The following is a 57,671-nucleotide window of genomic DNA, read 5'->3' on the forward strand; positions in this document are numbered from 1 at the left end:
CCGATGGTACTGCAGGGGGGACCCTGTGGGAGAGTAGGACGCCGCCGAACAATTTTTGTGGGAGTGCCCCGCACCGTTTATGGTGCGGGGCATTTTTGCGTTCAAGTCCCCTATGTCGACGGTTTCCAGCGCCCGGCGCTTCGGGTATGATCTCTCTCGTTGCCGCGCCCCAATAGCTCAGTCGGTAGAGCGTCTCCATGGTAAGGAGAAGGTCTACGGTTCGATTCCGTATTGGGGCTCCAGCACAAAAGAAGGGCCCCGCCTGATGGCGGGGCCCTTCTTTCGTTCAGTTCTTCTGCGGCTCGGGCACGCGCATCGCCAGGATCGCCATGTCGTCCGACGCCGGCTCCGCAGCGAACCTTTCCACGGCTCGAAGCACCCGAGACGCCACAGCCCCGGCCGTGAGGCCCGTACAGCCCGTCAGAACGTCGACGAGGCCGTCGTCGCCCAACATCCGTGTTCCCTCCCGGCGTTCGGTGACGCCGTCGGTGACACAGAGGAGGACGTCACCCGGGTCGAGGGTGACCATCTGCTCGTACAGCTCCAGGTCGTCCATCACGCCGAGCAGCGGCTGCGGGTCCGCCGCGGCCTCCACCGTGCCGTCCTGGCGTAGACGCAGCGGCAGTGGGTGTCCGGCGCAGACGACCTTGAGGACGGCACTGCCGTCCTCCTGAGGCCACAACTCCCCGTACAGGAGCGTCAGGAAGCGGCTGCGGGCGCCCTCGTCGAGGATCGCCGCGTTCAGGCGCTCCAGCACCGCCGGGCCGCTGAAGCCCTCGCGGGCGAGGAGGCGGAGCGCGTGCCGGGCGAGTCCCGTCACGGCCGCGGCTTCCGGGCCCGTGCCGCAGACGTCGCCGATGGCGAAGCCGTACGCGCCGTCGCGGATCGGGAAGAGGTCGTAGAAGTCGCCGCCCACCTCGTTGCCTTCGCCGGCCGCGCGGTAGATGACCTCGACCTCGACGTTGGGCACCTGAGGCAGTTCCGGCGGCAGCAGGCTGCGCTGGAGGGACTGACTGATCGCCATGCGCTCCGAGTAGAGGCGCGCGTTGTCGAGGGCGAGCGCCGCCCGGCGGGACAGGTCCTCGGCCAACTCCAGGATCTCCTGGCGGAAGTGGTCGTCCGACGGCTTGCCGAGGGTGAGCATCCCGATCACGCGGTTACGGGCGACCAGAGGCAGTACGACGGTCTCTCCGCCCACGGCGGCGGCCGTGGCAAGCGTTGTGCCGATTCCGGAGGAGACGGGCGTGGAGGCCCCTCCCAGCTCCCTCATGGACGTACGGAGCGCCGCCTGGTGCGCGGCGTCCGCCGGGCCGGTCCAGACACGGGCGCCCGGGGTCGGGACCGGGTCGGGCGGATCGATCTTGGAGAGCAGGGCCTTCAGACCGTCGATGCGCTCCTCGTCCTCGTGCAGCACGTAGGAGAGGTACGGGTCCGACGTCTGGTCGGCGATGGTGTAGACGGCGCACCAGGTGGCGAGCGTCGGCACCGTCATCTGTGCCATGAGCGCGAGCGTCTGGTCCCGGTCGAGGGTGCCGGCCAGCAGGTCGGAGGCTTCGACGAGGAAGGAGAGCGAGCCGCGCCGGAGGCGTTCGAGCTCGCCGAGCCGTGCCGACTCGACGGCCAGCGCGATGCGGTCGGCGGCGAACTGGAGGCGCAGCGCCTCCTCGTTGGAATACCGGCCCGCCGACTCGGCGGCGACGCCGAGCGAGCCGGTCAGCCGGCCCTCGACCTTGAGCGGGACGGTGACGACCGAGCGCATACCGGTGCCGTTGAGCAGCGGGACGGCGCCGGGGACGATGGCCAGGTCTTCGTGGACGGCCGGCATACGGGCGGAGCCGTAGCGCCCCGTGCCGGCCTCCACCGGGACGCGGGCGAAGCGCTGCCGGGCCGAGGGGAGGCCAGTGGTGGCCCGTACCTCCAGCTCCGTCTCGTCATCGGTGGCGAGCAGGAGGAACGCGGAGTCGCCTTCGAGCATGTCGCGGGCGCGCTCCACGGTGCGCTGGAGCAGGCTGTCGAGGTCCTCGGGGGCCGGTGAGCCGATGAAGACCTCGAAGGGGTCCACGGTTCGGCTCTCGGCGCCGGCCTCGGTCACGGGGGCGCGCTGCGGGGTCTGGATCACGGCGCGTTCGTCGTCACGTACGAGAAGGCACACGGTGGACGGTTCGCCGTTGGTGTCCCGTACGCGGAGGTGGGACGCGTACACGGGGATGACCCGGCCGTCGCTGCCCCGGATCCCGTAGCTCCCCTCCCAGCGCGACAGCAGCAGCGCCTCGACGATGCCGGTGCCGATGCCCGGGGTGTGCGGCCAGGCGGCGAAGTCGGTGAGGGGCTTGCCGATGACCTGGTCGGCCGGGTAGCCGAAGAGGTGCTCCGCGTCCTCGTTCCACGTCGAGACCGCGCCGGATCTGTCGATCTGTACGACGGCGACCCTGACGCGTTCGTCGGTGACGGGAAGGAGCGCGTTCGGGATGACGGGGCCGGCGGACCGGGCGCCCACGGGGCGGTCGGGAAGGTCGAGCTGGAACCAGACCTGCTTGTGCGTCGGTGTGTAGTCGACGCCCCAGCGCGAAGCCAGGGCCGCGCAGAGGAGCAGTCCGCGGCCGTTCTCCCGGTCGGGGCTGCCCAGCGACAGTCCCGTGCCCTGCATGGGGATCTCACGCTCGGGATAGCGGTCGGAGACCTCGACGCGGACGCCGCCCTCCGTACGGAGGCAGAGGACGTCCGCCGATGTGCCCGCGTGGATCACGGCATTGGTGACGAGTTCGCTGGTGAGGACCACGGCGTCGTCGACGACGTCGGAGTAGCCCCAGCCCTGGAGCGTGTCACGGACAAAGGCGCGGGCGGTCGCGACGGACCGCCCGACAGGGTCGAAGCTGGCAGCCGCCCGCGCGGTGATCACAGAACTCCTCGTACGCGTTTCGACGCCCGGCTCTGCCATGATGCGGCCCCGCCCTCCAGGTGCCCGGTGGTAGTACGTTCGCCACACCGCCCCTGCCGGGCAGACCGGGACGGTTGGACAGCCGGATGCCAGGTTACTTACCTTCGCTGCGCGGGCGGATGCCGGTCACCACTGTTTCCGCCTACCGGGGGTGGGGACGCTATGCGAAGCTGCCGAACTGTTATCGCCAGGTTCAGCCGTGGTGAAACACTGGGCAGGATTCCAGAGACAGTCTGAGTAACGTCTGAGCAGTACGGTCAACCCCTGCGGGAGGGACACGGTGGAGTCTGGCGTGGCGGCGCGTGGCAACAGCACGCGCGCAAAGGGCGGACGGTCCCGGAACAACGGGGCCACCGAGGTCGATGCGGCGGCTCTGAGCAGACTGCTGACGGCCCTGGTGGCGATGCGGGACGGTAACTTCCGTAAACGCCTGACCGTCTCCGGTGACGATGTGATGGCGGAGATCGCCGCCGTGTTCAACGAGGTGGCGGACCGGAATCTGCACCTCACGGGCGAGCTGGCCCGCGTACGGCGCATGGTCGGGCGCGAGGGAAAGCTCACGGAGCGGCTGGAGACGGGCGCCTGCGAGGGGTCCTGGGCCGCCGCCATCGACGCGTCGAACGCGCTGGTGGACGACCTGGCGCGCCCCGTGTCCGAGGTGGGACGGGTGCTGTCGGCGGTCGCCGAGGGTGACCTGGAGCAGCGGATGGAGCTGCGTTCGCACTTCACCGAGGGTTCGGCGGGGACGGAGCGCCCGCTGCGCGGCGAGTTCCTGAAGGTCGCGAGGACCGTCAACAACCTGGTCGACCAGCTGTCCGCGTTCACCGACGAGGTGACGCGTGTGGCGCTGGAGGTCGGTACCGAGGGCAAGCTCGGCGGCCAGGCCAAAGTGCGTGGAATGTCGGGTTCGTGGAAGGATCTCACGGATTCCGTCAACACGATGGCGTACCGGCTCACGGCTCAGGTACGTGACATTGCTCTCGTTACGACGGCCGTCGCCAAGGGCGATCTGTCGCGCAAGGTCACTGTGCATGTCGCCGGCGAGATGCTTCAGCTGAAGAACACCGTGAACACGATGGTGGACCAGTTGTCGTCCTTCTCGTCAGAGGTGACGAGGGTGGCCCGCGAGGTCGGCACCGAGGGTGAGCTCGGCGGCCAGGCGACCGTGCCGGGCGTGGCCGGTGTGTGGAAGGACCTCACCGACTCGGTGAACACGATGGCCGGCAACCTGACCAGTCAGGTGCGTGGCATCGCGGAGGTCACCACGGCCGTCGCGAACGGCGATCTTTCCCAGAAGGTCACGGTGAGCGCGCGCGGCGAGGTCGCGCAGCTCGCCGAGACGATCAACCAGATGACCGAGACGCTGCGTACGTTCGCCGACGAGGTCACGCGTGTGGCGAGCGAGGTCGGCGGCTCGGGTGTGCTGGGCGGCCAGGCCCAGGTGCCGGGCGCCGCGGGCACCTGGAAGGACCTGACGGACTCGGTCAACACCGTCTTCCGCAATCTGACCACCCAGGTGCGGGACATCGCGCAGGTGACGACGGCCGTCGCGAACGGTGACCTCTCTCAGAAGGTCACCGTCGACGTGGCCGGCGAGATGCTCGAACTGAAGAACACCGTCAACACGATGGTGCGGCAGCTCAATTCGTTCGGCTCCGAGGTGACGCGTGTCGCCCGCGAGGTCGGCGTCGAGGGTCAACTGGGCGGTCAGGCCGAGGTGCCGGGCGCCGCGGGTACGTGGAAGGACCTGACGGACTCGGTCAACACCGCGTTCCGTAACCTCACCGGTCAGGTGCGGGACATCGCGCAGGTGACGACGGCGGTCGCGAACGGCGATCTTTCCCAGAAGGTCACCGTCGACGTCGCGGGCGAGATGCTCGAACTGAAGAACACCGTGAACACGATGGTGGCGCAGCTGTCGTCGTTCGCCGACCAGGTGACGCGGATGGCGCGTGACGTGGGTACGGAGGGCAGGCTGGGCGGCCAGGCGCGGGTCGACGGCGTCTCCGGTACATGGAAGGAACTGACCGACTCCGTCAACTTCATGGCCGGCAACCTGACGGACCAGGTGCGGCAGATCGCCCAGGTGACCACGGCTGTGGCGCGCGGTGACCTGTCGCAGAAGATCGACGTGGACGCCCGCGGCGAGATCCTGGAACTGAAGAACACCATCAACACGATGGTCGACCAGCTCTCGGCCTTCGCGGAGCAGGTGACGCGGGTCGCCCGCGAGGTGGGCACGGACGGCAGGCTCGGCGGTCAGGCCCAGGTGCCGGGCGTCGCCGGTGTCTGGCGCGATCTGACCGACTCTGTGAACGGCATGGCGGGGAACCTGACCTCTCAGGTCCGTAACATCGCCCAGGTCGCCACGGCTGTGGCGCGCGGTGACCTGTCGCAGAAGATCGACGTGGACGCGCGCGGCGAGATCCTGGAGCTGAAGAACACCCTCAACACGATGGTGGACCAGCTGTCGAACTTCGCGGAGCAGGTGACCCGGGTCGCCCGCGAGGTCGGTACGGAGGGCATGCTCGGCGGTCAGGCCGAGGTGCAGGGTGTCTCCGGTACGTGGAAGGACCTCACCCAGTCCGTCAACTTCATGGCGAACAATCTGACCTCCCAGGTGCGCAACATCGCCGAGGTCACGACCGCCGTCGCCAAGGGCGATCTGTCGAAGAAGATCACCGTCGACGCCAAGGGCGAGATCCTCGACCTCGTCACGACCGTCAACACGATGGTGGACCAGCTGTCGAACTTCGCCGACGAGGTGACCCGTGTGGCCCGCGAGGTGGGCACCGAGGGCATCCTCGGCGGCCAGGCGCGGGTGCGTGGCGTCACCGGCATCTGGAAGGACCTCAGCGACAACGTCAACACGATGGCCAACAACCTCACCAGTCAGGTGCGGAACATCTCCCGGGTCTCGTCGGCCGTCGCCAACGGCGACCTGACGAAGAAGGTCACGGTCGAGGCGCGCGGTGAGGTCGCCGAGCTGGCCGACACGGTCAACATCATGGTGACGACGCTGTCTTCGTTCGCCGACGAGGTGACTCGGGTCGCCCGCGAGGTGGGCACCGAGGGCGAGTTGGGCGGCCAGGCGCGTGTCCCGGGGGTCTCCGGTACGTGGAAGGACCTCACCGAGTCGGTGAACTCGATGGCGTCCAACCTGACCGGTCAGGTGCGCCAGATCGCCACGGTCACCACCGCGATCGCCAAGGGCGATCTCACCAAGAAGATCGACATCGACGCCCGCGGTGAGATCCAGGAACTCAAGAACACCATCAACACGATGGTCGACCAGCTCTCCTCGTTCGCCGAGCAGGTCACGCGAGTGGCCCGTGAGGTGGGCACGGACGGGCAGCTGGGCGGTCAGGCGCGGGTCAGGGACGTCGACGGCACCTGGCGCGACCTTACCGAGTCGGTGAACGAGATGGCCGGCAACCTGACCCGTCAGGTGCGGGCGATCGCCGCCGTCGCCACCGCGGTGACCCGCGGCGATCTGAACCTCAAGATCGACGTCGACGCCGCGGGCGAGATCCAGGTCCTCCAGGACAACATCAACACCATGATCGCCAACCTGCGCGACACCACCCTCGCCAACGAGGAGCAGGACTGGCTCAAGGGCAACCTGGCCCGAATCTCCGGTCTGATGCAGGGCCGCCGCGATCTGGACGACGTGGCCTCGCTGATCATGAGCGAGCTCACGCCGGTGGTCTCGGCCCAGCACGGCGCGTTCTTCCTCGCGATGCCGACCGGCACCGTCTCCGAACTGGGGACGGCCGGCGGGCGCGACGGCTCGTACGAGCTGTGTATGCGGGGCAGTTACGGGTACTCGGCGGGCTCGATGCCGACCTCCTTCCGGCCCGGTGAGACCCTCATCGGTACGGCCGCCGAGGAGAAGCGCACGATCCAGGTCAATGTGCCGCCGGGTTATCTGAAGATCTCTTCGGGGCTCGGCGAGGCGTCACCGGCGTACGTGATCGTGCTGCCGGTGCTGTTCGAGGGCAAGGTCCTCGGTGTGATCGAGCTGGCGTCGTTCCAGCCCTTCACCCAGATCCAGCGGGACTTCCTCAATCAGATCGCCGAGATGATCGCGACGAGCGTCAACACGATCAGCGTCAACACCAAGACCGAGGTGCTGCTCAAACAGTCGCAGGAGTTGACGGAACAGCTGCGGGAGCGCTCGGCGGAGCTGGAGAACCGGCAGAAGGCCCTTCAGTCCTCCAACGCGGAGCTGGAGGAGAAGGCGGAGCTGCTGGCCCGTCAGAACCGCGACATCGAGGTGAAGAACACCGAGATCGAAGAGGCACGGCAGGTACTGGAGGAGCGCGCCGAGCAGCTCGCGGTGTCGATGCGCTACAAGTCCGAGTTCCTGGCGAACATGTCGCACGAGTTGCGTACGCCGCTGAACTCGCTGCTCATCCTGGCGAAGCTGCTCGCGGACAACGCGGAGATGAATCTCTCGCCGAAGCAGGTGGAGTTCGCCGAGACGATCCACGGTGCGGGCTCCGATCTGCTCCAGCTCATCAACGACATCCTCGACCTGTCGAAGGTCGAGGCGGGCAAGATGGACGTCAGCCCGACGCGCATCGCCCTCGTACAGCTCGTCGACTACGTCGAGGCGACGTTCCGGCCGCTGACGGCGGAGAAGGGGCTCGACTTCTCCGTACGGGTCTCCCCGGAGCTCCCGGCGACGCTGCACACCGACGAGCAACGGCTGCTCCAGGTGCTGCGCAACCTGCTGTCCAACGCGGTGAAGTTCACCGACACGGGCGCCGTGGAGCTGGTGATCCGGCCGGCCGGGGCGGATGTGCCCAACGCGATCAGGGAGCAGCTTCTGGAGGCCGGTTCGCTGCGCGACGCGGACGGCGATCTGATCGCCTTCTCGGTCACCGACACCGGCATCGGGATCGCGGCGAGCAAGATGCGGGTGATCTTCGAGGCGTTCAAACAGGCGGACGGTACGACGAGCCGTAAGTACGGAGGTACGGGTCTGGGCCTGTCCATCAGCCGGGAGATCGCCCGGCTGCTCGGCGGTGAGATCCACGCGGCCAGCGAGCCGGGCCGCGGCTCGACGTTCACGCTGTACCTGCCGCTGCACGCCAGCGAACTGCCCCCGCAGGGCTATCCGCAGCTGACTCCGGGCATCGAGCCGCAGCGCTCCGGCAGCGGCTCCGCGGGGCTGTCGTCGGAGCAGGCGCGGCGGGACCGGTCCGTGGCCTCGTCGGAGGCCCGTACGGGGCCCGCGGCGCTCTTCCGGCGCCGTCGCAAGGCCTTGGGCGGCCCCGAGCAGATGAACCCGCTGTCCGGGCGCACCGGTGGCCCGGCGGGCCCGTCCGCGGGGACGCCGGCGAACGGGAACGGCTCCGCGGGCGCGGCCAACGGCTCGCGGTCGCCGGGTGGTTCGGGGGCCGAGGAGTCCTGGACGGGGGAGGCGCCCGAGGCTCCGGAGGAGCGGCGTACGTTCTCGTTCGGGGGCGAGAAGGTGCTGATCGTGGACGACGACATCCGCAACGTCTTCGCGCTGACCAGCGTCCTCGAACAGCACGGTCTGTCGGTGCTGTACGCCGAGAACGGCCGTGAGGGCATCGAGGTGCTGGAGCAGCACGACGATGTGACGCTGGTTCTGATGGACATCATGATGCCGGAGATGGACGGATACGCGACGACGACGGCGATCCGCAGGATGCCGCAGTTCGCCGGACTGCCGATCATCGCGCTCACCGCGAAGGCGATGAAGGGCGACCGGGAGAAGGCGATCGACTCCGGCGCATCTGACTATGTGACAAAGCCGGTCGATCCCGATCATCTTCTGTCGGTGATGGAGCAGTGGATGCATCAGAAGTGACATGAAAGCGACATCGGGCAGCGGCTTCAGAAGTGCCGCGCGGCTGTGCGAACCTGAAGAAGAAGGTGAGTTCCTGTGGTTGAACACGTGTGAGCCACAGGGAATCGGGGAACTTTCCGAGCTCCTGTGACGTTTTTGCTACGTGCACAGTGACATCGCGGTGACAGGGTGTGGCGACAGGCGGGGTGCGGCTACCATGACCGGCACAAGGACGGACGGCGTAAGGGAGTCGTCCCCTGGGGCGGCGCCCGGTGCACAGCCGGGGCGAGGAGGGCGGGCCATGGTGCAGAAGGCCAAGATCCTCCTGGTCGATGACCGGCCGGAGAATCTGCTGGCGCTGGAGGCCATTCTCTCCGCGCTCGATCAGACGCTGGTGCGGGCATCGTCAGGGGAGGAAGCGCTCAAGGCGCTGCTGACGGACGACTTCGCGGTCATTCTGCTGGACGTCCAGATGCCGGGGATGGACGGTTTCGAGACCGCCGCGCACATCAAGAGGCGTGAGCGGACACGGGACATCCCGATCATCTTCCTCACGGCCATCAACCACGGTCCGCACCACACCTTCCGGGGATACGCCGCCGGCGCTGTGGACTACATCTCCAAGCCGTTCGACCCCTGGGTGCTGCGTGCGAAGGTCTCGGTCTTCGTCGAGCTGTACATGAAGAACTGTCAGTTGAAGGAGCAGGCCGAGCTGCTCAGACTGCAACTGGCGGGAGCGGGCGAGGTGAAGGAGCCGACCGGTCTCCTGGCCGAGCTGTCCGCGAGGCTCGCCGCGGTCGAGGAGCAGGCCGAAGCGCTCTCCAAACAGCTGGACGACGAGTCCGCGGACGCTGTGGCGGTCGCCACGGCCGCACATCTGGAGCGCAAACTGACCGGGCTCCGCAGGGCGCTGGACGCTCTGGAACCGGGCAGTGGAGGCGGCTCCCCGCTTCCCTCACCGAACTGACGGGCACGCCCCGGGCTCCAACAGGCCCGTGGGCGGCCCGTATCCGTCCGCCCGGCGGCCCGCCGAAAGCCCGGTGGAGAGGGCGTTGACGGTGCGTCAGTTCCGCGCCCGCGGCGGGCGACACGAACGGGTGAAGCGGTAGGCACACGTGTCCACCGCCGTTCACACCGGTAACCTCACCCCCATGGCCTCACGTACGTCCGGCAAGGGTTCCCAGGGCACGGCGGGCACCGCGAAACCGCGTGCCGGCCGTGCGAGCGGTGCCGCGAAGAAGGCGGCCCCCGCCGCCAAGGCCGCGGCGAAGAAGACTGCACCCACGAAGAAGGCACCGGCCAAGAAGGCCGCCGCGAAGAAGTCCGCGGCCAAACCGGCCCCCAAGCCCGCACCGTCGCCGACGAACGGCGTCTACCGCCTCGTACGCCTCGTCTGGCTGGGACTCGCACACGCGGTCGGCGCGATGTTCCGCGGCATAGGACGGGGCGCGAAGGGGCTCGACCCGGCGCATCGCAAGGACGGCGTCGCTCTCCTGCTGCTCGCCCTCGGCCTGATCGTCGCCGCCGGTACGTGGTCGAATCTGCGGGGCCCCGTCGGCGATCTCGTCGAGATGCTCATCACCGGCGCCTTCGGCCGGCTCGACCTGCTCGTCCCGATACTGCTGGCCGTCATCGCCGTCCGGCTGATCCTCTATCCGCAGCGCCCCGAGGCCAACGGACGCATCGTCATCGGCCTCTCGGCGCTGGTGATCGGTGTCCTCGGGCTCGTACACATCGCGTGCGGCTCCCCGGGCAGGGACGCGGGCACCGAGGCCATGCAGGACGCCGGCGGGCTCATCGGCTGGGCCGCGTCCAAGCCGCTGATCTTCACCATGGGTGAGGTCCTCGCCGTACCGCTGCTGGTCCTGCTCACCGTCTTCGGGCTGCTCGTCGTCACGGCGACGCCCGTCAACGCCATCCCGCAGCGGCTGCGGCAGCTCGGTGTCCGGCTCGGCATCCTCGACCCGGCCCCGGCGGAACGCGATGACGAGGACGGGGAGCAGGAGTACGACAGCGACGACGAGCGGTACGACGACCAGTGGCGTGAGGCACTGCCCGCGCGGGGGCGCCGCTCGTCCCCGCGGCGCGGTGAGGCGCCCGCCGACTACGACCCCGACCAGGCCGAGGTCGAGGCACTGGCCCACCGGCGGCGCCCGCGCCGGCGGTCGGTACAGCCCGCGGCCGACCGGCCCATGGACGCCGTCGACGTGGCCGCCGCCGCTGCCGCCGCGCTGGACGGAGCCGTACTCAACGGGATGCCGCCCTCGCCGATCGTCGCCGACCTCACCCAGGGCGTCTCGGCGGACCGTACGCGGGACGCGGCGAGGGCACGGCCGGGGGAGCGTACGCGAGGGGCGTCCGGCGGCCGGTCCGGGACCGGGTCGGGGGAGCGTTCCCTACCACCGGCGCGCGAGCCCGAGCCGCGTGGCACCGCTGCCGCGCAGTCCCCGTCCGGGGCCGTGGCCGACCTGACCAAGCCGCCGCCCGCGCAGGACCGCCCGCTGCCCCCGCGCGCCGAGCAGCTTCAGCTCTCCGGCGACATTACCTACTCCCTGCCGTCGCTGGACCTGCTGGAGCGGGGCGGCCCCGGCAAGACCCGCAGCGCCGCCAACGACGCGGTCGTCGACTCGCTGACCAACGTCTTCATGGAGTTCAAGGTCGACGCGACCGTCACCGGGTTCACCCGGGGGCCGACCGTCACCCGCTACGAGGTCCAGCTCGGCCCCGCCGTGAAGGTCGAGCGCATCACCGCGCTCACCAAGAACATCGCCTACGCCGTGGCCAGCCCCGACGTCCGGATCATCAGCCCCATCCCCGGCAAGTCCGCCGTCGGCATCGAGATCCCGAACTCCGACCGGGAGATGGTCGTCCTCGGGGACGTCCTGCGGCTGGCCGACGCCGCCGAGGACGACCACCCGATGCTGGTCGCACTCGGCAAGAACGTCGAGGGCGGCTACGAAATGGCCAACCTCGCCAAGATGCCGCACCTGCTGGTCGCCGGCGCCACCGGATCCGGCAAGTCCTCCTGCATCAACTGTCTGATCACGTCGGTGATGGTCAGGGCGACCCCGGAGGACGTCCGGATGGTCCTCGTCGACCCCAAGCGGGTCGAGCTCACGGCGTACGAGGGCATCCCGCACCTGATCACGCCCATCATCACCAACCCCAAGCGGGCCGCCGAGGCGCTCCAGTGGGTCGTGCGGGAGATGGACCTGCGCTACGACGACCTCGCGGCGTACGGCTACCGCCACATCGACGACTTCAACCAGGCCGTACGCAAGGGCAAGGTCAAGGCCCCCGAGGGCAGCGAGCGCGAGCTGACGCCCTATCCGTACCTGCTCGTGATCGTCGACGAGCTGGCCGACCTGATGATGGTCGCGCCGCGCGACGTCGAGGACGCGATCGTCCGCATCACCCAGTTGGCCCGCGCCGCCGGTATCCATCTGGTGCTCGCCACCCAGCGCCCGTCGGTCGACGTCGTCACCGGTCTCATCAAGGCGAACGTGCCCTCCCGGCTCGCCTTCGCGACCTCCTCGCTCGCCGACAGCCGGGTCATCCTCGACCAGCCCGGCGCCGAGAAGCTGATCGGCAAGGGCGACGGACTCTTCCTGCCGATGGGAGCCAGCAAGCCGACCCGTATGCAGGGCGCCTTCGTCACGGAGGAGGAGGTCGCGGCCGTCGTCCAGCACTGCAAGGATCAGATGGCGCCGGTCTTCCGGGAGGACGTCGTCGTCGGTACGGCCAAGAAGAAAGAGATCGACGAGGACATCGGCGACGATCTCGATCTCCTGTGCCAGGCGGCCGAGTTGGTGGTCTCCACGCAATTCGGCTCGACATCCATGCTTCAACGGAAGTTGCGCGTGGGTTTCGCCAAAGCGGGCAGGCTTATGGACCTGATGGAATCACGGAACATCGTCGGTCCGAGCGAGGGTTCCAAGGCGCGTGATGTGCTGGTGAAGGCAGACGAGCTGGACGGAGTGCTCGCTGTGATCCGCGGTGTGCCCGCTCCCGAAGGAGCTGACGGAAATTGACGGAGCTTGAGGCGATCCGACGGATACCCGGAGCAACTTTTTCCCTCGGTCGGGCGTCAACGTGGAAGGGGAGACACGCCGTGTCCCGCCGACACGCCGTCCGGCCATTCTGATGGCGTACAAAGTCCATCCGCCCGGTTGCCCCACCCTTTCGTACCACCCATAGACTGAACGTCCAGCAGGTGGCTACACGCTCGAAAGGCACTCCCGTGTCCATCGGCAACTCCCCCGAAGACGACCAGCCTTCCGCCGTCGAACCCGCTGAGGACGAACGGCCCGCGCCCGAAGAGGACAAGCCTTCGGTCGGCCACGTCCTCCAGCAAGCACGCTCCGCCGCAGGTCTTACGCTCGAAGACGTCAGTGCGTCCACTCGGGTGCGTGTTCCCATCGTGCAAGCGATCGAGGAGGACGATTTCTCGCGCTCCGGCGGCGACGTCTACGCCCGCGGCCATATCCGTATGATCGCGCGCGTCGTCGGCATCGACCCCGAACCGCTTGTCACGCAGTACGACTCCGAGCACGGCGGGCGCCCGTCGCCGACGCCCGCGGCCCCGCTGTTCGAGGCCGAACGGATCCGCCCGGAGCGTCGCCGTCCCAACTGGACGGCGGCCATGGTCGCCGCGATCGTCGCGGTGATCGGCTTCGTCGGCTTCACCATGTTCAACGGTGGTGACGAGGACGGTCCGGGCAAGCAGGTCGCCGAGGGCCCGGCGCCGGAGAAGACGACCTCCGAGCCGAGCACCACCAAGCCGGCCGACCCGAAGCCCGACCCCTCGGACAGCGCCATCGCCGCGGCCCCGGCCGACAAAGTGACGGTCAAGCTCTCCGCGGTCGAGGACAAGAGCTGGATCTCCGCCAAGTCCCCCAACGGTGAACTGATCTTCGACGGACTGCTCCTCAAGGGGGAGTCCAAGACCTTCCAGGACGACGAGCAGATCGACTTCATCCTCGGCAACGCCGGAGTGATCGACATCTTCGTCAACGGCAAGCAGGTCGACGAGGACTTCAAGCCGGGCCAGGTCGAGCGGCCTTCGTACACGAAGGGCGACCCCGAGGCGGGCTGATACCGCGCCGGCGTCCAGGGCCTGATCCAAGAGGCGGAGCCCGGGGGCGTCGGCGGTATCGGGGAGAGCGACCGGGCGGTGTGCTGGAGCCGCCCGGGGAGTGGACCGTACTCACCTGACCGGCCGGACAGCCCTGCACGGCGGGAGGGCGGCCAGGACAAAGTAGTCTTGAGCCCATGCCCGAACGCCGTACCGTCGCCCTTGTCACGCTTGGCTGCGCCCGTAACGAGGTGGACTCGGAGGAGCTTGCAGGCCGCTTGGCAGCGGACGGCTGGGAGCTCGTCGAGGAAGCCGCCGACGCGGACGTCGCCGTCGTCAACACCTGTGGCTTCGTCGAAGCCGCCAAGAAGGACTCCGTCGACGCCCTGCTGGAAGCCAACGATCTGAAGGATCACGGCCGGACGCAGGCCGTCGTCGCCGTCGGCTGCATGGCCGAGCGCTACGGCAAGGAACTCGCGGAATCCCTCCCCGAAGCGGACGGTGTGCTCGGGTTCGACGACTACGCCGACATCTCCGACCGCCTTCAGACCATCCTCAACGGCGGTATCCACGCCTCGCACACGCCCCGCGACCGGCGCAAGCTGCTCCCGCTCAGTCCCGCGGACCGGCAGGGCGCCACCGGTGTGGCCCTGCCCGGACACGGCTCCGACGCCACGTCGGCGCACTCTCCTACAGAGGCGGTCATTCCCGCCCCCGCGGACCTGCCGCAGGGACTCGCGCCGGCGTCCGGTCCGCGCGCTCCGCTGCGCCGGCGTCTCGACAACAGCCCCGTCGCCTCGGTGAAGCTGGCCTCCGGCTGCGACCGGCGCTGCTCCTTCTGCGCCATCCCCTCCTTCAGAGGCTCCTTCATCTCGCGCCGTCCCTCGGACGTGCTCGGTGAGACGCGCTGGCTGGCCGAGCAGGGCGTCAAGGAGGTCATGCTCGTCTCCGAGAACAACACCTCCTACGGCAAGGACCTCGGCGACATCCGCCTTCTGGAGACGCTGCTGCCCGAACTCGCGGCGGTCGACGGGATCGAGCGCGTACGGGTCAGCTATCTCCAGCCCGCCGAGATGCGCCCCGGGCTCATCGACGTACTGACGTCCACGCCGGGCGTCGCCCCGTACTTCGATCTGTCCTTCCAGCACTCCGCACCGTCCGTGCTACGCGCGATGCGCCGCTTCGGGGACACCGACCGCTTCCTCGAACTGCTGGAGACGGTCCGGGGCAAGGCCCCGCAGGCCGGTGTGCGCTCCAACTTCATCGTGGGCTTCCCGGGCGAGACGGAGGCCGACTTCGCCGAGCTGGAACGCTTCCTCACGAGCGCGCGGCTCGACGCCATCGGTGTCTTCGGCTACTCGGACGAGGACGGCACCGAGGCGGCGACGTACGAGCACAAGCTGCACGAGGACGTCGTGGCCGAGCGCCTGGCCCATCTGTCGCGGCTGGCCGACGAACTGACGGCGCAGCGGGCCGAGGAGCGCCTGGGGGAGACCCTGACGGTGCTCGTGGAGTCCCTTGAGTCGGAGGACGCCGAGGAGGGCGCGGAGGAGGGTGCCGTGGGCCGGGCGGCACACCAGGCGCCCGAGACCGACGGCCAGGTGATCTTCACATCGGGCGAGGGCCTGCGTCCCGGCCGTATGGTCGAGGCAAAGGTGGTCGGTACGCAGGGTGTCGACCTGGTGGCCGAGTACTGCGGCTTCACCGGGGACCAGCCCCGGAGCCCCGGCGAGGAGGCAGCCAGATGACCGGAGTCCCGGCATCGGCCGAGGGCGGCCAGGGTAGGCCGGCGCCCGGTGGCAAGCTGGGGGCTGCGGCCGTCAATCAGGCCAGCGTGTGGAACATCGCCAACATCCTCACCATGATGCGGCTGGTGCTCGTGCCGGCCTTCGTGGCGCTGCTGTTCCAGGACGGCGGGTACGACCCGGCCTGGCGCGCCTGGGCGTGGGCCGCGTTCGCCGTGGCCATGATCACCGACATCTTCGACGGGCATCTGGCCCGTACGTACAACCTGGTCACCGATTTCGGGAAGATCGCCGACCCGATCGCCGACAAGGCGATCATGGCGGCGGGGCTGATCAGCCTCTCCGTGCTCGGGGACCTGCCGTGGTGGGTGACCGGGGTCATTCTCTTCCGTGAACTCGGGATCACGCTGATGCGCTTCTGGGTGATCCGGCACGGGGTCATTCCGGCCAGCCGCGGCGGCAAGATGAAGACGCTGGCGCAGGGGGTGGCGGTCGGCATGTACGTGCTGGCGCTGACGGGGCCGCTCGCGACGCTGCGGTTCTGGGTGATGGCGGTCGCGGTCGCGCTGACCGTGCTGACCGGCCTGGACTACGTACGCCAGGCGATCGTCCTGCGCAGGGCGGGGCTCACGGCGGAGCGTGAGCGCGCGGTGAGCGCTCCGTGACGGCCGCGGGGAAGGATGTGGCGGCCGGAGACGTTGTGGATGGTGATCTTCTCCTGAGGGATGTCGCGGTCCGGGTGCTGGACCTGCTTGTGCGGGACGGTGCGACGCTGGCTGTCGCCGAGTCCCTGACCGGCGGTCTCGTGGCCGCGGAACTCACTTCGGTCCCCGGCGCCTCCCGGGTGCTCCGCGGGGGCGTGACGGCCTACGCGACGGACGTCAAGCGCGATGTCCTGGGCGTGGACGGAACACTTCTGGCCGAGCGGGGCGCGGTGGATCCCGAGGTCGCACGGCAGATGGCCGTCGGCATACGGGCCGTACTGGCCGCGGGCTGGGGCATCGCGACCACGGGGGTCGCGGGTCCGGATCCGCAGGACGGACAGCCCGTGGGCACGGTCTACATGGCGGTGAGCGGTCCGCACGGTGCCGAGAAAGTGGCCGCACTGCGGTTGAACGGTGACCGGGAGGAAATCCGTAGAGAGAGTGTACGGAGCGTGCTGGAACTGCTCTCCGGCGAACTGACCGGGAACGGGCGGACACAGGATACGGAACGGAACGGGGGGACTTGATGTTTGCAGCCCTGAGTGAACACGACATCGCTCCCCGCACGGCCGCAGTGCGAGGCGGTACGGTGGGGCGAGAAGGATGCGGCTACGCGGTCCGAGGAGGGAGCCACCGATGATTCTGCTCCGTCGCCTGCTTGGTGACGTGCTGCGTCGGCAGCGCCAACGCCAGGGCCGTACTCTGCGCGAAGTCTCCTCGTCCGCCCGAGTCTCGCTCGGCTATCTTTCCGAGGTGGAGCGGGGGCAGAAGGAGGCTTCTTCCGAGCTGCTCTCCGCTATCTGCGACGCGCTTGACGTACGGATGTCCGAGCTCATGCGCGAAGTGAGCGACGAACTGTCGCTGGCCGAGCTGGCTGCGTCCGCAGCGGCGAGCGAGCCTGTGCCCGCAGCGGTACGTCCGATGCTCAATTCCGTCTCCGTGACGTCGGTGGCAGGCGTGCCGACGGAGCGGGTGACCATCAAGGCGCCAACGGAAGCGGTGGATGTCGTCGCCGCCTGATCTGTACGGCGTGACCGAGGCCTGAGCCCCGGACGGTCCCAAGGGCCGGCCGGGGCTTCTGCTTTGCCGTCCCGGGTGGAGAGAGTGTCGGGCTCAGGACGCCCATTTTTCCGAAATGACCCTTTTGGGGTCTTGTGCCATGGTGGGCATACGTGTGAATGAGAATCTGTACATACGTGTGAACCGGAACTGGAGAACCGCCATGGCTGTCGTCAAGAGCTCACTGCCCGAGGCGGATCTGAAGCTGGTCGGCGAGGCCCTGCAGGGCGCGCTCGTCGATCTGCTCGATCTCTCGCTGGTGGCCAAGCAGGTGCACTGGAACATCGTCGGGCCGCGCTTCCGGTCCGTACACCTCCAGCTCGACGAGGTCGTCTCCACCGCCCGGAAGCACTCGGACACGGTGGCGGAACGGGCCTCGGCGCTCGGCGTGACCCCGGACGGTCGTGCGGCGACAGTGGCGACGCAGAGCGCGATCGCCAATGTCCCCGAGGGCTGGATCAAGGACACGGACGCCGTACGGACGCTGGTGGACGCCCTCGGTGTGGTGATCGTCCGTATGCGGGAGCGGATCATCGCGACCGATGAACCCGACCCGATCACGCAGGACATTCTGATCGGACTGACGGCCGAGCTCGAAAAGCATTCATGGATGTTCCAGGCGGAGAGCGCGTAGGGCGCGCCGGTGAGCCAGGTGCGGGTGCTTCGGGTCGTGTGCCTCCTTGGAGGTCGGCCGTGCGCCTCGCACGCCTCCGATGCGCCCTTTTGCCGGATACGCGGGCCGGTCTAGTTTCGGTCTGAGGAGGCGGCCATGGCACGGCGGTGGATCCTTCTGCCGGTTCTCGCTCTGGGCGGGCTCTGGTGGTGGGCCGTACTGCGGCTCGCCTTGGCGCCCGAGCACGCCGGGGTCATCGAGGGGGCGGTGGCCGCGGGCGGCTGGGGGCTGAGCCTGCTGCCGGTCCATGCGGCGGCCCGTCCGTCCGCGGCCCGGGAAGGGCGCCGTCGTGGCCGTGGAGGCGGAGGGGCCGGTGGGGGGTCACTGGCCGGTGGCAGGCCACTCGCACCCCCGTGAGGGGTGGGATGACGGGGGCGAGGGTGGCGGGCGGGGTTACCCGGGCCGCTGGGACGGGCCGGACGGTTCTCAGGGGACCGGGCCGAGCTGGCAGCGGGGACACCAGTAGACGGGGCGTTCGTCGTCGGTCGTCTTGCTGATGGGGGTGCCGCAGCGCCGGCAGGGTAGGTCGGCGCGGCCGTATACGTACAGATGCCGGCGCGAGCGCTCCCGGTTGGCCTCCAGCAGCTTCTTCGCGGCCGTCACGAGCCGCTCGGGGGCCGGAAGGTCCCCGATGGGCAGCCAGGAGGTGGTGCGGGTGAGGAAACAGATCTCGCACCGGAAGACGTTGCCGACACCCGCGAGATTCCGCTGGTCCAGCAGCGCCTCCCCGACGGTGCGCGACGGGTCGGCGAGCAGATTGCGCAGGGCGGTGTCCGGGTCCCAGCCGGGTCCGAGGATGTCCGGACCCAGGTGGCCCACCACGCTGTCCTCGTCGGCGGTGCGGATGAGTTCGAGTACGGGGAGGCGGTAGCCGACGGCGGTGCGCCGAGCGTTTCCGAGGATCGCCCGGATCTGGTGGCCGGGGCCGCCGCGCCAGCGCTCGTCGGCGCCGTACACCCGCCAGGCTCCGTCCATCCGCAGATGCGAGTGGAGGGTGAGGCCGCCCTCGATGCGGGTCAGGAGATGCTTGCCGCGCGGGGTGACGTCGAGGACCGTCCGGCCGGTGAGGTCGGAGGTCGCGAACCGGGGGACGCGGAGGTCGGACCGGGTCAGGAGCCGCCCGGCAAGGGCGGTGTGCAGACGCCGGGCGGTCTGCAGGACGGTGTCACCTTCGGGCATGTCTCCATCATGCGCGAGAGGGCCGCGTGACGGGCGGCGCACGGGGTGTGGCGTGCGGAGATGTACGGCGGCGGGATCCGGGGGCGGCCTGAGGCGCGGGCGGCGGTGTCTCGGGCCGATGGCGGGTGGGTCGCGGGCCCCGGGGCAGGCGGCGGCTCAGGCTCGCAGGCGTAGCCCCCTCGGGGTGGCGTGGAAGCCCGCCGACTCAAGGACGCGGCCCACGGGTGAGGTCAGCGCCTGCTCCCCGTTGGCCCGCTCCACGGTCACTGTGCCGAGCGCGCCCGCGCGGGCGGCGGCCGCAAGGGCCTCGGCCGCCGCCCGCAGCTGAATGTCGTCGGCGGTGTCCGGATGCGCCGGGTCGGACTGGGCGGCCGGGTCGCCGGGCCAGGCGAGGAGGGTCTTGCCACCGCGTTCCATGTAGAGCGTCAGCGCGCCGTCGACCAGGACGACCAGGGAGCCCGCCTTGCGGCCCGGCTTGTGGCCGGCGCCGGTCGGCGGGTCCGGCCAGGGGAGGGCCGCCCCATAGGCGTTGGCGGGGTCGGCGGCGGCCAGGACCACGGCGCGGGGCGAGGGGTCGGACGCGGCGCGGTCGCGGGCTGTGGAGGCCGCGCGGAGGCGGTCCACCGCCCCGTCCATGGCGAACTGGGCCGCGCCGAGGCCCTCGACGACATAGCCGCGGCGTGCCTGCCCGCTGTCCTCGAAGGCCGACAGCACCCGGTAGACGGCCGAGAAGCCGCCCTCGATGCCTTCGGACGCGACGGCGCCGCGGGTCACCACTCCGTGCCGGTCGAGGAGGGTGCGGGCCAGGGCGTGGGCGCGGCGCGTGGTGTCCGGGTCTGGGGCCGGGAGCAGGGACCAGCGTCCGCTCACGGTCGGCGGCCCCGTACGGGAGGTGGGCCGGGCGGCGGCGGTCAGGGTGCCGTAACGCCCGCGTGGCACGGCCCGTTTGGCGCGGTGGGCCGTCGAGCCCGCCGTGCGCCCGGAGCCGAGGAGGGAGCGCAGCGGTGCCAGGGTGTCGTTGGTCAGCCGCCCCGACCAGGCCAGATCCCAGACGGCGTCGGCCAGTTGGGGATCGGTGACGTCGGGGTGGGTAGTGGCCCGTACCTGGTCGGCGATCTGACGGAAGAACAGGCCGTACCCGCCCGAGAGGGTGGTGAGCACCGATTCGTGCAGCGCCGTCAGCTCCAGGGGATGCGGCGGCGGGAGCAACAGCGGTGCGGAGTCGGCGGGATAGAGCGAGATCCAGCCGTCCTTGCCGGGGAGGGCGCCCGCGCCGGCCCAGAGGACCTCGCCGGTGGTGGTCAGTTCGTCCAGGAGCGTCGGGGCGTACCCGGTGACCCGGGAGGGGAGTGCCAGCTTCTCCAAGGCGGAGGCGGGGATGGGCGCGCCCTGCAACTGCTCGATCGCGCGGGCCAGTCCGTCGATGCCGCGCAGGCTGTGGTTGCCCAGATGCTGCCACTGGGGCAGGAACGTGGCGAGCGCGGCGGGCGGTACGGGCTCCAGCTCGTGGCGCAGCGCGGCGAGCGACCTGCGGCGCAGTCGGCGAAGGACCGTGGCGTCGCACCACTCCTGGCCGATCCCGGACGGATGGAACTCGCCCTGGACGACGCGGCCGCTCGCGGCGAGGCGTTGCAGCGCGCCGTCGGTGACGGCGGGGCCGAGACCGAATCGCTCGGCCGCCGCGGAGGAGGTGAACGGGCCGTGCGTGCGCGCGTAACGCGCCAGGAGATCCCCGAGGGGGTCCTTGACGGGCTCGGTGAACGCCTCGGGGACACCGACGGGCAGGGCTGTGCCGAGCGCGTCACGCAACCGCCCCGCGTCCTCGATCGCGGCCCAGTACTCCGCGCCGCCGATCCGTACCTGGATGGCGCGGCGGGACGCGGCGAGGTCGGCCGGCCACCGCGGCTCGGACCCACGCTCCGCCAACTCGGTGCCGGTGAGCGGTCCGAGGACCCGCAGCAGGTCGGCGACGCCCTCCACGTCCTTGATGCGGCGGTCGTCGGTGAGCCACTGGAGCTCGCGCTCCAGCTCCTCAAGGACGTCGGCGTCCAGCAGCTCGCGCAGCTCCGCCTGGCCGAGCAGCTCGGCCAGCAGCCGGGAGTCGAGGGAGAGGGCGGCGGCGCGCCGCTCGGCGAGCGGGGAGTCGCCCTCGTACAGAAATTGCGCGACATACCCGAAGAGGAGCGAGCGGGCGAACGGGGACGGCTCGGTGGTCGTGACCTCGACCAGCCGGACCCGGCGGGATTCGATGTCGCCCATCAGCTCGGTGAGACCGGGCACGTCGAAGACGTCCTGAAGGCACTCCCTCACGGCCTCCAGGACGATGGGGAAGGAGCCGAACTCGCTGGCCACCTGGAGCAGTTGGGAGGCCCGCTGGCGCTGCTGCCAGAGCGGTGTGCGCTTGCCCGGACTGCGCCGGGGCAGCAGCAGGGCGCGCGCCGCGCACTCGCGGAAACGGGCGGCGAACAGCGCGGAGCCGCCCACCTGGTCGGTGACGATCTGTCCGATCTCGCCCCGGTCGAAGGCGACATCAGCGGCGCCGACCGGTGCCTGCTCGCTGTCGTAGGTCGTGTCGAGTGACATCGGGTCCTGGTCGAGGAGGTCCAGGCTCATCAGATCGGCGTCGGGCAGCCGGAGGACTATGCCGTCGTCGGCGTGCATGACCTGGGCGTCCATGCCGTACCGCTCGGAGAGCCGGGCGCCGAGGGCCAGCGCCCACGGTGCGTGCACCTGGGCGCCGAACGGGGAGTGGATGACGACCCGCCAGTCGCCCAGCTCGTCCCGGAACCTCTCCACGAGGATCGTCCGGTCGTCGGGGACATGACCGCACGCGCGGCGCTGCTCGTCCAGATACGCCAGGACGTTGTTCGCCGCCCAGGCGTCGAGCCCCGCTGCCACCAGCCGCAGCCGGCCGTCCTCCGGGGACAGGGCGCCCACCTCGCGCAGGAACGCCCCCACAGCGCGGCCCAGTTCGAGCGGACGGCCCAGTTGGTCGCCTTTCCAGAAGGGGAGCCGGCCGGGCACTCCGGGGGCGGGGGAGACGAGGACCTGGTCGCGGGTGATGTCCTCGATACGCCACGAGGTCGTGCCGAGCGTGAAGACGTCGCCGACCCGCGACTCGTACACCATCTCCTCGTCCAGCTCGCCCACCCGGCCGCCGCCTCTGCGGCCCTTGCCCTCGTCGGAGCCCGCACCGGAGGACCCGGCGAGGAACACACCGAAGAGGCCGCGGTCGGGGATCGTGCCGCCCGAGGTGACAGCGAGACGCTGCGCGCCGGGGCGGCCCGTGACCGTACCCGTCACGCGGTCCCACACCACCCGGGGGCGCAGCTCGGCGAACGCGTCGGACGGATAGCGGCCCGCGAGCATGTCGAGGACGGCGGTGAAGGCGGACTCGGGGAGCGAGGCGAACGGCGCCGCGCGGCGGGCCAGGGCGAGCAGGTCGTCCGCCTGCCAGGTGTCGAGCGCGACCGTCGCGACAAGTTGCTGGGCGAGGACGTCCAAGGGATTGGCGGGGATCCGCAGGGCCTCGATGGAGCCGGAGCGCATCCGCTCCGTGACGACGGCGGCCTGCACCAGATCGCCCCGGTACTTGGGGAACACGACGCCTGTGGAGACCGCGCCCACCTGGTGGCCGGCCCGGCCCACGCGCTGGAGGCCGGAGGCCACCGACGGGGGTGACTCGACCTGGATGACGAGATCCACCGCGCCCATGTCGATGCCCAGCTCCAGGCTGGAGGTGGCCACGACGGCAGGCAGGCGGCCCGCCTTGAGGTCCTCCTCGACCCGGGCGCGCTGCTCCTTGGAGACCGAACCGTGGTGGGCACGGGCAAGCAGGGGCGGGGCGCCCTTGGCGGCGCCCGACTCGGCCATGATCTCGGCCGGGGAGTGGGCGTCGGGCATGGCCTCGCCCGTGGCCCGCTCGTACGCGATCTCGTTCAGCCTGTTGCACAGGCGCTCGGCGAGGCGGCGGGAGTTGGCGAAGACGATCGTCGAACGGTGCGCCTGGACGAGATCGGCGATCCGCTCCTCGACGTGCGGCCAGATGGACGGCCTGTCCCCGTCGCCGGCGTCGCTCCCGGTGCCGGCCGCCGGGGAGCCTCCCAGCTCGCCCAGATCCTCGACGGGGACGACGACGGAGAGATCGAACTCCTTCCCGGAGGGAGGCTGCACGATCTCGACCCTGCGCTGGGGGGAGAGATAGCGGGCGACCTCGTCCACCGGACGCACCGTCGCCGACAGGCCGATACGGCGGGCCGGACGCGGCAGCAGCTCGTCGAGCCGTTCCAGGGAGACCGCGAGGTGGGCACCGCGCTTTGTCCCAGCGACGGCGTGCACCTCGTCCAGGATCACCGTCTCGACCCCGGCCAGCGCGTCGCGCGCCGAAGACGTGAGCATCAGGAAGAGGGACTCGGGGGTGGTGATCAGGATGTCCGGCGGTTTGGTCGACATCGAGCGGCGCTCGGCGGCCGGGGTGTCGCCGGAACGGATGCCGACCCGGATCTCCGGCTCGGGCTGTCCGAGGCGTACGGACTCCTGCCGGATGCCCGTGAGCGGGCTGCGCAGATTGCGCTCCACGTCCACCGCCAGGGCCTTGAGCGGGGACACGTACAGCACCCGGCAGCGCTTCCTCGCCTCGGCCGGCGGGGGCACGGAGGCCAGCCGGTCGAGGGCGGCGAGAAAGGCGGCCAGGGTCTTGCCGGAGCCGGTCGGGGCCACGACCAGCACGTCCGAGCCCTTGGCGATGGCGCCCCAGGCTCCCTCCTGCGCGGCGGTGGGCGCGGAGAAGGCCCCGGAGAACCAGCTGCGGGTCGCGGGGGAGAACGAGTCGAGTGCACTGCCGGACATCTCCCCATCGTGCACCCCGCCACTGACAATCGCCCGGACCTGCGGAAACGGGTGAGCCGAAGTGGCGGGGAAGCAGCTGGTGGGCCGGGGTGCCGGGCGGTGCCCGGGGAGGAAATGGGAGGTGGGGCGCTGCGCGGGCGGTGCAGACTGAAGGCATGGCGGCTCGGGAGCAGGCACGGCACTGGCGCTACGCGGAGCTGCCCGGCGTCGATCTCCTGCGGGCCCGGTACATCAGCAAGACGTTCATCAGGCACACCCACGAGACGTTCGTCATCGCCGCGATCACCCACGGTGTGGAGGTTTTCCACCACGGCGGCAGTGACCAGTACGCGGGCCCCGGCTCCCTCGCACTGGTCAACCCCGACACCCCGCACACCGGCCACGCGCAGGGCCCCGAGGGCTGGCGGTACGGGGCCGTCTATCCGTCGCCCGGCCTCGTCGCGGAGATCGCGGCCGAGACGACGCGGATCAGCGGTACGCCGGGCTTCGTCGCGCCCGTCGTCGACGACCCGTACGCGGTCCGCCTCGTCCACCAGGTCCTGCGCGCCGCCGACGAGGGGAACGCCCTCGCCGCGGACACGCTGCTGCGGGTCGCCATCACCCGCCTCCTGCGGCTGAACGGGGGCGCCCTGCCGCGACGTACGGCGCGGGGCGCAGGGGCCAGGACGGCGGCACGCGCGCGTGCCGTGCTGGAGCGACGACTGGCCGACCCACCGTCGCTGGAGCGGCTCGCGGCCGAACTGGGCACCAGCCCCTTCGCTCTGCTGCGGGCTTTCAAGGACGCGTATGGCATGCCCCCGCACACCTGGCTCACCGACGCGCGCGTGCGCAGGGCCCGCCATCTGCTGGACGCCGGGACGGCCCCCGCCGAGGTGGCCGGCCTCGTCGGTTTCACCGACCAGCCGCACCTGAACCGGCATTTCACCCGGATCGTGGGGGTGCCGCCCGGCGCGTACCGCAAGGAGCGGGCGCCGGGCGGCAGCTGAGTGCGAGGGAGAGGCGCGGGGACGTTACGAGGGCCACCACGGGCTGCGCCTGCGCAGTTTCTCCTGGGCCGTGCTGATGACGCCCGGGTAGTTCTTGCCGGGGTACCACGGCACCGTGGCGATCCGCCCGAAGGCGGGGATCGTCTCCATGTGGCGCACCATCCGCTCACGGGTGTCCGGGTCGGGCAGCGGTCCGCGCATGGCCGCGTGGTTCTCCAGGACATGCTGACGGTTGGACGTCGCGGGGAGCGCGACGGTGACGGCGGGGTGCGAGATGACCCACTTCAGGAAGAAGGCCGACCAGGTCTCGATCCCGAATTCCGCGGCGAACGCGGGCAGTCGGTGCCCCTCCACCGCATGGTGCAGCCGGGCCTTCTCAAGAGGCATGTTCACCAGGACCGCCACGCCGCGTTCGGCGGCGGCCCTCAGGACGGTGTTCTCGGCAGCCCTGGTGTGGATCGAGTAGTGCACCTGGACGAAGTCCAGTTCGCCGCGCTCCACCCAGCTCGTCATGAGGTCGTAGTAGCCGGGGTCGTGGTGCGAGATCCCGAGATGGCGGATCTTGCCCTCCTTCTTCAGGGCGTGCAGGAGGGGCAGCGCGACATCGATGTTGACCAGGCTGTGACACTGGACGACGTCGATCGGCCGGTCGCGGCGCAGGCGCCGCTGGGATCGCTTGAGGATGTCCTCGGCCTGTTGGGTCTCCCACAGGTACTCGCCCGTCGTCCAGATCTTGTCCGTGATGAACATCCGCTCGCCGATACCGAGCGCCTCCGTGGCGCCGCCGAGGGTCGACTCGGCCATGCCGTACAGCGGTGAGCAGTCGAAGACCCGGCCGCCGCCCTCCCAGTGCGTACGGACGACGTCGCGCACCGCGCGGGGCGTGTGCGGCGTATGGGAGTCGAACGTCAGGAAGGAGCCCAGCCCGATCGCCGGCAGCCGCTCACCCGTGCGGGGCACCGTCTTGAGAATGAGGTCGCTGGGGGACGCACCGGGCGCCGTACCGGCGGCTGTGCCCGGCGACGTACCGGCGCCCTCGCCGCGTCCGTGCGCGGCGGCGGTGGCCGACAGTCCGGTCGCCGACAGGAGGCCGGCCGCGCCGACCACGGCCCCCGCGGCGCCCGCGACGACGGTGCGGCGGCTCGGTGCCGGTGGTGAGCCCTGCGAGTGCTGATGGTCCATGGAGAACTCCGTCCTGCTCGGCGCGTGCCTCTTCGGCCGCGCTTCTTTACGGATGCGGTCTTTCCGGTTCATTTCGGGCGGGTCGATGAGTCGTCGGCAGGCGCGGCGGCGCGCGTTGCGCCGACGCGTACGTCTGTCCATGGGGGTGTGGGGGCGAGTGAGCCGTAGCTGGTGCGAGACCGGCCCGGGGCCCTTGATCACAGCCTGACAGCCGGGCCTCGGGGATGTCGACGGACTGCGCTGACCCGTTGGGAATGCTCGGATACTCTCCGGGTATGTCCGTCGACCTGCGGCTCATGCGGTACGTGATCGCGATCGCCGACGCGGGGGGTTTCGAGGGCGCGGCCGAGGTGCTCCATATGACGCAGCCGCCGTTGAGCCGTCAGATCGGCTCCCTCGAAAGGGAGTTGGGGGTTCAGCTGTTCCACCGGCGGCCCACCAGGCCGACCGAGGCGGGCCTGGTGTTCGTCGAGTCGTGCCGCCGAATCCTGCGGGAGACGGAGCAGGCCGTCGAGCGGGTACGGCTCATCGGTGGCGTCGGCAAGGGCACCGTAAGGATCGGCTACACGGTCACGACGGCGTTCGACGAGATGCCCAAGCTCTTCGCCGCGATGCGCGAGCACCATCCCGGGATCAACGTCGAGGCCAGAGAAGCCTGGGACACCGAGCTCACCGCCGCCCTGCGCGACCGCGAGATCGATGTGCTCCTCGGCCGACTGGTGCAGATACCGTCCGGTCACCGCACTGCCACGATCCGGCGCGATCCGCTGACCGCCGTGCTCGACGTCGGACATCCGCTCGCGGGGCGACCCGCGGTGGCCCTCCGGGAGCTACGGGGCGAGACGCTCCGGTTCTTCCCACGCGCCGTCGCGCCGCGCTACTACGACGGGGTCCTGGCCGCCCTGGGCGCGTCGGGGGAGACCTTCGACGTCTGGGAGAACCGGCTGCCGGGGCTGCGCAATCTGGGGTCGGCGCTCAGCGGACGGGACTTCATGATCCTTCCGAGCCCGCTACGTGAGCATCTGCCCGCGAGCATGGTCGCCGTTCCGCTGCTCGACGAGCTGCCGGCCGTCGAACTCCAACTGGCCTGGCCGCGCGACGCCCCGGAGGCGGTGGCCGCGCTCGTACACACGGCGCGTCGGCTCGCCCGTGAGGAAGGCTGGCTGCCGGCGCGTGGAACGGGGCGCGCAAGAACGTACAAGACGGGGCCCGCGCCCGCCCCGTAGCGTCCCTGACGTGGCAGAAGACGTGGCAGAACAGACAGCATCGGCGGTGGGGCCGGAACCGGCGGGGATATCCGCCGGGTCGGGCGCGGGGGCGAGTGGGGGAGCCGGGAACGACGGCGGGAGCGGTACGGGCGTGGGTGTCGCCGGCGCTGTGGTCGGCGCGGCTGCCCCTACCGGGTCGGGAGCCGGGCTCCGCGGTGAGCCGAAAACGGATTCGGCCGTCGTCCGCGACGCGCTCGGCGTCGGCATCGCCGTCGGCCTCTCCGGCTTCGCCTTCGGCGTGACCTCCGCCGGGGCGGGCCTCACCCTCCTACAGAGCTGCGCGCTCAGCCTGCTGGTGTTCACCGGCGCCTCGCAGTTCGCGCTCGTCGGCGCGCTGGCGGCGGGCGGCAACCCCCTGACCGCCGCTGCCGGTGCCTTCTTCCTCGGCGTACGTAACACCTTCTACGGACTGCGCCTGTCCCAACTGCTGGCGCTGCCACGCTTCGTACGCCCCTTCGCAGCCCAGTGGGTCATCGACGAGACGACGGCCGTCGCGCTCGCGCAGCCCACGCGGCGCGGCGCGCGCCTCGGCTTCACCGTCACCGGACTCACCCTGTATGTGCTGTGGAACCTCACCACGCTGCTCGGGGCGCTCGGCGCCGAGGCCATCGGCGACACCGACGCGTGGGGGCTCGACGCGGCCGGGCCCGCCGTCTTCCTTGCCCTGCTCGCCCCCATGCTGCGGACGACGCCGGAGCGCGCCGTCGCGGCCATTGCCGTCGTCCTCGGGCTCGGCTTCCTGCCGCTGCTCCCCGCCGGCGTGCCGGTGCTCGTCGCCGCGCTCGCCGCCCCCGCCGTGCTCTGGTTCGAGGGCCACAGGGCCACCGACCGGAAGGGGACGGACCGTTGAGTATCTGGATCGCCATCGGACTGACCGCGGTCGGCTGCTACCTCGTCAAGCTGCTCGGGCTGCTCGTACCGGCGGGCGTCCTGGAACGCCCTCTCGTCCAGCGGCTGTCCGCACTGCTGCCTGTGGCGCTTCTGGCTGCTCTCACGGCGCAGCAGGCTTTCGGCGGCACCGACGGCGCGCTGATCGTGGACGCACGGGTGGCCGGGCTCGCGGCGGCGGGGCTCGCGCTGGTGCTGCGCGCCCCGTTCCTGGTCGTCATCGCGGCGGCAGTCGCGGTGACGGCCGGAGTACGCGCTCTCGGCGGCTGACAGGGTGCGCGCGGCCACCGTGCGCGCGGTTCGGCCGACGGTTCGCCCGTGCATGCGCAGCGTCGGCGAACCGCCACCGTCCGAGAGCCCGCGCCGTCAGCCGTAGGAAGCGCCCCGGGCGGGGCGCACCGCCCCGAGCCGCACTCTCAGGAGCTGGATACTGGAGTCATGCGGTTGACGATTTTCTGGGAACGGATGGCGGACCACTTCGGCCCCGCGTACGCGGACTCCTTCGCCCGCGACCATGTGATGGCGGAGCTGGGCGGCCGTACGGTGCACGAGGCCCTCGACGCGGGCTGGGAGGCCAAGGACGTCTGGAGGGCGGTCTGCACCGCCATGGGAGTGCCCGCCGACAAACGGTGAGGTACGCGTACGCGACACTGGCCCTGTGCCGCTGACCGACGAAACAGCCCAGGACCCCCAGCCGTCATCTCCCCCGCCGCCCCCTCCCGCGGCGGGGGGCGGGGACGGGGCGGCCCGCATGCCCCGCTGGCTGCCTCGTGCCATGGTGCTCGCGCTGACACTGGTCGCCTGCTTCCAGCTCGGCAGTTGGGCCTTCCACCAGCTCCTCTCGCTGCTGATCAACATCCTGATCGCCTTCTTCCTGGCCCTGGCGGTCGAGCCGGCCGTCAGCCGGATGGCGTCGCACGGCGTACGGCGCGGACTCGCCACCTTCCTGGTCTTCTTCGCCGTACTGATCGCGAGCGTCGGTTTCGTCGTCCTGCTCGGCTCGATGCTCGCGGGGCAGATCATCGAGATCGTCGAGGACTTCCCCAAATACCTCGACTCCCTCATCAACTGGACCAACCAGAACTTCCGCACCGAGCTGTCGCGCGTGGCCGTCCAGGACAGCCTGCTCCACTCCGACTGGCTCCAGAGATACGTCCAGAACAGCGCGAGCGGCGTGCTCGACATCTCGACCACCGTGCTCGGCGGCCTCTTCCGGCTCCTGACGATCTTCCTGTTCTCGTTCTACTTCGCCGCCGACGGGCCGCGGCTGCGCCGCACCGTGTGCTCCGTCCTGCCGCCGGCCAAGCAGGCCGAGGTGCTGCGCGCCTGGGAGATCGCGGTCGACAAGACCGGCGGCTACATCTACTCGCGCGGGCTGATGGCCCTCATCTCCGGCGTCGCGCACTACATCCTCCTGGAGATCCTCGGGATCCCCTACGCGCCGGTGCTCGCGGTCTGGGTGGGTCTCGTCTCGCAGTTCCTGCCGACCATCGGCACCTATCTGGCCGGCGCCCTTCCGTTCCTGATCGCCTTCACGGTGGCCCCGTGGTACGCGCTGTGGGTGCTCGGATTCGTCGTGATCTACCAGCAGTTCGAGAACTACGTCCTCCAGCCCAAACTCACCGCCAGGACGGTCGACATCCACCCCGCCGTGGCCTTCGGCTCGGTCGTCGCCGGTACGGCGCTGCTCGGCGCCGTCGGCGCGCTGATCGCCATCCCCGCGGTGGCGACGCTCCAGGCCTTCCTCGGGGCGTACGTGAAGCGTTACGACGTGACGGACGACCCGCGCGTGCACGGGCACCGGCGCCGTGGCAGCGGGCGCACGCTGGCGCGGATGCGGCGGGCACTGCGTCGCAGCCCGCTGCGACGCGTCAGCCCGCGCGTGCCGCCGCCCCGCGCGGACGGCGGCGCCCGACGTCCCTGAAGGGCCTTTCCGGCGGGACTCAGCCGCGCAGGTAGGCGAGCACGGCCAGGACGCGGCGGTTCGTCGCGTCCGTCAGTGAGAGGTCGAGTTTGGTGAGGATGCTGCCGAAGTGCTTGCTCACCGTCCCTTCGCTGACGTGCAGCGCCGCGCCGACGGCCGCGTTGGACCTGCCCTCCGCCATCAGCGCCAGTACTTCCTGTTCGCGCGGCGTCAGCCTCGACAGAGGATCCCGCCGGTGCCTGAGCAGCTGCCGTACGACCTCGGGGTCCACCACCGTGGCTCCCTCGGCGACGCGGCGGACGGCGTCGACGAACTCCTCGACGTGCCCGATCCGTTCCTTGAGCAGATAGCCGACACTGGTGCCGTCCGAGGAGTCGAGCAGTTCCTCGGCGTACGCGCGCTGCACGTACTGGCTCAGTACGAGGATGGGCAGCTCCGGCTGCCGCTCACGCAACTCCAGCGCGGCGCGCAGCCCTTCGTCGGAGAACCCCGGCGGCATGCGTACGTCCGTCACCACGATGTCGGGCCGGTGCTCCGCCACCGCGGCGGTCAGTTCGTCGGCGGTCCCGGCCTCGGCGACGACCTGGTGCCCGAAGCGTTCGAGGAGGCCCCGGAGGCCGTCCCGCAGGAGCACGCTGTCCTCGGCCAGCACGATGCGCGACATCAGGTCCTCGTCCGGGTGGGAGTGGCGGCGGGGGTGGGTGGTTCGGCGGTCGCGGCGGTGCCGGCGAGCGGGCCACCGGGCGGGCAGGGGATCCGTACACGGAACACGGTGGGCCCGCCGGCGGGGCTGGAGACCCGCAGGTGGCCGTCGAGCACCGAGATTCGGTCCGCGACCCCCTGGAGGCCGCTGCCACCTGAGAAGTCCGCACCGCCCGCCCCGTCGTCCCTGACCTCCACGACCAGCTCGCCGCCGGCGATTTCACCACGTACCTCCGCGCGGTCGGCCCCGCTGTGCTTCGCGACGTTCGCGAGCGCCTCGGAGACCGCGAAGTACGCCGCCGTCTCGACCGGTTCGGGCAGCCGCCCCGACAGCTCGAACCGTACGTCGACCGGCACCGTCGACCGGTCGGCGACGTCCTCCACGGCGTCCTTCAGCCCCCGGTCGGTGAGCACCTGCGGGTGGATGCCCCGGATCAGCTCCCTGATCTCCACCAGCGCGGTGCCCGCCTCGTCGTGTGCTTTGGCCAGGAGGCCGCCCAGAGGCTCACCGGGGTTCTCCAGCCTCGCCAGGCCGAGCGTCATCGACAGGGCCACCAGGCGCTGCTGCGCACCGTCGTGGAGATCGCGCTCGATCCGGCGGCGTTCCGCCTCGAAGGCATCCACCAGCCGCATCCGGGAACGGCCCAGCTCCTGGATCCGGGAATCGACGGCGGCCTCACGGGACAACAGCAGCTGTCTGGTCAGCGCCGCACGCCCGGCGGCCACCACCCCCAGCGGATAGGCGAGCACGGGCAGCAGGAGCGCACCGGCAAGCGCCGCCGCGAAAGCCTGCGGATACGAGTGGGCCAGCCAGATCTTCAGTACGCGGACTTCCTCGCCCCCGCCGACCGTGGCCAGGACGACGGGCGTGGCCAGCAGGCCGCCGCAGACGACCAGCACCGTCCCGACGACCAGCGCCTCCAGCGGCCACAGCACGAACGCGAACAGCAGCGCGTAGCCCAACTCCCGCCACGTGGCGGGCTCCTTGAGACGGACCCGTACCCACGCGGCGAGGCCGGTACCGTCCGGCTCGCGGTGCGGATCGGACAGTACGGCGGGACCGATCAGCCGCAGCCGGCGACGCTCCAGCGCGGCCAGCGGGATACCCGCGAGGACGAACATCAACAGCAGCGGAAGTCCGATGAGGACCACCGCCAGCGCGCCGCCCGCGACCGCCAGCAGGAGCAGCGAGACCAGGGTCGCGGCGCCGACGAGCACGCCGCTCAACAGGTACGCCGCGGAGCGCCACGGCCATCTGCCGAGGAGGTAACGGGGCGCCCGGAGCGCCTGCCAGAGGCTGGGGGAGTGCATGGACGCACGGTAGGCGGGCGCCGTACGGGGCGACCACCCAGCTGGCTCCACCTTTCGCCCCGTACGTAGCCCCCACCTGCCCCGTGGCACCTCGCGGGGGTGTCCTGAGGGGTGGAGACAGCTCCACCACGGGCATGGCGTCCTGCTGTGATGTGCGCGGCGTCCGGCGGGGCTTGAGTGATCGTCATGAAGGACATGACCAATATCGCCGCCCACGACAACGCCCGGGACGGCATCCTTACGAAGGATGTCGCGGTCCGGCTCACTTCGGTCACCCGGTCCTACGGGAAGGGCGCGGCGGCGGTGACCGCACTCGACCGGGTCACCCTCGACATACCCAAGGGCACTTTCACCGCCGTCATGGGGCCCTCCGGCTCCGGCAAGTCCACCCTGCTCCAGTGCGCGGCCGGACTGGACCGGCCCACCAGCGGGACCGTGATGCTCGGGGACCGCGACCTGACCTCGCTCAGCGAGAAGAGACTGACCCTGCTGCGGCGCGAACGCATCGGCTTCGTCTTCCAGGCGTTCAACCTGCTCCCCTCGCTCAGCGCCGAACAGAATGTGGCGCTCCCGCTGCGCCTGGCCGGCCGGCGACCGAGACGGGGCGCCGTTCTCGACGTGCTGGAGCGGGTGGGGCTGCGCGACCGCGCGGGGCACCGGCCGAGCGAGCTCTCCGGCGGCCAGCAGCAGCGTGTGGCGCTCGCCAGGGCGCTCGTCACCCGCCCCGACGTGCTCTTCGGCGACGAACCGACGGGGGCGCTGGACTCCCGGACGGGCCAGGAGGTCCTGACCCTGCTGCGCGGCATGGTCGACGGGGGCCAGACAGTGATCATGGTGACGCACGACCCGATGGCGGCGTCGTACGCGGACCGGGTGCTCTTCCTGGCGGACGGCAGCGTACGGGGCGCTCTCGACTCCCCGACCGCGGAGCGGGTCGCCGAGCGGATGACCGCCCTGGCGGTGGCCCCGTGCTGAGGCTGACGCTCCAGGGCATGCGGGCCCGCTGGATCACCTTCACCGGGTCGTTCGTCGCACTCGCCCTGGGCGTGGGACTCATCGCCGCCACCGGGCTCGCGCTGGCGGCCACGTTCCACGCCCCGCACCGGGGACCGGAGCGCTTCGCCGCGGCCCCGGTGGTGGTCAGGGCATCCGACACCCTGCGGGTCTCCACGCCGATCGGCGAGCGTACGCAGCGGCTCGCCGATCCGCGGGCGGTGCCGGACGGCCTGGCCGCCGAACTCGCACGGCTCGGCCGTACGGTCGAGGACCGGACGTTCCCGGTGTCGTTCGCCGACGCCTCCTTGGGAGGTGGCGGTGGTGGGGACGGGGCGGGCGCGGTCGGGCATCCGTGGTCGGTCGCGGCGGCCACGCCGTACCGGCTCACGGACGGTCGCGCGCCCGCGACGTCCGAGGAGGTCGTCGTCGCCGCTGAGCCCGGCACGCAGGTCCGGTCCGGCGGTGGCGTGGAGGTCGGCGACCGGGTGGAGGTCGTGACCTCGCCCGGGGCCGGCAGCCGCACCGTGGTCGGCACCGTCGGCGCGACGGACTTCGAGAACCCCGTGTTCTTCACCGACGCCGAAGCCGCCCAACTCTCGCCCCGTATCGACGCGTTGGTGGTGCACGCGGACGCGGCGGCCGTACGGAAGGCCGTACGGGCGAACGCCGCCCAGGCCACCGACGCCAAGGCAGGCAGCGGGTCCGAGTTCGATGTCCTGACCGGTGACGAACGGCGCAAGGCCGATCCCGACCCGGACCGCGACCGCGAGGCACTGGTCGCGGTCAACGCGCTGCTGGGCACGGCGGCGGGCATCACCTGCTTCGTCTCCGTCTTCGTGGTGGCGTCGACTTTCGCCTTCGCCGTGGCCCAGCGCAGACGCGAGTTCGGTCTGCTCCGTACGGCGGGCGCCACTCCCCGACAGATACGGCGGACGGTGTTCGCCGAGGCGGTCATCGTCGCCGTACCGGCCGCGGCCGCGGGCTGCCTGCTCGGCGACGTGGGCGCGCCGCCGCTCGCCGCGTGGCTGGTCGACAACGGCATCGCACCGGCCTGGTTCGCGATCGGCGACCAGACCTGGCCGCTGCACGCCGCCTTCTGGACGGGCTTGTGCGTGGCGATGGCCGGCGTGCTGACGTCCTCCTGGCGGGCGGGACGGATCAAGCCCACCGAGGCGCTCCGTGAGGCCGCGGTCGACAGCGGAGCGATGCCCCCGAGCCGCCGGCTGCTCGGAGCCCTCGTCCTGCTGGCGGGCCTGGGACTGCTCGTATGGTCGCTGGCCACCGATCCCGGCGAAGCCCTCAAGAGGAAGACCTACATCACCCGGCCGATGCTGCTGATCGTCGGCTTCGCCCTGTACGCGCCCGTGCTCGTGCCGCCGCTGGTCAGGCTCGTCACGTGGCTCCCGGCCCGGCTGCCGGGCGCCACCGGTCTGCTGGCGCGGGAGAACGCGGCCTCCGGGGTGCGCCGTACGGCGGCCGTCGCCGCTCCCGTACTGATCACTGTCGCGCTCGCCGCCTCACTCCTGGGTACGACGGCGACGATCAGCGAGGCCAAGTCCAGCGAGGCCGCGGCGCAGACGAGCGCCGACTACGTGGCGGCGCCGCCGGGCGAGGAGGGCGCGCTGCCCGACGCGTTCGTGACGCGGGCGCGGAGCATCCCCGGCACGGCCGTGAGTGCCTCCCGCTCCACCGCCGTCACCGTCCTCGAAGAGGACGTGGCCCTCGTGACGTCCGAGGCCAGAGCCGTGGACCGGGCCGGTCTCGCGGCGGTGTCCCGGCTCCCCGTGGCATCCGGCCGGGTGGCCGATCTCGACGACGGCGGCATCGTCGTCAACGAGGAGTGGCGGGAACGGACGGTCGGGCAGCGGGTGAAGGTCTGGCTGGGCGACGGCCGGGAGGTGACTCTGCGGGTCGTGGCGGTGCTCCGGACCGGCACCGGCGACAACGGTGTGTACGTGACCCCGCGCAACGCCCCGGGCGCCACAGTCGACCGCGTCGACATCAAGCTCCGGGACGGCGCGGACGCCGCCGCGGTCGACGCCGCACTGCGCGAGGCGGGCCGGGCGACGGGAACGGCTGTCCTCACGAAGGACGCGTGGCTGGAGCGGAGCCACCCCCGCTCCAGCGAGAGCACCCGTCTGGGAATGCTGCTGATTCTGGGGATCGCCCTGCTCTACACCGGGATCGCGCTGGTGAACACCCTGGTCATGGCGGCCTCCGACCGGGTGGGAGACCTCGCGGTGCTCCGGCTGACCGGCGCGACCAAGCCCCAGGTGCTCCGCCTCGTCGCAGCCGAGGCCCTGGTGGTCGTGGCCGTGGGCTCTCTCCTCGGCGCCGCCGTGGCCGGCCTGAATCTCCTCGGTCTGCGAGGCGCCCTCGCGCTGCTCTCCGTCCGGTCGCCCCTGGTCGTGCCCTGGGGGAATCTGGGAGCGATGGTGGCGGCGAGCGCCGTACTGGCGGTGGTGGCCGCCGTCCTACCGGCACTGGCGGCGCTGCGCACAAGGCCGGTCGAGGTCGCGGGGACGCGCGAGTAACCGCGCCGCCGCGATGAGTTCGGCCGGGCGCGGGGGTCGTCAGTGACGGACGACGACAACCGACCGGGCAGAGCCATCGTGACCACGGGGAGTGTGACGCCGGCCCGGGAACTCGTCGCGGCCGGACTGGTCGACGAGCACCGGCTGTTCGTGTATCCGGTGGTCCTCGGGCACGGCCGGCGGCTGTTCGCCGACGCCGCCGACGTGCCGAGGCTGCGGCTGGTCCAGAGCCTGCCGTTCACCTCGGGTGTCGTGCTGCTGCGCTACCGGACGGCGTAGCCCCGCGGGCCGCTCGGCGACACGCCCGCGAGAGGTGCTTGACACCAAAATCGAACAGGCGTTCTTATGGGGTGCGGCCGGTTGGTCGGGGTTCCGGGAGCCGGGAGTTATCCACAGGCCGGGAGGACGTCGAGGCCCATTGTCAGTGGCAGGGGATAGCGTCTTCGATGTGAAGCGATCGACACAAGCAAATCGGGTGGAACCCATGGCAGGATCCGACCGCGAGAAGGCGCTGGACGCCGCTCTCGCCCAAATTGAACGGCAATTCGGCAAGGGCGCGGTGATGCGCCTCGGCGAGCGGCCGAACGAGCCCATCGAGGTCATCCCCACCGGATCGACCGCACTCGACGTCGCGCTCGGAGTCGGCGGCATCCCGCGTGGCCGCGTGGTGGAGGTGTACGGGCCGGAGTCCTCCGGCAAGACGACGCTGACGCTGCACGCGGTGGCGAACGCCCAGCGGGCGGGCGGCACGGTTGCCTTCGTGGACGCCGAGCACGCCCTCGACCCGGAGTACGCGAAGAAGCTCGGCGTCGACATCGACAACCTGCTGCTGTCCCAGCCGGACAACGGCGAGCAGGCCCTGGAGATCGTGGACATGCTGGTCCGCTCCGGGGCGCTCGATCTCATCGTCATCGACTCCGTCGCGGCCCTGGTGCCGCGCGCGGAGATCGAGGGCGAGATGGGCGACTCGCACGTGGGTCTTCAGGCGCGGCTGATGAGCCAGGCGCTCCGGAAGATCACCAGTGCGCTCAACCAGTCCAAGACCACGGCCATCTTCATCAACCAGCTCCGCGAGAAGATCGGCGTGATGTTCGGCTCGCCGGAGACCACGACCGGTGGCCGGGCGCTCAAGTTCTACGCCTCGGTGCGGCTCGACATCCGTCGTATCGAGACGCTGAAGGACGGCACCGACGCAGTCGGCAACCGCACCCGCGTCAAGGTCGTCAAGAACAAGGTCGCTCCGCCCTTCAAACAGGCCGAGTTCGACATCCTCTACGGCCATGGGATCAGCCGCGAGGGCGGTCTGATCGACATGGGCGTGGATGAGGGCTTCGTCCGCAAGGCCGGTGCCTGGTACACGTACGAGGGCGACCAGCTCGGCCAGGGCAAGGAGAACGCCCGCAACTTCCTCAAGGACAACCCCGATCTCGCCGACGAGATCGAGAAGAAGATCCTGGAGAAGCTGGGTGTCGGCGTCAAGCCGGAGGTGCCTGCGGCCGAGCCCGGAGCGGCTGCGGCCGGTGGCCCTGCCGCCGCCGGCGCCCCGGCCGGTGACACGGCCAAGACGGTGCCCGCTCCCGCCACCAAGGCCAAGTCGGCCAAGGCGGCGGCGGTAAAGAGCTAGTTCGGCGCCGTGCCTTATGCGAAGAGGCGGCGAACTGAACAGCCGGGCGGCAGCCCCGACTCGTCGAGGGCCGAGAAGGAGCTGCCGCCCCAGGATCCGGCGGAGCGGGCGCGGGGGATCTGTCTGCGCCTGCTCACCGGGACCCCTCGCACCCGGAAACAGCTGGCGGACGTGTTGGAGAAGCGCGAGATCCCCGCAGATGTCGCGGCGGAAGTCCTCTCCCGCTTCGAAGACGTGGGACTGATCAACGACGCGGCGTTCGCCGACGCGTGGGTGGAGTCCCGGCACCACGGCCGGGGCCTGGCCCGGCGTGCCCTGGCGCGTGAACTGCGCACCAAGGGGGTGGACTCCGACCTGATCGACGAGGCGGTGGGGCAGCTCGACTCCGATCAGGAGGAGGCGACCGCACGGGAGTTGGTCGCCCGCAGACTCCGCTCCACCCGCGGCATGGAGCGGGACAGGAGGGTGCGCAGACTCGCGGGCATGCTGGCCCGCAAGGGATACCCGCAGGGCCTGGCCATGCGGGTGGTCAAACAGGCGCTGGAGGCGGAGGGCGAGGACACGGAGGGACTGGACGAAGAGGGCATCTACTGAGGTCCGGGGAGCCGCCCGGCCCGCGCGGGGGCGGCCGGGCTCGGGGCTCGGGGGCGGCCTGACAGACCGGCTCTGGCAGACCGGCAGCGGGTGCCACGGGGGATACAAGGGCACGGCTGACCGGACCGTACGGAGCCCGCCGTATGCGACGGATCGTCAACGGCGCGGGCCAAAGCCTGTCCGGCCGAGCAGGCCCGTCCGGTCGGCCGACCGGCTCAGTGCGAGACCGGCAGGCCTTCCGTCTTCCACGCCTGGAAGCCGCCGACGAGGTCCGTCGCGCGGTGCAGCCCCAACTGGCGCAAGGAGACCGCCGCGAGACTCGACGCGTAGCCCTCGTTGCAGATCACCACGACGCGCAGATCGTGGCTGGTGGCCTGCGCCGCCCGGTGACTGCCCTGCGGGTCCAGGCGCCACTCCAGCTCGTTGCGCTCCACCACCAGCGCTCCGGGGATCAGCCCGTCGCGCTCCCGCAGCTCCGCGTACCGGATGTCGACCAGCAGCGCGCCGTCCTCGGCGGCGGCGAAGGCCTCGCGCGGTTCGACCCGGTCGAGCCCCTCGCGTACCCGGTCGAGCAGTTCGTCGATCCCCACCGGCGCCGCAGGTATGCCGGCCGGGCCCCGCGCCGGCTGCTCGCCCGGCCCGCCGCTCACTGCCACTCCTGCGGACGCTCGACCTGCTCAAGGCGGAGGACCGCGCCGGTGCGGCTGTAGCGGCGCATCAGCGGCAGCGGAGGGTAGTAGGCGTGCACCGAGACGGCGTGCTCCGAGCCCGACTCGTTGCGCACCTCGTGCACATGGTGGCTGCCGAACGCCCGGGCGTCGCCCTTCGTCAACTTCCGCGCCCGGTCGACCCCTTCGGCCAGCTCCAGCGTCTTCCAGCCCTCGGTCGGCAGCCGGGCGGCCAGCGAGTCCTCCTGGAGGGCTCCTCCCGCCGTGGCGAAGGCGCCGTACGAGCCACCGTGGTCGTGCCAGCCGGTCCCCGTGCCGGGCGGCCAGCCGATGATCCACGCTTCGCTGCCGGCGGGGCCTTCGAGGCGGATCCAGGTACGGCCCTCGGGGTCGAGGGGGAGGGTGGAGACAAGCTCGGCGTCGGCCGCCGTACGCCGGACGAAGGCCAGCAGTTCGGCCTGGGTGGGAGCGCCCGAGGCCGCGGGTGCCGGACCGGGGGAGTCAACAGCCCCGGGAGCAACGGCAGTTGACGACGGAGAAGCGGGCGCGGGGGTGTCGAGAGAGGGAGACATGAAGACCGTCCTGGAAGTTCGCGGAGGTGCGCCGTCATGTACCGACACGACGAGCGCTACGAGAGGGGGCGAATTCAGCAGGACGGACGACACACGCAGCCCGCATAGCGGACCAGGTCCATATGGACCCTCCGCCACAGGCGCACATCCGTGTCAGTCACGCTCCGGAGTACACCATGTGATCACCGCGACGGTCAATTGATGTTCGCGGTCCGATCCGCACGGTCGGAGTGATCTTTAGCCGGAGAGGGCTCAGGCGCACCCCCACGTGCGGCGTCGGCCGCCGCGTACAGCTCGTCGGGACGCACTCCGCCGAAGGCCGCGACCAGATGCCCGTCGGGCCGTACGAGCAGCACCGAGTGCGCGGACGCCCCGGGATAGCTCTCGGTGACCAGCAGCTCGGCCGGTGTCGGCAGCGCCGCCACGGCCTCGGCGAGCCGAGGCATCACGCCCGCGGTCAGCCAGTGCCGCCGGTCCCACACGCCCGTCCCCGGCGCGACCAGCACCACCAGCATGCTGCCCCTGCCGAGCCGGTCCCGCAGCCGTACCGTCATGCCGTCGGGCGCCGTCACGAGCACGTCGTCGACGGGCGCCCCCGTCCGGGTGTCGACCGTCGTGTGCGCCTCGGTGTACGGAGGCGCCAGGGGGGAGTGCGGGTACGCGGGGGGCGCGCCCAGCGGCCCGTGCCCCAGATGCCCGTCGGCGAGCAGCGCGTCGTGGCCGCGCGAGCTGCCCAGATACGTACGCAACCCCCCACCGCTGCGAAGTATCGTCAGCGACTGGTCCGCCGCGCGCAGCCGGGCGGCGACCGCGGTCCGGCGTTCCGCCTGGTAGCTGTCCAGCAGCGTCTCCGACGCCCCGTGGTGCCAGGCGTGCGCCAGCTTCCAGCCCAGGTTGTCGGCGTCCCGCAGCCCCTCGTCCAGGCCCTGCGTGCCGAGCGCGCCCAGCAGATGCGCGGCGTCACCCGCGAGGAAGGCCCTCCCGACGCGCCAGCGCCGCGCGAGCCGGTGGTGCAGCGTGTACACACCGGTGTCGAGCAGGTCGTACGGCGGTGTCTCGCCGCACCACCCGGCCAGGGTGTCCCGTACCCGCGTCAGCAGCGCCTCCGGCGTGACCAGCTCGCCCCGGGCGGGCAGCAGCCAGTCCAGCCGCCACACACCACCGGCGAGCGGCCTGGCGGCCACCTCCTGGCCGCCGCCCCGCCAGGGCGGCTGACGGTGCAGCACGGCCTCGCCGGGCCAGGGCAGTTCGACGCGGAGCGCGGCGACCGCGTGCCGCTCCACCGCGGTACGGCCCGGGAAACGGACGCCCAGGAGCTTGCGGACGGTCGACCTGGCGCCGTCGCAGCCCACCACATGGCTTCCCCGCCACCAGGTCGCCCCGGGGCCGCGCGTGTGCACCGTGACGCCCCGCGCGTCCTGCTCCAGCGAGTCGAGCCGGCTGTCCGTCACCAGCCGTACGAGGTCGTGGCGCGCCACGGCGTCCCTGAGGCCGCGGGTGAGGGCGTGCTGGGGGAGGTGTAACGGTGAGGGGAACACCGCCTCGGCACGGTCTCCGTCGCCGGCGCCGCCCGAACCGGCACCCCCCGGGCCGGCACCCGCACCACCCGCCCCGCTCGCGCCGCCCACCTCGTCGGCATCACCGAGCGGCAGCTGCCGCATCTGCTGCTTGCGCCTCAACTGGCGCCAACCGACCCACCAGGCGCCTTCGTCACGGAGCGTGGAGCAGCCCAGCCGCGCCATCAGAGCGGCGGTGTCGGGCCGCAGCACCGCCGTACGGGCCGGGCGCGGATCGTCCTTGCCCACCCCCTCGTCCAGCACGACGACGGGAACGCCCTGGGTGGCGAGACAGAGCGAGAGCGCGAGCCCCACGGGGCCCGCGCCGACGACGATCACCGGGTCCACGGCGCGACCCCTCCGGCCCGTACGGTCAGGTGGCGATTGGCGGTTGGAACCCGGAGAGCGATCACAGAACGTATGCAACCTACTGCGGGTGCTTGCGTCAAGTGACGGAGGCAGCGACGCCGCGCGCCGCTGCCTCCGTCGAGTCCATCGGCCCCGTTTCCGGGACCGTCACGGCTAGGGAACCGCGCCGCTCCCGCCACCCCGGCCGCTCCCGCCGTCCGTCTTGCGGACGTCCGAGAGCCTTTCCGGCGTACCCGTGGCGGTCAGGTCCTCCATGGCCTCGCCGGTCAGCACCGCACCGGTGCTCCTCTTGGCCCGCCGCAGCCGCTTCTCCAGCCAGGACGCGAACGTCGTGAGCAGGAGGTTCAGCACGATGAAGATCACCGCGACGACGATGAAGCTCGGGATGACGTTCGAGTAGTTCGCGGCGAGCGTCTTCCGGGCGTTGAGCAGCTCGGTGAAGCTGAGCAGCGCGCCGCCGAGCGCGGTGTCCTTCACGATCACGACGAGCTGGCTCACGAGCGCGGGCAGCATCGCGGTCACCGACTGCGGCAGCAGGATGCTCCGCATCGTCTGGCCCTTGCGCAGACCGATCGCCTTGGCCGCCTCCGTCTGCCCCCTGGGCAGCGACAGGATGCCCGCGCGGACTACCTCGGCCAGCACGGACGCGTTGTAGAGCACGAGGCCGGTGACGACCGCGTACAGCGGACGCATCTCCGTACTGATGTCGGTGGACGTCGCGTAGAACTGGTTCGCGAACACCATGAGGATCAGCACCGGGATCGCGCGGAAGAACTCGACGACCACACCGGCCGGAATCCTGACCCACCGGTGGTCGGAGAGCCGCGCGATACCGAAGAGAGCTCCGAGCGGCAGCGCGATGACCAGCGCGAGGGCCGCGGCCTTGACGGTGTTGGCGAGGCCCGGCAGCAGATACGTCGTCCACGCCTGCGACTCGGTGAAGGGGCTCCACTTCGCCCACTCCAGTTGTCCCTTGTCGTCCATGGCGGAGTAGACCCACCACACGCCGAGGCCGAGGACTATCAGGAACAGCACCGTGTACACGATGTTGCGCCGCTTGGCGCCGGGGCCCGGCGCGTCGTACAGAACGGAAGTCATCGCTTCACCGCCACTCGCTTGGCGACCCAGCCGAGGATGAGACCGGTCGGCAGAGTCAGGACCACGAACCCGAAGGCGAAGATCGCCGAGATGAGGATGAGTTGCGACTCGTTCTCGATCATCTCCTTCATCAGGAGGGCCGCTTCGGCCACACCGATGGCCGCGGCCACCGTCGTGTTCTTCGTCAGGGCGATCAGTACGTTCGTGAGGGGTCCGATGACGGAGCGGAACGCCTGGGGAAGGACTATGAGCCACAGGACCTGGGTGAAGTTCAGTCCGATGGCCCGCGCGGCCTCCGCCTGCCCGACGGGCACCGTGTTGATGCCGGACCGGATGGCCTCACAGACGAACGCGGCCGTATAGACGGTCAGTCCGAGAATGGCCAGCCGGAAACTCAGGGCGTCGAAGTCGTCGGCCGCCCCCAGCGTGATGCCGAAGATGTCGGCGAGACCGAGGGAGGAGAAGACGATGATGACGGTGAGCGGAATGTTCCGGACGACGTTGACGTACACCGTGCCGAATCCGCGCATCAGCGGAACCGGGCTCACCCGCATCGCGGCAAGTATGGTGCCCAGGATGAGGGAGCCGATTCCGGAGAAGACGGCGAGCTGCACCGTTACCCAGAACGCCCCGAGCAGGTCGTAACCTTCAAGAAAGTCGAACACGATCTCCCGCGCTCTCGCGTTTGTTGATGGCGTGGCGCGCCACCCTCAGGGGGCGGCGCGCCACATCTGCGCCGTACGAGCTGACGGCCGTGCCGATTCAGCTGACGATGTTGCCGATCTTCGGGGCGGGCTCGTTCTTGTACTCGGCCGGACCGAAGTTGTCCGTCACGGCCTTGTCCCAGGCCTTGTCGGTGACCATCTTCTCGAGGGCGGCGTTGATGTCGTCGACCATCTTGGTGTCGCCCTTCTTGACACCGATGCCGTAGTTCTCGTTGCTCAGGCTGAGGCCGGCGAGCTTGAACTTGCCCTTGTTCTGGTCCTGCGAGGCGTAGCCGGCGAGGATCGAGTCGTCCGTGGTCAGCGCGTCGACGGCGCCGCTGGCGAGTGCGTCGATGCACTCCGAGTACGTGCCGTACTCCTTCAGCTGAGCCTTGGGAGCCAGTTCGTCACTCACGTTCTGCGCCGAGGTGGAGCCCGCGACGGAGCAGAGCTTCTTGCCGTTCAGGTCCGCGCCCTTGGCGATGTTGTCGTCGGCGCGGATCAGCAGGTCCTGGTGGGCCAGCAGATACGGCCCGGCGAAGTCGACCTTCGCCTTGCGCTCGTCGGTGATCGAGTAGGAAGCCGCGATGAAGTCGACGTCGCCGCGCTCAAGAGCGGTCTCACGGTCGGCGCTCGGGGTTTCCTTCCACGTGATGTCCTTCTCGGCGTAACCGAGTTCCTTCGCGACGTACGTCGCGACATCGACGTCGAAGCCGGTGTAGGAGCCGTCCGGGGTCTTCAGACCGATACCGGGCTGGTCGAACTTGATACCGACGGTGATCTTCTTGCCACCACTGTCGCCCTCGCTCGACGAATCGCTGTCGTCGGAACCGCAGGCGGTCGCGGTCAGGGAAAGGGCCAGTACGGCGGCGGCAGCAGCGCTTGCTTTACGGAGATTCATGGTCAACATCCTTCGTTGTCTCGAAAGTTACGGGCAGCTCAGTGGTGCAGGATCTTCGACAGGAAGTCCTTGGCCCGGTCGCTGCGAGGGTTGGTGAAGAACTGCTCCGGCGTCGCCTCTTCGACGATCTGGCCGTCCGCCATGAAGACGACCCGATTCGCGGCGGACCGCGCGAAGCCCATCTCGTGGGTGACTACGACCATGGTCATGCCGTCACGTGCGAGCTGCTGCATGACTTCGAGCACCTCGTTGATCATTTCCGGGTCGAGCGCCGAGGTCGGCTCGTCGAAGAGCATGACCTTGGGCTCCATGGCCAGCGCGCGGGCGATCGCGACGCGCTGCTGCTGACCACCGGAGAGCTGCGCGGGGTACTTGTCCGCCTGGTTGGCGACTCCGACGCGGTCAAGCAGGGTCCGTGCGAACTCGTCCGCGGCCCGCTTGTCCTTCTTGCGGACCTTGATCTGCCCCAGAGTGACGTTCTCCAGGACGGTCTTGTGCGCGAAGAGGTTGAAGGACTGGAAGACCATGCCGACGTCGGCGCGCAGTCGGGCCAGCTCCTTGCCTTCGGCGGGCAGCGGCTTCCCGTCGAGCGAAATGCTGCCGGAGTCGATCGGCTCCAGACGGTTGATGGCGCGGCACAGTGTGGACTTGCCGGACCCCGAGGGCCCGATCACGACGACGACCTCGCCACGGGCGATGGTCAGGTCGATGTCCTGGAGCACATGCAGCGCGCCGAAGTGCTTGTTGACGTTGCTCAGCACGACCAGGTCGCCCGACGCCGACCCGGCGCCCTCGGTTTCCTTGGTCACTGAAACTCCGCTCATCGGCTTCTTGCTCCGTCCTCCTCGGTTGGGAGGACCTTAGTCACGCACTGCGACCAGCGTCATTACATCTGAGGGGAAATTGAGCATAACGATCCGGCCGCAACCGGACACACCGTGTGAAGCTGGCCGGTTCGGAGTACCGGGTGGGTAACGGAAACTGCCCCTGAACGGGAAGTGGCTTGACTGGTACGGCAGCCATGGGCGTGGATGCCCTGGTACGTACTGTGACGGACACACCACGGAGGAGGGCCATGAGGCTGCTGCTCGTCGAGGACGACGATCATGTCGCGGCGGCCCTCGCCGCGGTGCTGGCGAGGCACGGCTTCGATGTCACGCACGCGCGCAGCGGCGAAGAGGCGTTGCAGGCACTGCTCCCGGTGACCGACGGGACGAAGTCTCCTTACGGAGTCGTCCTCCTCGACCTGGGCCTGCCCGACCAGGACGGCTACGCGGTCTGCGGCAAGATCCGCAAGCTCTGCTCAACCCCGGTGATCATGGTGACGGCGCGTGCCGATGTCCGTTCCCGGATCCACGGGCTGAACCTCGGTGCGGACGACTACGTCACCAAGCCGTACGACACCGGGGAGTTGCTCGCCCGGATCCACGCTGTCAGCCGGCGCAGCGTCGGCGGCGAGGAGGCCGGAACGGGCGGCGGGGACTCGCTGCGTCTCGGACCGGTCACCATCGAACTGTCCACGCGCCGCGTCACCGTGGACGACGCCCCCGTCCAGCTGACCCGCAAGGAGTTCGACCTCCTCGCGCTCCTCGCGCAACGTCCCGGCGTCGTCTTCCGGCGGGAACAGATCATCAGCGAGGTGTGGCGCACCAGCTGGGAGGGGACCGGTCGCACCCTCGAAGTGCATGTGGCGTCCCTGCGCTCCAAGCTCCGGATGCCGGCACTGATCGAGACCGTGCGCGGCGTCGGCTACCGCCTCGTCGCCCCCGCCGCTCATCAAGGACCGTAATACCAGGTGAGTACCAGACTTCTCCCCCTGCTGATCGTCCTCATGGCGGGCGTGCTCCTCGCGCTCGGCTTCCCGCTCGCCGTGAGTCTGGCGTCGGCGCAGCAACAGGACGTCGTCGTCGACCGGATCGACGACACCGCGCGCGTCGCGGCCCTCGCGCAGTTCGTCAGCGAGGGCGAGGTGGGGGTCGCGGGATCCGGCGCGGCCACCGGGTCCGACGAGCGCGGCACGATGCTGGAGGAGGAGCTCAAGCGCTACTTCGAGGTGTACGGCATCCGGGCGGGCGTCTTCTACCGCGACAGAGAGGCCATGGCGCGGGCTCCTGAGGGCTGGACGGTACCCCGGACGGGGGAGGGCCGCCTGGCCTTCCAGGAGGCCCTCCTGGGGCGACGCAGCGATGATCCGCAGCAGGTCTGGCCCTGGCAGCGGCACGGCCGGCTGATAGTCGCCTCGCCGGTCGTGCGGGACGGGGACGTCGTCGCCGTGGTGGTGACCGATTCGCCCACCGGCCAGATGCGGTCGCGGATCCTCGAAGGCTGGACGTACATCGCCGCCGGCGAGGCCGCCGCCATGCTGCTCGCAGTGGGGGCGGCGTTCCGGCTGACGGGCTGGGTGCTGCGTCCGGTACGTGTCCTGGACGCCGCCACGCACGACATCGCCACCGGGCGGATGAAATCCCGCGTCGCCGCCGCGGGTGGGCCCCCGGAACTCCGACGGCTCGCCCATTCCTTCAACGAGATGGCCGACAACGTCGAGGACGTGCTCGAACAGCAGCGCGCCTTCGTCGCCGACGCTTCCCACCAGTTGCGCAACCCGCTGGCCGCGCTGCTGCTGAGAATCGAGCTGCTCGCCCTCGAACTGCCCGCCGGGAACGAGGAGATCGCCTCCGTCCGTACGGAGGGCAAGCGGCTCGGACAGGTCTTGGACGACCTGCTGGACCTGGCGCTCGCCGAACACGCCCCGGCCGATCTTCGGCTCACCGATGTCGGGGCGCTGGCGTCCGAGCGCGTGGCGGCGTGGCGGGCGTACGCGGAGGAGAAGGGCGTACGGCTGACCGAGAGCACCGGCGCCCTCACAGGCTGGGCGGATCCGGTCGCGCTCTCCAGCGCGCTCGACGCGGTCGTGGACAATGCCCTGAAGTTCACGCCGGAGGGCGGCGAGGTGGACGTACGGGTGGCGCGCGCGGGCACCGACCGCACCACCATCACCGTCACCGACGGCGGGCCCGGACTGTCCGACGACGAGATGGACCGGATCGGCGACCGCTTCTGGCGCAGCAACCGGCACCAGAACGTGAAGGGGTCGGGGCTCGGGCTGTCCATCTCGCGGGCGCTGCTCGCGGCGGGCGGCGGGACGATCGCGTACGAGCACGCGGAGCCGCGCGGACTGCGGGTGACGCTCACGGTGCCGAGGCTGTCGCCGGGCTCTTCCTGATCTCTCTCCCGTGGGTGGCTTCTCGGTGACGACGTGAAGATGTGGCCACGCGACGACCCTCGCCCGTGACTACGGCTTCACCGACCGGTAGTAGCGCAGCGCGCCGTCGTGCAGCCGCAGCGGATCGGTGTAGATCGCTGTCCGCAGATCCACGAGCTGGGCGGGGTGGACCTTCTTGCCGATCCGGTCGCGGCTCTTGATCACGGTGCGAGTGAAGCCCTCGGTCAGCCCGGCATCGATCCGGTCCGTGGTGACCAGCAGATTCGCCACGGCCACCGTCGGCACCGCCGTACCGTCCTGCGCCTCCTTGTACGCGTCGGCCGGCATCATCGCCGAGCGGTAGTAGCGGGTGTCCACCGGCGCCGTGTCGTGCAACTTGTCGACGAGGGGGTCGTCGAGGGGCACCAGCTTGATGTCGAAGCGCTCCGAGAGCTGCTGTACGGCCGCGGTGGGCAGCCCGCCGGACCAGAAGAAGGCGTCGAGTTTCCCCGACTCCAGAAGGCCGGGCATGGTGTCGATGCCGGCCGAGACCGGTGTGACGTCCTTCTTGGGATGCAGCCCGGCGGCGTCCAGCAGGCGGTCGGCGATCAGCCGCACGCCCGAGCCCTCCTGCCCAACGCCGACCCGCCTGCCGCGCAGGTCCTGGGCCGACCCGATGCCTGAACTCTTCGCCGCGATCAGCTGTACGTAGTCGTCGTAGAGCCGTGCGCAACCGCGCAGCCGGTCGGCGCCGGGTCCGTTGTCCCGCCGGTACTTCGCCACCGCGTCGGCCGTGGCGATCGTGAAGTCGGCCTTCCCAGTGGCCACACGTGAGATGTTCTCCTGCGAGCCCTGGCTGGTCAGCAGCCCTATGGACACGTTGGGCAGATCTTTGGCGAGATCCTCTTTGAGGAGGTACCCGTAGCGTTCGTAGACGCCGCTCGTCACACCCGTACTGAACTTGACGGAGCCGCTCGGCGCCTTCTCCCCGAGCGGCACGAGCCACCACGCCAACAGCCCGGCCACCACCAGCGCGGCCACGCCTCCTACGAAGGCGGTGCGACGGCTCATACGGGGCGGAAGGGGGAACATGCGGCGATCCTGCCAGCTCACTCGCCGTAAAGGCCAGGCCTGATGTCCCGGCTTGATTACGGCCTGACGAGGAGCCGACGAGGAGCCGACGAGGAAACGGTCCGGATGGACTGCGCCCCGGTCCACGCCCTTCGCAGATCCGAGGACCGGGTTGACCAGCGCCTCAGACCTCCCCAGGCCCGGCGCCGGGCGCAGCCCAGGGCCGCTACCCACGACTTCGGCGGTCAAACAACCCCGGGGTCGGCAAGTGCCGTTGGGGACTGACCTGATTCATCAGGCCCACCCGGTCACCGGTCACCGGTCCTGGGAGAGCGCGAGGAGTTCGGCGAAGATGCCGCCCGCGTGAACGAGGTCGTCGTAACAGCCCTGTTCGGTGATGCGGCCCCCGTCCATCACCACGATGTGATCGGCGACCTTCGTGTTCTCCAGACGGTGTGTCACCACGATCGTGATGCGGTCCGCGGCGATCGCTTTGATCTCCTCGAAGATCTGGTGCTCGCCCCGCGGATCCATCTGCGAGGTGGGCTCGTCCAGGATGAGCAGCGACGGCCGCCGGTACAGAGCCCTGGAACAGGCCAGGCGCTGCCACTGCCCACCGGACAGCTCCGCCCCGCCGAACACCTCCTTCGCGAGGAGGGTGTCGAGACCGTTCGACAGATCCTCGACCGCCTCCCGCATGCCGACCGCGTCGACCGCCTCCCACACCGGCCCGTCGTCGAAGGTCCGGGGCTGCCCCAACGTCACGTTCTCGCGCACCCGCAGTGGCCACTGCGCGAAGATCTGCGGCACCAGCCCGGTGCACCGCCAGACGGTGGCCCGGTCCACGGAGGCGAGGTCAGAGCCGTTCCAGAGCACCCGACCCTTGTCGGCCAGATAGATTCCGGTGATCAAACGGGTCAGGGTCGACTTGCCGGAGCCGTTCACGCCGACGATCGCCAGGATCTCCCCGCGCCGCATGGTCAAGGAGAGGGCGTCGACAGCCGGCTTCTCCTTGCCCGGGTACTGATAGCTGACCTCCTCCAGCCGGATCTCGTCCACCGGAGCACTCACCGCCAGCCCGCCGCGCTCCGGCGCCCGCTTCTCCGCGTCGTCGAGGAACGCCTGCATGTCGCTCAGGTAGAGGCTCGTGTGGAACACTGCCGCGCCGTTGACGATCACCTGTGACAGGGCCGCCAGCGTGGTCTGTACGGCGACGACGGCCGTGGCCGCGATGGCGAGCGCGATCCGGCCCGTCCCCGCCAGCCAGGCGAGGGCGGCCCAGGTGCCGATCAGGAACAGCCCGCCCACGAGTGAGGACAGCAGCGCGATGCGCAGCGTTCGCGGGGCGGCGGCGAGCGTGCGCCGGTCGACCCTTTCCGAGAGGGAGCGGTACCAGAACAGCAGGTAGTCCGTCATGCCGTTGGCGCGCACCTCGTCGCCGTACTTGGGCGTCGTCGACCACCACCGCATCATGCCGCGCACGTTGCGGTCGGCGACGTTCGCGTAGTGGATCTCGTAGTCGACGCGGGCGGTGAGCACCGCGCCGACGCCCGCCGGGAGCACCGCGAGGAGCAGCAGCGGCAGCATCAGTACGTTCAGCAGGGACAGGGCAGCGGTCGCGGTGACCATCCTTACGAGGGCCGACATGAACCGCTGGGCGTCGGTGACCATCACATGCGTACGCGCCACGCCCATCTCCGCGGCCTCCTGCCGGTCCGCGAAGCCGTCCACCGCGTACGCCGCCGCCTCGACGCGGCAGACCGCCTCCACCAGGGAGGTGTCCGTCGCGGTCGTCAGCCTGGGTGTGAGGCGCCGCGACGCGTACATGGCCACGGAGGACGCACCACGGGTCAGCGCCGTCGCGGTGCCCACGACGAGCAGGGCCGGCAGAGCCTGCTCCAGGCGCTCGGCGACGGCGCCGCCACCGAGGATCGGGCGCATGGCACTGGCCGTCGCGGTCAGCAGGACCGCCGCGGCCGCACCCGTCACCAGCTGACAGGCCAGAAGCAGTACGACGGCCCGGCGGTCCATGGCCCAGGACATCGCGGCGATGCGCCGCAGTACCGAGGGGAGCTGCGCGCACAGCTTGCGGAAGGAGACTTCACCGAGCGGATTCACGGAGTACTCGCCCGAGTAGACGATCTCGGCGGGAGGTGGCGGCGGAGGTGTCACGGATCGCTTGTACCGGCTGTCTGTCGAGGTCAACTGGTCTCCCCCTGCGTGTGCGTCGCGTACGTCCCGGTGTCATCCGGTCGATGTCGTCCGGGTCAACGACGGCCGCCGCCATATCGAACACACGTGTTTGAGACGGAGCGGATTCCGTGCCGGGCGCCGTGGGCGCGGGGTGCGGAACTCGTCCGCCCTTGGGGCGCGCGGACAGGCCCCGGGCCCGGCGGTGTCCGAAACGCCGAGGGCGATACGCCAGTGACGGACGGGATTTGCCTGGCTCAGGGCTCCAGAGGGCTCCGCAGGGCCCACGGGATGCCACTGGCGGGGCGACCTCGGGCGCCCCCTTACCCTTGACGGGTGACCATCAGCAGTGACCGGGCCGGAGCAGTGGGCGAAGTGGGCGTCGAGCGGACGTACGAGGTACGCACCTATGGGTGTCAGATGAACGTCCACGATTCCGAACGATTGTCCGGTCTGCTGGAGGGCGCGGGCTACGTCCGGGCCCCCGAGGGCGCCGACGGCGACGCCGACGTCGTCGTCTTCAACACCTGCGCCGTGCGCGAGAACGCCGACAACAAGCTGTACGGGAACCTCGGTCGGCTCGCCCCGATGAAGACCCGGCGCCCCGGCATGCAGATCGCCGTCGGCGGCTGCCTGGCCCAGAAGGACCGCGACACCATCGTCAAGAAGGCGCCCTGGGTCGACGTCGTCTTCGGTACGCACAACATCGGCAAGCTCCCCGTACTGCTGGAGCGTGCCCGCGTACAGGAAGAGGCGCAGGTCGAGATCGCCGAGTCGCTGGAGGCGTTCCCCTCCACACTGCCGACGCGCCGCGAGTCCGCCTACGCCGCGTGGGTCTCCATCTCCGTGGGCTGCAACAACACCTGCACCTTCTGCATCGTCCCGGCCCTGCGCGGCAAGGAGAAGGACCGCCGGCCCGGCGACGTACTCGCCGAGGTCGAGGCGCTCGTCGCGGAAGGCGTCTCGGAGATCACACTGCTCGGCCAGAACGTCAACGCGTACGGCTCCGACATCGGCGACCGCGAGGCCTTCTCCAAGCTTCTGCGGGCCTGCGGAAAGATCGAGGGCCTGGAGCGCGTCCGCTTCACCTCGCCGCACCCGCGAGACTTCACCGACGACGTCATCGCCGCGATGGCCGAGACGCCCAACGTCATGCCGCAGTTGCACATGCCCCTTCAGTCCGGCTCGGACACCGTCCTCAAGGCGATGCGCCGCTCGTACCGGCAGGAGCGATTCCTCGGAATCATCGACAAGGTCCGGGCAGCCATCCCGCACGCCGCCATCTCAACCGACATCATCGTGGGCTTCCCCGGCGAGACCGAGGAGGACTTCCAGCAGACGCTGCACACGGTGCGTGAGGCGCGCTTCGCGAACGCCTTCACCTTCCAGTACTCCAAGCGCCCCGGAACGCCCGCCGCCGACATGGACGGGCAGATTCCCAAGGAGGTCGTGCAGGAGCGCTACCTGCGCCTCGTCGCCCTTCAGGAGGAGATCTCCTGGGACGAGAACAAGACGCAGGTCGGCCGAACGCTCGATGTCATGGTCGCCGAAGGCGAGGGCCGCAAGGACGGGGCCACCCACCGGCTCTCCGGGCGCGCGCCCGACAACCGGCTGGTGCACTTCACCGCGCCGTCCGATGAGGTGCGGCCCGGCGACGTGGTGACCGTCGACATCACGTACGCGGCTCCGCACCATCTGCTCGCCGAAGGACCCACGACGCGGATACGGCGTACCCGCGCGGGCGACGCGTGGGAGAAGCGCAACGCGGCCCCGCCCGCGCCCGCCGGTGTGCTGCTCGGCCTCCCGTCCATCGGCGTCCCGCCGCCGCTGCCGGCGCCGACGGGCGGCTGCTCGGCGCCGTGACGCGCCGCCCCTTGAGCCTGGCCAGGCCCTAGTCTGCGCAGCATGCTCGTATCCGCTGCCGTGTGCCCCTGTCCGCCCCTGCTCGTCCCCGCCGTGGCCGCCGGTGCCGCGGCGGAACTCGACGCCGCGCGGGACGCGTGCGCCGACGCTCTCGGCGTGCTCGCCGCCTCCCGGCCCGACCGGCTGATCGTCGTCGGCCCCGCGCCGGGCCCGCGGGACGTGCGTGCGTACCCGCAGGGCGCGTACGGCTCCTTCCGGGGTTACGGGGTCGATCTCGACGTGACGCTCGACGGGACACCGGCTGGGCCCGGCGACCGCGACGCGCGATCCCCGGGCGACGAACTGCCCACCTCGCTGGCCGTCGCCGCCTGGCTCCTGGCACAGGTCGCCTGGTCCGCCTCCCCGATCCAGGCTCTCGGCGTACGGGAACCACTCGACGCCGAGCGGTGTATCAAAACCGGTAGGGACGTCACGACGGGCGACGACCGGGTGGCACTGCTGGTGATGGGCGACGCCAGCGCGTGCCGCACGCTCAAGGCCCCCGGCTACCTCGACGAGCGCGCCGCCGCGTTCGACGCCGAGGTCGCACGGGCGCTCGCCACGGCGGACGTCGCGGCGCTCGCGGGCCTGGACGAGACGCTGGCGACCGACCTGAAGGCAGCGGGCCGCCCCTGCTGGCAGGTGCTCGCGGGAGCGGCTGAGGGAGCAGGTCTGAACGGCGCCCTGCTCTACGAGGACGCCCCGTACGGAGTGGGCTACCTGGTGGCGGCCTGGTCATAGCAGGACAGAGGGGGGGTGGGCGGGGAGGGGAGGGAGAGGGGCCCCACACACTCACGGACAGCGACAGCCGCGAAGCGCCCTCCGGCGCCCTCGCGGCCATCGCCGCCACCCTCGCGTCCAGTCCGTCGCTCGCTCGTCGTGCCTCAGGCCCTACGCCGGCCGTCGCCGCGGGCATCCTGCCTCAGGAGGCCGCCGGCGGCTGCGGGGGCGTGGGAGGGGCGGAAGGCGGGGTGCCCGTGTCGTCGCCGTCCTTGTGGGAGAGGCGATCCAGAGCGTTCTTGGCCTTGCCCGTCCCGGACTCGATCTTGTCGCTGTACTTGCCCTTGGTCCTCTGATCGACCTTTTTCGCGGCCTTGTCCAGGCCGTCCCCGATCTTTCCCCCGTGCTGCTGCGCGAGGTCGGAGACTTTGTCCTTGGCCGGGGAGAGCTTGGCCTTCAGTGAGTCACGGAAGCTCATGGGTCACCTTCCCTCGGGGCCCCAGTGGGGGCGATCGGCTGTGTGCCGCGTTTACTTGTGGGCGCCTTCGCCGGCTTCTTTGTCGGCCGCTTCGTCGGCGGTCTGCTGCTTCGGGATGTCAACGCCCTTCGCGGTGGTCGTACCACCCTCGGCGTCGCCCTCGCCGCCCTCGGCGCTATCCGCACCCACACAACCTCCGGGCGCGGCCTCAACCGCACTCCGAGTGCCGTCCGCCGTGACAACGGCCTCCGAAGAAGCCGACCCGGCCTCCTCGGCAATCCGCTGGGACTTCCGACGAAGCCGTTCAAAAACACCCATATCCACTCCATATGCTACTCGTGCGGGCGAAATCCCGCGTCGACCGGAGCGACCCGTTGCGCCGCCCCCTGGCACCGGCCCGAAAACCGGCAGCCGGAATCTCGCAACGGCCAACGACCCCACACCGGGGCCGTCACGTAACTCGTTCGGGAACCTGCCACCGGGTTTGCGAGACTGGGGCCGTGAGAACTGCAGCGAGCGCACCGCGGGTCATCGCCGTCGTCGGCCCCACCGCGGCCGGCAAGTCCGACCTGGGTGTCTTTCTCGCCCGGCAACTCGACGGTGAGGTCGTCAACGCCGACTCCATGCAGCTCTACCGGGGGATGGACATCGGAACCGCCAAGCTGACGACCGAGGAGCGCCGCGGAGTCCCGCACCGCCTCCTCGACATCTGGGACGTCACCGAGGCTGCCAGCGTCGCCGAGTACCAGCGGCTGGCCAGGATCGAGATCGACCGGCTGCTCGCCGAAGGCCGTACGCCCGTCCTCGTCGGCGGTTCCGGTCTCTACGTACGGGGCGCCATCGACGCCCTCGACTTCCCCGGCACCGACCCCGAGGTACGCGCCCGGCTGGAGGACGAGCTGAAGCTGCGCGGTTCCGGCGCCCTGCACGCCCGGCTCGCCGCGGCCGACCCGCCGGCCGGCCGCGCGATCCTCCCCAGCAACGGGCGCCGTATCGTCCGCGCGCTTGAGGTGTTCGAGATCACGGGGAAGCCGTTCACCGCCAATCTGCCGGGTCATGACGCCGTGTACGAGACCGTGCAGATCGGCGTTGACGTGGAGCGCCCCGAACTCGACGAGCGCATCGCGCTGCGCGTGGACCGTATGTGGGAGGCCGGCCTCGTCGACGAGGTGCGCGAGTTGGAGGAGCGCGGCCTGCGCGAGGGGCGTACGGCCTCGCGTGCGCTCGGCTACCAGCAGGTGCTCTCGGCCCTCGCCGGGGAGCGCACCGAGGAGGAGGCGCGCGCCGAGACCGTACGCGCCACGAAGCGCTTCGCGCGCCGGCAGGACTCGTGGTTCCGCCGCGACCCGCGCGTGCACTGGCTGAGCGGCGCGGCCACCGACCGGGAAGAACTCCCGCACCTCGCGCTGAGGTTGGTCGAACGAGCGGTCACAGCCTGATCACGTGATGGCATCGGGACGCTCAGGCCGTCAATCCGGTGCCCGGGGCCGTGCCATCATCGAGCATCGATCGACCAGTGGAGTCCGAGTTGGGAGGGCGCGTGGCGATGGAGGCCGGCCCTCGCAACACAGATCAGGGGACGCAAGGCCCTCAGGACGAAGCTCCGCGGTTGAGTCCTGACGGGCCCGACGAAGACGCGGTGACTCCCGAGGTGGAGGTCGAGCTGCGTCCGCAGCGACGCCTGCGGATCTGGCAGCTCGCACCCATCGTGATGCTTGCCGCTGTCGGCTCGCTGATGTTCGCCTTCCCCCTCGCCTTCGGGACGGGCGACGGCGGCGCCGTCGTCGCCATGCTGGGCCTGCTGATCAGTTGCTGCGCCGCGGGCTGGGGCATGATGGCCGCGCGCCGCGTTGGCCACACCTGGCCGGGTCTGCCGGCCCGCGGGTCGGGCGAGCGCCCGGACTGGCGGGTGCTCGCGCTGTACGTGGCCGGGGGCGCCGCCCTCGTGGCGCTCGCCGTCTGGCGCGTCGCCCGCCTCCGCTGAGCGACCCCGACCCGCCCGCCCCGCCCCGGCCCGGGTCACTCACTGCGCCCGCCCGCGCCGGTGCTCAGCGCCCGCGCCCCGGCCGCCTCCCGGTTCGCGCTGTCGGTCCCACCTCGTACGATTGACCTCGTGAGTACCTACCGGCCCGCCGCGCAGTCGTCACCGATCCCTTTCCTCAAGGGCCACGGGACCGAGAACGACTTCGTGATCATTCCCGACCCGGACAACGCCCTCGACCTGTCCGCCTCCGCCGTCGTGAAGCTCTGCGACCGCCGGGCCGGCATCGGTGGTGACGGGCTGCTGCACGTCGTCAGGTCCGCCGCGCACCCCGACGCCCGGTCCGTGGCCGACCGCGCCGAGTGGTTCATGGACTACCGCAACGCGGACGGATCCGTCGCCGAGATGTGCGGCAACGGGCTCCGGGTCTTCGCGCGGTATCTCCGCCGCGCCGGTCTCGTGGACGCGGGTGACCTCGCCGTGGCCACGCGTGGCGGCGTGAAGAGGGTGCACATCGCCAAGGACTCCGAGACCGGCGGCGGGACGGCCGGTCCGGGAGCGATCACGAGCCACATGGGACGCGCCCTCCTTCCCGAAGACGACGTCACCGTCGTTGTGGGGGAGCGCGGTTGGCCCGCGCGCAACGTCAACATGGGCAATCCGCACGCCGTCGCCTTCGTCGACGATCTCGACCACGCGGGGAATTTGTTCACCGCTCCGTCCGTCACCCCCGAGTCGGTCTATCCGGACGGTGTGAACGTCGAGTTCGTCGTCGGTCGCGGCCCGCGCCACGTCGCCATGCGCGTCCACGAGCGCGGCTCCGGCGAGACGCGGTCCTGCGGCACGGGCGCGTGCGCCGTCGCCGTCGCGGCGGCCCGCAGGGACGGCATCGACCCCTCGGTGACCGGAGAGCCCGTCACCTACACCGTCGACGTGCTCGGCGGACGGCTCGTCATCACCGAACGTCCCGACGGCGAGATCGAGATGACCGGCCCGGCCGTCATCGTCGCCGAGGGCGTGCTCGACGCCGAGTGGGCGGAGCGGCTCGACACGCTCTGAACTTCTCCGACTCCGAACTCCTCCGAACTCCTCCGAACTCCTCCGAACTCGCCCGCAGGTTCGCTCGAATGGGTGATCCGTTTCACGCTGGGGGAGAGGTGGACCGAGGCACGCGGTGGGGTCGGTAGCATCAAGCACCGGCCGGGAGGGCGCTCCTGTCCCTCCCACCGCCGGTCGAAGATGCCGGAGGTGCCCCATGAGCCCGGAGGCGAACAGCCCTGGTGCCCGGAGCCGCAGGCGCGGCCGAACCAGTATCGACCTGCGCCGGCTCGGCAGGGCCGCCCTGCTGGGGCCCGCGGGCAGGGACCGGCTGCCGGACGCGATCGGCCACGTCGCCGAAGCCCACCGCGCGCACCACCCCGACGCCGACCTGCTCGTGCTGGGCAAGGCGTACGTACTGGCCGAGATGTCGCACCGCGGCCAGTTCCGCAAGAGCGGCGAGCCGTACATCACGCATCCGCTCGCCGTCACCCTGATTCTCGCCGAACTCGGCGCCGAGACAACGACATTGACGGCCTCTCTCCTCCACGACACCGTCGAGGACACCGATGTGACGCTCGATCAGGTGCGCGCGGAGTTCGGTGACGAGGTCTGCTATCTGGTCGACGGTGTGACGAAGCTGGAGAAAGTCGACTACGGCGCCGCCGCCGAGCCCGAGACCTTCCGCAAGATGCTGGTCGCCACCGGCAACGACGTCCGGGTGATGTCGATCAAACTCGCCGACCGGCTGCACAACATGCGCACGCTCGGTGTGATGCGGCCGGAGAAGCAGGTCCGTATCGCCAAGGTCACCCACGACGTCCTCATCCCCCTCGCCGAACGGCTCGGCGTTCAGGCGCTCAAGACCGAGCTGGAGGATCTGGTCTTCGCGATCCTCCAGCCGGAGGAGTACGAGCGCACGCGCGCCGTCATCGCCGACAAGGCCGCCACGGGGCCGAGCCTGGACACCATCGCCGTGGACGTGCGGCGGACGCTCCGGGAGGCCGACATCACGGCCGAAGTCGTCACCAGGCCGCGGCACTTCGTCTCCGTGCACCGCGCCCGTCTGAAACGCGGTGAGATGCGCGGCACGGACTTCGGACGCCTGCTCGTCCTGGTCGGGGAGGACGCCGACTGCTACGCCGTACTGGGGGAGTTGCACACCTGCTTC

General features: G+C 70.5%; 47 protein-coding genes and 1 tRNA gene (1 of these 48 running past the window's edge). 30 read left to right on the forward strand and 18 right to left on the reverse strand.

Annotated elements, in window-relative coordinates; translation table 11 throughout:
• Positions 1-166 precede the first annotated feature (166 nt).
• Positions 167-242: transfer RNA gene (locus ACIBBB_RS27320), tRNA-Thr, on the forward strand.
• 44 nt (positions 243-286) lie between these two features.
• Here the strand turns inward: ACIBBB_RS27320 and ACIBBB_RS27325 are convergent.
• Complete coding sequence (locus tag ACIBBB_RS27325; RefSeq protein ID WP_398986469.1) at positions 287-2,938, reverse strand: SpoIIE family protein phosphatase; 2,652 nt, start codon at positions 2,936-2,938, stop codon at positions 287-289.
• 280 nt (positions 2,939-3,218) lie between these two features.
• Between ACIBBB_RS27325 and ACIBBB_RS27330 the strand changes: the two genes are divergently transcribed.
• From ACIBBB_RS27330 to ACIBBB_RS27375, 10 genes are all read left to right on the forward strand, one after another.
• A complete protein-coding gene (locus tag ACIBBB_RS27330; protein ID WP_398986471.1) occupies positions 3,219-8,780 on the forward strand; it encodes a HAMP domain-containing protein in 5,562 nt (1,853 codons plus the stop codon).
• A 280-nt stretch (positions 8,781-9,060) separates the two neighbouring features.
• On the forward strand, positions 9,061-9,726 hold the full coding sequence (locus ACIBBB_RS27335; protein ID WP_354607352.1) for a response regulator: 666 nt from the start codon (positions 9,061-9,063) through the stop codon (positions 9,724-9,726).
• A 184-nt stretch (positions 9,727-9,910) separates the two neighbouring features.
• Positions 9,911-12,790, forward strand: coding sequence for a DNA translocase FtsK (locus ACIBBB_RS27340; RefSeq protein ID WP_398986474.1), 2,880 nt, complete (start codon positions 9,911-9,913; stop codon positions 12,788-12,790).
• A 209-nt stretch (positions 12,791-12,999) separates the two neighbouring features.
• Positions 13,000-13,854, forward strand: coding sequence for a helix-turn-helix domain-containing protein (locus tag ACIBBB_RS27345; RefSeq protein ID WP_398986476.1), 855 nt, complete (start codon positions 13,000-13,002; stop codon positions 13,852-13,854).
• Positions 13,855-14,030: 176 nt separating this feature from the next.
• Positions 14,031-15,581 (forward strand): 30S ribosomal protein S12 methylthiotransferase RimO, encoded by a 1,551-nt coding sequence (rimO, locus tag ACIBBB_RS27350; protein ID WP_398986478.1) that lies wholly within the window; start codon positions 14,031-14,033, stop codon positions 15,579-15,581.
• The gene (gene pgsA / locus ACIBBB_RS27355; protein ID WP_398986480.1) at positions 15,578-16,243 is read left to right on the forward strand and encodes a CDP-diacylglycerol--glycerol-3-phosphate 3-phosphatidyltransferase; all 666 of its coding nucleotides are present in this window, start codon (positions 15,578-15,580) and stop codon (positions 16,241-16,243) included. Before rimO ends, pgsA begins: the two co-directional genes overlap by 4 nt.
• Positions 16,244-16,278: 35 nt before the next feature.
• Entirely contained in the window at positions 16,279-16,809 is a 531-nt protein-coding gene (locus ACIBBB_RS27360) for a CinA family protein (protein ID WP_398986483.1), read from the forward strand.
• 109 nt (positions 16,810-16,918) lie between these two features.
• The gene (locus ACIBBB_RS27365) at positions 16,919-17,302 is read left to right on the forward strand and encodes a helix-turn-helix domain-containing protein (protein WP_189108968.1); all 384 of its coding nucleotides are present in this window, start codon (positions 16,919-16,921) and stop codon (positions 17,300-17,302) included.
• Between the two features lie 202 nt (positions 17,303-17,504).
• Entirely contained in the window at positions 17,505-17,975 is a 471-nt protein-coding gene (locus ACIBBB_RS27370) for a Dps family protein (protein WP_398986485.1), read from the forward strand.
• A gap of 135 nt (positions 17,976-18,110) precedes the next feature.
• On the forward strand, positions 18,111-18,371 hold the full coding sequence (locus ACIBBB_RS27375; protein WP_398986487.1) for a hypothetical protein: 261 nt from the start codon (positions 18,111-18,113) through the stop codon (positions 18,369-18,371).
• Positions 18,372-18,440: 69 nt separating this feature from the next.
• Here the strand turns inward: ACIBBB_RS27375 and ACIBBB_RS27380 are convergent, their stop codons facing one another.
• Both ACIBBB_RS27380 and ACIBBB_RS27385 read right to left on the reverse strand, forming a co-directional pair.
• A complete protein-coding gene (locus tag ACIBBB_RS27380; protein ID WP_398986489.1) occupies positions 18,441-19,193 on the reverse strand; it encodes a DNA-formamidopyrimidine glycosylase family protein in 753 nt (250 codons plus the stop codon).
• A 156-nt stretch (positions 19,194-19,349) separates the two neighbouring features.
• Positions 19,350-24,041, reverse strand: a complete 4,692-nt coding sequence (locus ACIBBB_RS27385; RefSeq protein WP_398986491.1) for an ATP-dependent helicase — start codon at positions 24,039-24,041, stop codon at positions 19,350-19,352.
• A gap of 155 nt (positions 24,042-24,196) precedes the next feature.
• Between ACIBBB_RS27385 and ACIBBB_RS27390 the strand changes: the two genes are divergently transcribed.
• Positions 24,197-25,027, forward strand: coding sequence for an AraC family transcriptional regulator (locus tag ACIBBB_RS27390; protein WP_398986493.1), 831 nt, complete (start codon positions 24,197-24,199; stop codon positions 25,025-25,027).
• Between the two features lie 24 nt (positions 25,028-25,051).
• On the opposite strand, the gene ACIBBB_RS27395 is transcribed toward ACIBBB_RS27390, so the two are convergent.
• The gene (locus ACIBBB_RS27395) at positions 25,052-26,209 is read right to left on the reverse strand and encodes an aldo/keto reductase (RefSeq protein ID WP_398986495.1); all 1,158 of its coding nucleotides are present in this window, start codon (positions 26,207-26,209) and stop codon (positions 25,052-25,054) included.
• A gap of 275 nt (positions 26,210-26,484) precedes the next feature.
• On the opposite strand from ACIBBB_RS27395, the gene ACIBBB_RS27400 reads away from it, so the two are divergent.
• From ACIBBB_RS27400 to ACIBBB_RS27420, 5 genes are all read left to right on the forward strand, one after another.
• Positions 26,485-27,435 carry a LysR family transcriptional regulator gene (locus ACIBBB_RS27400; protein WP_398986497.1) on the forward strand — a complete coding sequence of 317 codons (951 nt, stop codon included), beginning with the start codon at positions 26,485-26,487 and terminating at the stop codon, positions 27,433-27,435.
• A 151-nt stretch (positions 27,436-27,586) separates the two neighbouring features.
• The gene (locus ACIBBB_RS27405) at positions 27,587-28,327 is read left to right on the forward strand and encodes an AzlC family ABC transporter permease (RefSeq protein WP_398986869.1); all 741 of its coding nucleotides are present in this window, start codon (positions 27,587-27,589) and stop codon (positions 28,325-28,327) included.
• Entirely contained in the window at positions 28,324-28,635 is a 312-nt protein-coding gene (locus ACIBBB_RS27410; RefSeq protein WP_398986499.1) for an AzlD domain-containing protein, read from the forward strand. The genes ACIBBB_RS27405 and ACIBBB_RS27410 overlap by 4 nt, the downstream gene beginning before the upstream one ends.
• Before the next feature lie 168 nt (positions 28,636-28,803).
• The gene (locus ACIBBB_RS27415; RefSeq protein ID WP_329380739.1) at positions 28,804-28,998 is read left to right on the forward strand and encodes a DUF3046 domain-containing protein; all 195 of its coding nucleotides are present in this window, start codon (positions 28,804-28,806) and stop codon (positions 28,996-28,998) included.
• Positions 28,999-29,116: 118 nt separating this feature from the next.
• Positions 29,117-30,289 carry an AI-2E family transporter gene (locus ACIBBB_RS27420; RefSeq protein ID WP_398986501.1) on the forward strand — a complete coding sequence of 391 codons (1,173 nt, stop codon included), beginning with the start codon at positions 29,117-29,119 and terminating at the stop codon, positions 30,287-30,289.
• Between the two features lie 19 nt (positions 30,290-30,308).
• Here the strand turns inward: ACIBBB_RS27420 and ACIBBB_RS27425 are convergent, their stop codons facing one another.
• Positions 30,309-30,953 carry a response regulator gene (locus ACIBBB_RS27425; RefSeq protein ID WP_398986503.1) on the reverse strand — a complete coding sequence of 215 codons (645 nt, stop codon included), beginning with the start codon at positions 30,951-30,953 and terminating at the stop codon, positions 30,309-30,311.
• Positions 30,953-32,302 (reverse strand): sensor histidine kinase, encoded by a 1,350-nt coding sequence (locus ACIBBB_RS27430; RefSeq protein WP_398986506.1) that lies wholly within the window; start codon positions 32,300-32,302, stop codon positions 30,953-30,955. Before ACIBBB_RS27430 ends, ACIBBB_RS27425 begins: the two co-directional genes overlap by 1 nt.
• A 195-nt stretch (positions 32,303-32,497) precedes the next feature.
• On the opposite strand from ACIBBB_RS27430, the gene ACIBBB_RS27435 reads away from it, so the two are divergent.
• From ACIBBB_RS27435 to recX, 5 genes are all read left to right on the forward strand, one after another.
• On the forward strand, positions 32,498-33,277 hold the full coding sequence (locus tag ACIBBB_RS27435; RefSeq protein WP_398986871.1) for an ABC transporter ATP-binding protein: 780 nt from the start codon (positions 32,498-32,500) through the stop codon (positions 33,275-33,277).
• The gene (locus tag ACIBBB_RS27440; RefSeq protein WP_398986508.1) at positions 33,271-35,832 is read left to right on the forward strand and encodes an FtsX-like permease family protein; all 2,562 of its coding nucleotides are present in this window, start codon (positions 33,271-33,273) and stop codon (positions 35,830-35,832) included. Before ACIBBB_RS27435 ends, ACIBBB_RS27440 begins: the two co-directional genes overlap by 7 nt.
• Before the next feature lie 42 nt (positions 35,833-35,874).
• Entirely contained in the window at positions 35,875-36,111 is a 237-nt protein-coding gene (locus ACIBBB_RS27445) for a dihydrofolate reductase family protein (RefSeq protein ID WP_398986509.1), read from the forward strand.
• A gap of 205 nt (positions 36,112-36,316) precedes the next feature.
• Complete coding sequence (gene recA, locus ACIBBB_RS27450; protein ID WP_398986511.1) at positions 36,317-37,456, forward strand: recombinase RecA; 1,140 nt, start codon at positions 36,317-36,319, stop codon at positions 37,454-37,456.
• Positions 37,457-37,465: 9 nt separating this feature from the next.
• A complete protein-coding gene (gene recX, locus ACIBBB_RS27455) occupies positions 37,466-38,050 on the forward strand; it encodes a recombination regulator RecX (protein ID WP_398986513.1) in 585 nt (194 codons plus the stop codon).
• A 215-nt stretch (positions 38,051-38,265) separates the two neighbouring features.
• On the opposite strand, the gene ACIBBB_RS27460 is transcribed toward recX, so the two are convergent.
• The 8 genes from ACIBBB_RS27460 to ACIBBB_RS27495 all read right to left on the reverse strand — a co-directional run bounded on the left by ACIBBB_RS27460 (position 38,266) and on the right by ACIBBB_RS27495 (position 44,742).
• A complete protein-coding gene (locus tag ACIBBB_RS27460) occupies positions 38,266-38,700 on the reverse strand; it encodes a rhodanese-like domain-containing protein (protein WP_398986515.1) in 435 nt (144 codons plus the stop codon).
• A complete protein-coding gene (locus ACIBBB_RS27465) occupies positions 38,697-39,290 on the reverse strand; it encodes a cysteine dioxygenase (RefSeq protein ID WP_398986517.1) in 594 nt (197 codons plus the stop codon). Before ACIBBB_RS27465 ends, ACIBBB_RS27460 begins: the two co-directional genes overlap by 4 nt.
• Before the next feature lie 74 nt (positions 39,291-39,364).
• Positions 39,365-39,412 carry a hypothetical protein gene (locus tag ACIBBB_RS27470; protein WP_309506048.1) on the reverse strand — a complete coding sequence of 16 codons (48 nt, stop codon included), beginning with the start codon at positions 39,410-39,412 and terminating at the stop codon, positions 39,365-39,367.
• Between the two features lie 72 nt (positions 39,413-39,484).
• Positions 39,485-41,194, reverse strand: a complete 1,710-nt coding sequence (locus ACIBBB_RS27475) for an FAD-dependent monooxygenase (RefSeq protein ID WP_398986519.1) — start codon at positions 41,192-41,194, stop codon at positions 39,485-39,487.
• Positions 41,195-41,368: 174 nt separating this feature from the next.
• Positions 41,369-42,313, reverse strand: coding sequence for an amino acid ABC transporter permease (locus tag ACIBBB_RS27480; protein WP_398986521.1), 945 nt, complete (start codon positions 42,311-42,313; stop codon positions 41,369-41,371).
• Positions 42,310-42,978 carry an amino acid ABC transporter permease gene (locus tag ACIBBB_RS27485; protein WP_398986523.1) on the reverse strand — a complete coding sequence of 223 codons (669 nt, stop codon included), beginning with the start codon at positions 42,976-42,978 and terminating at the stop codon, positions 42,310-42,312. The genes ACIBBB_RS27480 and ACIBBB_RS27485 overlap by 4 nt, the downstream gene beginning before the upstream one ends.
• A gap of 97 nt (positions 42,979-43,075) precedes the next feature.
• Complete coding sequence (locus tag ACIBBB_RS27490; protein ID WP_398986525.1) at positions 43,076-43,918, reverse strand: glutamate ABC transporter substrate-binding protein; 843 nt, start codon at positions 43,916-43,918, stop codon at positions 43,076-43,078.
• 38 nt (positions 43,919-43,956) lie between these two features.
• Positions 43,957-44,742, reverse strand: a complete 786-nt coding sequence (locus tag ACIBBB_RS27495) for an amino acid ABC transporter ATP-binding protein (RefSeq protein ID WP_398986527.1) — start codon at positions 44,740-44,742, stop codon at positions 43,957-43,959.
• A 251-nt stretch (positions 44,743-44,993) separates the two neighbouring features.
• On the opposite strand from ACIBBB_RS27495, the gene ACIBBB_RS27500 reads away from it, so the two are divergent.
• Together ACIBBB_RS27500 and ACIBBB_RS27505 are read left to right on the forward strand one after the other, a co-directional pair.
• Positions 44,994-45,707, forward strand: coding sequence for a response regulator transcription factor (locus ACIBBB_RS27500; RefSeq protein WP_398986529.1), 714 nt, complete (start codon positions 44,994-44,996; stop codon positions 45,705-45,707).
• Positions 45,708-45,713: 6 nt separating this feature from the next.
• Entirely contained in the window at positions 45,714-47,141 is a 1,428-nt protein-coding gene (locus ACIBBB_RS27505) for an ATP-binding protein (protein WP_398986531.1), read from the forward strand.
• Positions 47,142-47,210: 69 nt separating this feature from the next.
• Here ACIBBB_RS27505 and ACIBBB_RS27510 read toward each other — a convergent pair whose 3' ends face one another.
• Positions 47,211-48,212 (reverse strand): TAXI family TRAP transporter solute-binding subunit, encoded by a 1,002-nt coding sequence (locus ACIBBB_RS27510; protein ID WP_398986533.1) that lies wholly within the window; start codon positions 48,210-48,212, stop codon positions 47,211-47,213.
• A 294-nt stretch (positions 48,213-48,506) separates the two neighbouring features.
• Positions 48,507-50,396 carry an ATP-binding cassette domain-containing protein gene (locus ACIBBB_RS27515; RefSeq protein ID WP_398986535.1) on the reverse strand — a complete coding sequence of 630 codons (1,890 nt, stop codon included), beginning with the start codon at positions 50,394-50,396 and terminating at the stop codon, positions 48,507-48,509.
• Positions 50,397-50,717: 321 nt separating this feature from the next.
• Between ACIBBB_RS27515 and miaB the strand changes: the two genes are divergently transcribed.
• Entirely contained in the window at positions 50,718-52,244 is a 1,527-nt protein-coding gene (gene miaB / locus ACIBBB_RS27520) for a tRNA (N6-isopentenyl adenosine(37)-C2)-methylthiotransferase MiaB (RefSeq protein ID WP_398986537.1), read from the forward strand.
• Between the two features lie 42 nt (positions 52,245-52,286).
• On the forward strand, positions 52,287-53,024 hold the full coding sequence (locus ACIBBB_RS27525) for a class III extradiol dioxygenase subunit B-like domain-containing protein (protein ID WP_398986539.1): 738 nt from the start codon (positions 52,287-52,289) through the stop codon (positions 53,022-53,024).
• Between the two features lie 181 nt (positions 53,025-53,205).
• On the opposite strand, the gene ACIBBB_RS27530 is transcribed toward ACIBBB_RS27525, so the two are convergent.
• Positions 53,206-53,481 carry an antitoxin gene (locus ACIBBB_RS27530; RefSeq protein WP_398986541.1) on the reverse strand — a complete coding sequence of 92 codons (276 nt, stop codon included), beginning with the start codon at positions 53,479-53,481 and terminating at the stop codon, positions 53,206-53,208.
• A gap of 51 nt (positions 53,482-53,532) precedes the next feature.
• Positions 53,533-53,670, reverse strand: a complete 138-nt coding sequence (locus ACIBBB_RS27535; protein ID WP_398986543.1) for a hypothetical protein — start codon at positions 53,668-53,670, stop codon at positions 53,533-53,535.
• Positions 53,671-53,981: 311 nt separating this feature from the next.
• Between ACIBBB_RS27535 and miaA the strand changes: the two genes are divergently transcribed.
• From miaA to ACIBBB_RS27555, 4 genes are all read left to right on the forward strand, one after another.
• Positions 53,982-54,920, forward strand: a complete 939-nt coding sequence (gene miaA / locus ACIBBB_RS27540; RefSeq protein ID WP_398986545.1) for a tRNA (adenosine(37)-N6)-dimethylallyltransferase MiaA — start codon at positions 53,982-53,984, stop codon at positions 54,918-54,920.
• 107 nt (positions 54,921-55,027) lie between these two features.
• The gene (locus tag ACIBBB_RS27545) at positions 55,028-55,465 is read left to right on the forward strand and encodes a hypothetical protein (protein WP_398986547.1); all 438 of its coding nucleotides are present in this window, start codon (positions 55,028-55,030) and stop codon (positions 55,463-55,465) included.
• A gap of 120 nt (positions 55,466-55,585) precedes the next feature.
• Positions 55,586-56,521 carry a diaminopimelate epimerase gene (gene dapF, locus ACIBBB_RS27550; RefSeq protein WP_398986873.1) on the forward strand — a complete coding sequence of 312 codons (936 nt, stop codon included), beginning with the start codon at positions 55,586-55,588 and terminating at the stop codon, positions 56,519-56,521.
• 196 nt (positions 56,522-56,717) lie between these two features.
• A protein-coding gene (locus tag ACIBBB_RS27555; RefSeq protein WP_398986549.1) for a RelA/SpoT family protein crosses the window boundary here: on the forward strand, positions 56,718-57,671 show its beginning. The gene runs 1,179 nt beyond the window's last position; only the first 954 of its 2,133 coding nucleotides appear in the window; the start codon lies at positions 56,718-56,720; the stop codon falls past the right edge of the window.

The organism is Streptomyces sp. NPDC051217 (genome assembly GCF_044455465.1).
In the GTDB taxonomy this organism is placed as follows: Bacteria; Actinomycetota; Actinomycetes; order Streptomycetales; family Streptomycetaceae; genus Streptomyces.

Coding starts and splice junctions, on each gene's coding strand:
- ACIBBB_RS27490 (WP_398986525.1), bottom strand. CDS start 43,918: ATGAATCTCCGTAAAGCAAGCGCTGCTGCCGCCGCCGTACTGGCCCTT.
- ACIBBB_RS27380 (WP_398986489.1), bottom strand. CDS start 19,193: ATGCCCGAAGGTGACACCGTCCTGCAGACCGCCCGGCGTCTGCACACC.
- ACIBBB_RS27425 (WP_398986503.1), bottom strand. CDS start 30,953: ATGTCGCGCATCGTGCTGGCCGAGGACAGCGTGCTCCTGCGGGACGGC.
- ACIBBB_RS27525 (WP_398986539.1), top strand. CDS start 52,287: ATGCTCGTATCCGCTGCCGTGTGCCCCTGTCCGCCCCTGCTCGTCCCC.
- ACIBBB_RS27480 (WP_398986521.1), bottom strand. CDS start 42,313: ATGACTTCCGTTCTGTACGACGCGCCGGGCCCCGGCGCCAAGCGGCGC.
- ACIBBB_RS27530 (WP_398986541.1), bottom strand. CDS start 53,481: ATGAGCTTCCGTGACTCACTGAAGGCCAAGCTCTCCCCGGCCAAGGAC.
- ACIBBB_RS27430 (WP_398986506.1), bottom strand. CDS start 32,302: ATGCACTCCCCCAGCCTCTGGCAGGCGCTCCGGGCGCCCCGTTACCTC.
- ACIBBB_RS27415 (WP_329380739.1), top strand. CDS start 28,804: ATGCGGTTGACGATTTTCTGGGAACGGATGGCGGACCACTTCGGCCCC.
- ACIBBB_RS27365 (WP_189108968.1), top strand. CDS start 16,919: ATGATTCTGCTCCGTCGCCTGCTTGGTGACGTGCTGCGTCGGCAGCGC.
- ACIBBB_RS27340 (WP_398986474.1), top strand. CDS start 9,911: ATGGCCTCACGTACGTCCGGCAAGGGTTCCCAGGGCACGGCGGGCACC.
- ACIBBB_RS27395 (WP_398986495.1), bottom strand. CDS start 26,209: ATGGACCATCAGCACTCGCAGGGCTCACCACCGGCACCGAGCCGCCGC.
- ACIBBB_RS27335 (WP_354607352.1), top strand. CDS start 9,061: ATGGTGCAGAAGGCCAAGATCCTCCTGGTCGATGACCGGCCGGAGAAT.
- ACIBBB_RS27400 (WP_398986497.1), top strand. CDS start 26,485: ATGTCCGTCGACCTGCGGCTCATGCGGTACGTGATCGCGATCGCCGAC.
- ACIBBB_RS27435 (WP_398986871.1), top strand. CDS start 32,498: ATGACCAATATCGCCGCCCACGACAACGCCCGGGACGGCATCCTTACG.
- ACIBBB_RS27510 (WP_398986533.1), bottom strand. CDS start 48,212: ATGTTCCCCCTTCCGCCCCGTATGAGCCGTCGCACCGCCTTCGTAGGA.
- ACIBBB_RS27545 (WP_398986547.1), top strand. CDS start 55,028: ATGGAGGCCGGCCCTCGCAACACAGATCAGGGGACGCAAGGCCCTCAG.
- ACIBBB_RS27390 (WP_398986493.1), top strand. CDS start 24,197: ATGGCGGCTCGGGAGCAGGCACGGCACTGGCGCTACGCGGAGCTGCCC.
- pgsA (WP_398986480.1), top strand. CDS start 15,578: ATGACCGGAGTCCCGGCATCGGCCGAGGGCGGCCAGGGTAGGCCGGCG.
- ACIBBB_RS27370 (WP_398986485.1), top strand. CDS start 17,505: ATGGCTGTCGTCAAGAGCTCACTGCCCGAGGCGGATCTGAAGCTGGTC.
- ACIBBB_RS27375 (WP_398986487.1), top strand. CDS start 18,111: ATGGCACGGCGGTGGATCCTTCTGCCGGTTCTCGCTCTGGGCGGGCTC.
- ACIBBB_RS27325 (WP_398986469.1), bottom strand. CDS start 2,938: ATGGCAGAGCCGGGCGTCGAAACGCGTACGAGGAGTTCTGTGATCACC.
- ACIBBB_RS27420 (WP_398986501.1), top strand. CDS start 29,117: ATGCCCCGCTGGCTGCCTCGTGCCATGGTGCTCGCGCTGACACTGGTC.
- recA (WP_398986511.1), top strand. CDS start 36,317: ATGGCAGGATCCGACCGCGAGAAGGCGCTGGACGCCGCTCTCGCCCAA.
- ACIBBB_RS27465 (WP_398986517.1), bottom strand. CDS start 39,290: ATGTCTCCCTCTCTCGACACCCCCGCGCCCGCTTCTCCGTCGTCAACT.
- ACIBBB_RS27495 (WP_398986527.1), bottom strand. CDS start 44,742: ATGAGCGGAGTTTCAGTGACCAAGGAAACCGAGGGCGCCGGGTCGGCG.
- ACIBBB_RS27385 (WP_398986491.1), bottom strand. CDS start 24,041: ATGTCCGGCAGTGCACTCGACTCGTTCTCCCCCGCGACCCGCAGCTGG.
- ACIBBB_RS27500 (WP_398986529.1), top strand. CDS start 44,994: ATGAGGCTGCTGCTCGTCGAGGACGACGATCATGTCGCGGCGGCCCTC.
- rimO (WP_398986478.1), top strand. CDS start 14,031: ATGCCCGAACGCCGTACCGTCGCCCTTGTCACGCTTGGCTGCGCCCGT.